Source organism: Niallia sp. MER 6 (assembly GCF_023714395.1).
In the GTDB taxonomy this organism is placed as follows: Bacteria; Bacillota; Bacilli; order Bacillales; family Cytobacillaceae; genus Niallia.
Genome location: NZ_JAMAUK010000022.1, coordinates 1 through 56,987 on the forward strand (window position 1 = coordinate 1; position 56,987 = coordinate 56,987).

The window sequence follows — 56,987 nt, forward strand, 5'->3', positions numbered from 1 at the left end:
GAGGATTAAAGGAAGCCCTTCAAGGCGTTACCCTATCATTTGACTTCTCGAAATGACAGTTCATTGTTGAACTGTTAGGTTCAACAATGCCTAACCTTTTCAGTTAGGAACGTGTCGTACCACCTTTCGGGTCAGTAATAACAAGAGACTGTCCAACCTTCATAGCGTTATGAAGAATATTAGGAATACTAAAACCCGCAGACTTACCTGTACCAGCACCACCAAAAGCACAAACATTGTTATTTAGATTAGATTCTAAAGGATTTACAGCTAGTTTCCTTTTATACTCCCCTAATATAAATCCCTTTGTATTTTTTTGTAGAGAATGTTTTATTTCTGAATCAGTAGCCCATCGTTGTGATCCATGGCTGCCATACTCAGATGCATCCCTTTTTTCTAAAGATTTTTTATTAGTAATTCCGAAGTATACAAGACTAAAATAAAACAGCCAGAAAAAACCCTGAATAGGTAAATCAGTATATAGCATATGGATTGTTTCATATATCTCGTTATTTTTCGTTTCACCAAGAAACAAAACAGAAAAGAAAACATCTGGCTTCATCAATAACTCATTAAATAGTTTTGGTGGCCCTTGGTCCCCGTATTCTTTAATGAACAAAACATATCCTAAAATTACAACAGCAGCTAAATTAACAAATATCCCAAAGAATACAGCTGACAGAATTTGCGTACTGAGTTTTTTCTTGTTTATCTCCAATAACATCCCTCCCTAATAATATACAGTTTACTAAAAAATAGTATACATGTATATCTAAGGAGCAAAAAAAATCACCTTTCTCTATCATACTTATCACGTTCAGCTTGACGTTTAGCTTGTCTATCAGCCATATTTTTAGCTTGGTGCGTATCTCGCTCCCCTTCTTTTATAAGACGATCCATAGTATTTGATAATTCTTTTAGTAATCCCATATCCATCCTGTCATTCTCTAAAGCATTATTCCTTTCTAAATACTGATCTCTGCCGGTATATCTATCTATTTCATTCCTTAGAAAGTCTATATCCTCCTTATCAATATAAAGCCTTTTATTGCTGCCATTAGTTAGATCTTGGCCTATTGACTTTATAGCTAAATGAACATGTGGATGTCCTTCTTTTAAATGAACAGCCCCAACCCATTCCAGCTTCATTCCCTTTCTTTCCTCCAAGCCCTTCAAAGCATATCTAGCTATCTCTTTAAAATCCTTACCATATGTTTCATAGTCTTCCTGTTTAAGCGATATAATCATTTTATGAATTTTAACAGTGCTAGAATGTCTTAGACCTGGTTCGTTTTCAATACTTTTGTAAAACTTCTTTAAAGAAGCTTGATCGCTTTTCTCATCAAATAAACCTTTAGTGTCCCTATCAAAATCTAACTCCCTACTTCTAAAACCTATATATTTTAGATGGGATAAAACCTTTCTAGTTGCTCCAGCTGTTCCCTTTGCCATATGCATTCCGGAATCTCTAAGAGTTTTTACTTTTACAAATGCTCTACCTCTAAAACTCAATTCTTATTATTCTCCTTCATTTTATTATCTATCATGCTCATTAAGTCTTCTCTATTTTGCACATGTTTTACAGCCATACCTCTTGTCTTCTGGTATAAATCATTTGTCTGTATATTCCTTGACCTTGAAATTGAATCCAGCAAAAGGAACATCGACATTGCACTATCCAATGAAGTTTTAGCTAATAGAGAAGCTATTCGATTTTCAAATGATTTGAAGTTTTCATCCATAAATTTATTAATAATCGGCGCATAAACTTTTTCCACTTCATTGGCATTATGTATCTGTAAATAAGCTTTACAGAACTCATTTACAACTTCACTTCTGGTAGCATTCTTCCCCCTTTGTTTTACTATTTTATCAATTTCTCTTAATACTGAAGGTTCAAATGAGATTGTTGTTTTTTCCTTCATGATATTCCTCCTAACTCTATATATTTCATACTCTATTATACTATAGAATCTATAATCTAGTTAAGCGGAATCCACCCAAGCCCACCAACGGTGGGCTTTTATGAGTTGCGGATGCAACTCTTTATCCTGCACTCCTTGATTCATTCCGCCAAAGGCTAGGAATGTGATCAAGGGAGCGCCCCCACAAAAAGCGAAGCTTTTGTCCGTGGGGGTAAGTTCCGCACATTTTTAAGTGGTCTGACTGAAAGGAAGATCACGCAAAAATGTTTGCTGAAAGCCGTGCTATTTTAGCTGCGTTTAGCAAGCTAAATAGCCGGATTGAAGCAACGCATTTTGGGGAGTAGAATTAAAATCCGGAATATGCTTCCTGCCCTAAACTTGCATTATGAGCTATATTTTTTGGGAGTAGCCACCCAAATTTGGTCAATGTGAATGAGCTAAAGATGATAAAATGGAATGGTTATTTCAGTACTTATAGTGTCCCCTATTGATTGATTTATTCCGAAAAATGCTTTATTAATAGCAAGTCGCTTAATAACGACAATTAACATCTAAAAGTCATCATAAGACGTCAACTGATAATAAGATGACAGATTAATTCGTAGTACATATTAGTATAATTACATAAATAAAAATCTCAATTCCACTTTAAAAAACTCAGAAAAATAATACTAACTTGTAGTACATATTAGTACATATTAACTGATAAATATAATTACTACTAAAACCCAAGCTGAAAAATTCAATGACAGCTAAAGTCTTCGGGTTTTAGTCTTTTGAATTAGGGTTTAAGGTTTTGGTCTTCGGCTCGTGCGGTGCGGCCTGAAAGGCAAAAAGATCTGGAACCTACGGAATGTAGGCGATAGCCGTACAGTCCGTGGTTAGCGAGCTTTTTAGTGCCGTAGCGACACCTACTCCTGGTTGGCTGCTGTGGACCGATAGGGGAACAGCTGCTTATCAGGAGTCAGTGCTGCCGCCCAAATAGGGGTCTAAATGAAGTTTATAACTAAAAGAAACTTGAATATTAATATTCAAAAATTAGATATAATTGAATATTAATATTCAAAAAAACCCAAAAAGAAAAAGACTAACCAGTTAAATTAGTCTAAGAAACACCAACGTTATAACGTTTTTAAATAAATTCATATAGAATTATGCTCCCAAAAAGAAAGAATAAACCCATACAAAACAAAATAACCTGAACTGTAATTTTTTCATAAGAAAAATACCGATTTATTAAACTATAAATACTTATCAAGCAAATAATTAACCCTAATGTAGCAAGTGTAAACAAACTAATTTCTATAACCAACTATTTTCTACTCCAATCAATAATCATAAATGTTATGCTATCGTGCTTTTTAAAATAAAATTCATATAAATTATTCAATTGTTCTTTTTTTAAACTACCCGTTCCACAACCTAAATAAGGAATGGCAATTGTTTCGACTTTATATTCTTCTCCAAGCTTAATGATATTAAGGATACAGGTTTCTATAGATTTAATTGAAGACCAAGTACCAGGTAAAAACATAGTAACAGCATGAAAGATATAGTTGCATGGTAGTTGTCCGGAATTAGTAACAAAAACATCCCCTGGCTTAATTAGATTCTTTCTACAAATTCTTTTCGCTTCTTTCTCAATGGAATGATCTACATAGTGGATTGATTCAGCAACACCTTTTAATTTAATAAATCTACCTATTAAACCTCCCATATAGCCGATACCATTAGAAGCATTTACGATTACATCTGCTTTAACATTGGCGATATTTCCATCTATAAAAGTTATCATATGAATTTTCCCCTTAATAAACTCTATAAAAAAACTAAACAATGTCACTTCTACCCAAAAACGAACAACCCTTATAAATTAACAAGAAGTTTAACCCAACCAAAAAAGGAAATCCAAAGGGGTAAACTTAGGATTGTTCCCCAAAATAGACCTATTCTTAAATCACCTTCTCTACTGTCTATCATCTTTCTTCACCCTCCTTTATGGTCAAAGGTTTAAATTCCAGCTTGATATATTCTTAACACTTTAATAAAACACTTCCTTTTAGCTATCACATTATAAGTATACATGTATACCGTTAATAAAACAAGTTGTCTTCTGCACGAATACTACATCTTAGTACAAAGTACTATTTTGTAGTACATTGTACTAAGATGTAGTAAACCATAATAAAATTTATTAAAAAAAAGGATTTTATTAATAGAATCTAGTATTATTTAATGATGACTAGAAATCCAAGTTAGACGACTACATAACTTAGTAGTTTCCCTTTAGGAAAACTACTTACGACTCCTCAATTCCAACGACTAACCGACGACGACTAGACGCCAATACAAGACAATCAAATGCGACTAGTTAACAACAAACGACAACCTGACGAATACAGACAACGTCTTGAAATAACCTTTATTCATTTAACTACAACTTGACGATGATTGACGACGACAAAGAATGACTAAAAGAAAGGGGAAACAGTTATGCATATTGATAAAACATATTCACTTCAAGATATAGCAGACATGTTAAAACGGCCACGCACTACTTTAAACAATTGGTATCAGACATTCAAAATCTATTTACCGGTAGTAGGGTCTGGACGTACTAAGCGATTCAAAGAAGAAGCAATTGACATATTTCGTTTAATTATGGAGCTAAAAGACCGTAATGAACCAAATGAGATAATCGAACAGTACTTAACTAATTCGGTGAAGGAAATAACAATTGAAGAAGAAGACTCATCCAGTAACAATGTAGTTACATCTATTGTTAAAGGGTATGAGAATATTCTTACCGAAGTTTCAAACCAACGAGATTTTATGATTCAAATGTATCAAGAATCCCAAGCAAAGAATGAAGAATTAACTAACCTAATTCAAACTATGAGTAAAGAGCATGCTGCTGCGTTAGAGAAAATACAAACAACAATTGAAACTGATCGCCAGAAGAAAGGGGAAGACATAGAAAAATTACAAGAGATTATGCAAAAAGATAAAACAGAAAGAGAGCAAGAACGGAAGAAAATCGAGGATAGAGATAAGCAACTATTAGAAGGTTTGAGAAAGCTCAGAGAAGATAAAGAAGATAGAGAATCTATTCCTTGGTATAAGAAAATGTTCAAGTAGAGAATGAAAGGTTTTTTAGGGGTGGGGGGCGGGAAGTTAAAAAAAAGAAACGAAAACCGGCTGCCTTTTAGCCGGTTTTCGTTTCTTCCACGCCTTTATGCTTTTTTTCTATTTGTTCTAACATTTTTTTATTAATTAATGAATCTAACTCACGGCTTAACCTTAAGGTTTCATTGTCGTTGAAACCTTTGCTTAGTCCAGTTTCTATCATTTCTTTACGTTTATTTTCAATGAGTAAACTTAGCAATGTAATGACCACCTTTAGACAAAGTAATAACCAAAGACGACTAACATATCAATAAAGTATACATGTATACTTTATTGATATCAAGAAACTTACTAGTTATTAACTAGTAAGTTTCTTGATAAATTGTGATAAATCATGCTGTGCTCAACTGTTCCATGTCTCGTATATTCATTTGTTTACAAGGGATGCTTATTGAGCATCCCGCCGTTCTTCTTGCCATTCTTTGTATTTTAACTCCATGTGATTTTCAAGTGCTAACTCAGCTTGGATTTCTAATTCTTTTTTTAATTCTTGGTTTTGTTCTTCTAATTTCTTGATACGTTTGGCTTTTTTAAAAAACATTTAAATCACTCCATTTTTTTATTTTTTTATTTTTTTATTTTACGTTCTTATATTGAAAGAGTAGGGGAAGGATTTCTTCCCCGTTACTGTTCACTGTTCAAACTTTACTCCTAAAATATAATCGGCTGCTTTTTGTGCTTGTGCACCAGCTTGTACAATGAGCTTATGGTCATTTTTTAATTCCCTTAACCATGAATTGATATAACTAGCGCTATTCTCGATAGTATGATTATCAATTCCAGCTACACCACATAACATGGAAGCTCCTAACTCTGCAACTAGTTCCTCCTTTGAATAAGTCTCACTCCCAAATGCTACCCCTTGCGCTGTTACTCCAGGTCGTGCGAGCCTGCTTTTATGTCCTGTACTATGTACCATTTCGTGAAACATTGTACAGTAAAATTCTTCGGCTATTTCAAAATCTTTCATAGGCGGGCAATTTATTTTATCTAATAGTGGATAATAAACTGCTTGTCCTGAACGGAAAGTATAATCTGGGGAATTGATATAGCCTGCGATAACTCCCTCAGCCCTTTCAATTGGGTTATGTTCAAATGTCTGTTGTTCTTTTTTGCTCTTTAATCCTTCCACTTGTGTATTGATTTCCCAGACTTTATAGTATCTTAGAAATGGAATCTTCTCTGTTTTTCCTTCCTCATTTTCTTTTTCGAGCCATTTCCAAAAGACCACTATATGACCAGGTTCTCCCTTTTTAATCCTTCCACCAGCATCATTAATCTGTTTAAAAGTGGCGTACTCACCTGAATCTAATAACATAGTATTAATTCCTCTATATGGCTTTTGTGTTAACCAATTTACAGCGTTAGCATTAGACCAAGGCTTACGCCATGGAATAACACCTTCTTCTAGTTTTTCAATAATTCTATTAGTTACCAATTCAAAAATATCTATTTTAGCCATCTTATCCGACTCCCTTATTTTAGTTATGTATATGTAATTCCTTTAATGTCCCTATGTGCCAACTTGTTTCTCTGTCATCTTCAAATACAGCTAAAACATCACCGTTATAAGGATTAAATTTAATTAAGGTTTTCATTTCTAATTCTTTTTCATAACTTAAAAACTTAAAAACTCCCGTTTCATAACTCAAAACCTTCAAAATCAAAACGTTCCATTTTGAAGATGTAATCTTCAATGGTTTTTATTATTTGTTCTTCTAAGTTTTTAAGAATCATTTGACTTGCTCCTTTGATTTTGTTTTTGAATTTTCTTTTTGCCTTCCGGAGGGAAGGGTTCCCCAAAGGGAATTATTTTTGCCCTTTTGACATGGAGTATGAATTGATCGCATAGGGAACAGGTCAAGGGTTAAAGACGAAAAGTTTTTCGCTTCCGGTTTTGTTCTTAAAGCGAACAAGTTTTTGGCCCCTTGACCTGTTCCCTCGGCCACTTTGGCTGCAGCAGGAAAGGTTCGGGTGTCCTGCCTGCTGCAGCCTTAGTGGCCGTGCGAATCAATACCATACGGAAGGCAAAAGGGAGAAAATAAATAAAAAAAGCAGGCGGCAGCCTGCTATCCTTTGGTTTTAAGGTTTTGGGGTTTTAACGGTCTTCGGCTCGTGCGGTACGGCCTGGAAGGCAAAAAGATCTGGAACCTACGGAATGTAGGCGGCAGCCGTACAGTCCGTGGTTAGCGAGCTTTTTAGTGCCGTAGCGACACCTACTCCTGGTTGGCCGCTGTGGACCGATAGGGGAACAGCTGCTTACCAGGAGTCAGTGCTGCCGCCCAAATAGGGGTTTAAGTCTTGAAAAGCTTTTAGGTTTTTAAAGAATACTAGTTATTAGCCGTTTCCATTTGGACAAGATTTAATAACCTGTATTAAGGGCAAATAATCGTCTCTATTCAACTCGCTTGTGAAACCTCCTCAACTAAACATAAGCGCAGGTGTACCATATAATCTGGTACACCTTTTTTTATAAAAAAAAGAAGGGTCAAAAACACCCTTCAAAAAAATATATATATAAACATGTCCACAATAGTTAGGTTATTCCTTCTTGCTAATATACTCTCTCACTGTAGAAGTAAGCCAGTAGGGTTTCCCCTCAATCAAAGCATCATTCTTAGGTAATTTACCACGTTCGTAATACACGCTGAGCTTTTTTCTATCAAATTTCAAACCTGATTCATTTAATCTCTTAGCAAAACTTGACTGATTAAGTAATGGGTCTTGGTCATTAATAGTCATTGAATAGTCTTTGGGTAATAAAAAGGTATCATCCTTAAAGAATGTTTCAAGACATTCAAAAGCAAAGCTCACCCAATCACCTTGTAAATGACTATAAACCAAGCCAATATCAAAAGTATTCTCCTTAGGATTTTGGAAAAACAATGCCATTTGGTGAAATACGGATTCTGTTTCACTCAAGTCTTTTTTAGTCGTAGTTTGGTCGTCATCATTCATCATGTCAGATAACATGGGAAAGTAATTCAAAATAAGTTCAGTCGCCTTTTTATTTACTGTCATAAATGATACTCCTTAATTCAAGTTGACATTGTCAACAAGTTCTTAATTTAAGGATATATCAATGTGTTGACATTGTCAACACATTGATTTGGTTTTTATCGAAATATTGGAAGCGAGGATTCGCTGGAAATATTTCGATTTTCCATAAAAGAAAAGGGGTATCCCTTTTCTTCCTTTTTAGGGCAACACACTTTTTAAAAGGATAAGGAGAATGCTAATCATTCCCCTCATGCTCTTTTTTAGATATAACCATGTTCTTTTAAGCTATAATACTTGCCCTCATCATTAACAATTAAGTGGTCTAATAACGGGATACCTAAAATATCTCCTGCTTGTACCATTCTTTTAGTGACTTCTATATCTTCTCTTGAAGGCTCAACCATACCTGACGGATGATTGTGTGCAATGATAATACTAGCTGAATTATTCAGTATGGCTGTTTTCATGACTTCTCTTGGATGGATTATGCTTGCGTCTAAAGAACCTATATGACAACGATGTACCGCATTTACTCTATTTTTCTGATTCAAACAGATTACGAATAGCACTTCTCTATCTTCATCACCAATAAACATAGTTGCGATTTTTGCTCCATCTTGTGGACTCTTAATAGAATATAGGTTTAGTCCTCGGTCGTTCTCAATCGTAATTTGTTTGATTCTAACTACCTCATAAATTTTTTCTATTTCTGTGTGATTGGACATGTTTTTTCTCTCCTTGTTTTTGGGTTTCAGAGGGTTTTGATTTTGGGTTTTGTATTTTGAGATTTAGGTCTTATTTGTTGCCCTCTGTTCATCTGTAACGGCAGCGAAGGAGAATTGGAAGGCAAGGGAATAAGCGAAAAAATTTTTATTTCCGCCCTTTACCGTGTTTTGCTTTCGTTCTTGGGATGGGAGGACTGGAAGGACGCACCAGGTCATAGAACGAACAAAACCTTGACATGGTTGGGATGGGAGGATCGGAAAGGTGTGATATGCTTTTTTATCACACCTTGGAGAGACGCACCAGGTCATACCATGACATGAGGGGATTTAATCAGAAATAAAAAATTTTTCGCTCCCTTGCCTGGAATGACGACTGAGCTATAGTGAGGATGAACAGAGGGCCCCACTATCCCCAAATTTCCGGTTTTAGGGGTGGGGGGCGGGAAGTTAATAAAAAGAAACAAAACCGGCTGCCTTTTAGCCGGTTTTCGTTTCTTCCACGCCTTTATGCTTTTAAAAAATAAAAAGACAAGTGCTCCTTGTCTTTTCCATTGTCTATAAAAAATCTAATTAACTATTCTATAAACTTTTTTACATTCACCACATTCAAACTCATTAATATCAAGCTGATAAAGTCCTCTGTTTCCGCACTTACAACCTTCCATTTCTAATTCTTGTTCCGTCATTGTATATATCCATTCCTGTAAAGTTACATCGTATTCATTTGTTTCTAAAGCTTCTATAGCTTTAGACAGTGGTAATTCATGAAAGTTAAAATTAGGGTCATTATGGTAGATAGAACTAGCTAAATCAATTAGTTCACTAGCAGGTATATAAGTCCAAACCATTTTGTTAGTTTCGTCCTGTAGTGTATAGTAAACTACTTCGATATCATCTGAATAACACTCTGTACATTTATATCCCTTTAGCTCATTCAAGTAAGTTCTGCAAATCTTGCAGAAATGAGAATAATATTGTTTATCCAGTTTAGTTGTTCGCATATATCCAGTCATTCTCCTTCATTTTATTCTCATTGAAGTATTTCTTTAGCTCTTGTGAAGGAGTAGATTCCAATTGTTCTCTTTCTAAGCTGGTAAAATTATATTTCACTTGTACTTCAATAGGATTTATTTCTAAATCCATTTTCACAAACCATGCGAAATATTCTGCGTTAGTACTTTTAGTGATAAGGTCATTAAGGTAAGTTTGATATTTCTTCACTTTCGATACTCCTTGTAATAAATTATTCTATTAGTTCACATATGCTCATCTTGTAAATGGGCAAGATGAGCAATTATCTTCCGAACATAGTGAACATGGTAATAAATGGTATTTGCAGTTTGGGCATTCATGTTTATCGAAGGTTAAAGGTAACTCTGCTTCTTCTGTACAATTTGGACACCATTCCCAAAAATTCTCCATATTATTCTCCCTTGTAACCGTCATAAGGTCTTTTTAACTCTCCGGCTTCTTCTACTACTCTTAACATTTCCAATACTTCATCAATCTCTATATCTCCCCATGAGCCGTAACGGATACAATCACCTGATATGGATTTATCTAAATGATTCACATAAACGGTGAGCTCATGAGTAGACATAGGTCTTCTACCTACTATGAAATATCTATCTATATCATAGGCTTTCCCTTCATACGTCCCGTTCACCAATTCATAAGTAATGCTCTGTATTTTCATATACATCTTCCTCCCAGATTTTTAGGGTTGAGGGTTTGAAAGCTTTTGTTCTTTGCCCCCTGTTCATCTGCAACGGCAGTGAAGGAGGATTGGAAGGCAAGGGAATAAGCGAAAAAATTTTTATTTCCGCCCTTTACCGTGTTTTGCTTTCGTTCTTGGGATGGGAGGACTGGAAGGACGCACCAGGTCATAGAACGAACAAAACCTTGACATGGTTGGGATGGGAGGATAGGAAAGGTGTGATATGCTTTTTATCACACCTTGGAAAGACGCACCAGGTCATACCATGTCATGAGGGGATTTAATCAGAAATAAAAAATTTTTCGCTCCCTTGCCTGGAATGACGACTGAGCTATAGTGAGGATGAACAGGGGGCCCAATAGTTGCTTTTTGGGGTGGGGGGCGGGAAAGTTAAATAAAAAAAACGAAAAATGGCTGCCTTTTAGCCTTTTTTCGTTTTTTCCTTTTTAAAAGAGTTAGGATCTGTTTGCAGATCCACACAATATTAAAAAAAACATTTTAAAAAGAGACCTTTTCCGGTCTCTTTGATTTAAAGATATTCAACTTCATCTTTCAGACAATCTATACAGACGTACATAGGCTTTTTATGGTGAGAAACAAGGACGGTATTATGATGAATCATTGACCTAGGTTTTTCTAATAGAACACCGTATTTAGGTTCTCTAGAGCAACCATCGCAATCTGTTTTATTTAAAAAGTCAGGATAGTCAGGATAGTCTTGTTTGCTATTTAGAAATTCAGGATTAACTTCTTTGGTTGTACTATTTTTAATTATCTCTCCTACTGATTTGTATTCACTTACCATCTGTTCAAGGTTTTCTATACCGTAACTTAATGGGTCTACTTGCATCCGTAACGTCGTGTCCATAAACGGGTCGAATACGGAAACACATTCTTCTTCATCAAACAGCGTAATTAAATTAGCATTACTTTGGTCTCCATCCACTTTATTTAGCTGCAGGTAGTTGTAATCAACTACCTCCTGCAATTCCTTTAAAAATTTTTCAGTCAACATGTCCATTTACCTCCATTTGAACTACCCAGTATTCAGATATGGCTAGAGCTTCCATAGCATCTAGAAGGTTAAAAACATCTCCATTATGGATATTACTTGCCTTTTCAATAACTTCTGACTCTGTGTGATTATAGGTTGTTACGTCGGTATGTAGGTCTGTAATGGAATATAAGTCTTTCATTTATGGCACTCCTTTAGGGCTTTTTCTAGGGAACTGCGAACTAAATCTGGTAGGTCTGATAGTGCTATTTGAGTCGGCTGTGTAGTTTCATTATCTAACCATAGCTCATCATAATCGAGCAGATACATGTATTCTTCATATCTTAAGGAATCACAATGTAACTCCCATTCTGGTGTGTCTAGGCTTCCTTCAAAACAAAATATAGCTATCGAATAGTCATGATTGAAGCGAAGCGAGTGTGTTTTATCCTGTAAGCATAAATGCTGCTTAGCTGATGGATATTTTTCATATGGTACGTATGCGATTAGTTTATTGGGTTCAGATGCTGGAACTAGTTCAAACCCTTTGGACTGAAAATATTGGACTGTCATGTTAATTTACCTTCTTTGTTTTGATTTTCATGTTCTTCAATGAAATCATGTATGTTGTATTCATCTAGGGAACACCCAAAAAAGTTTAGGTTTTGCTTTGCATTCAGCTCCCACATAAGATTATTAAATTCCTCATCCTGTTCACTCAGTAATGACAACTCATCTATAATACTTTGTAACTTCCTAAGCATTTCTTTATGTTGTTTGTTCATTAGTCTTCTCCCCATTCTGGCGCTGCTGCTACGCAAGTAATATTTTCTTCCGGCGGTAATATTAGTCCCCTTTTAGTCAATCCATCAATTGCCACTTCTGCGATTTCCATTGCATCTACTTTGGTTGTTTCAACCATTATCATCGTTTCTACATCTCCATAATCAAAAATTACTCGATACCACATAAACTATTTCCTCCTAATTAAGCTGATTGTATTTATATGTATTTTTAACTAATCGGGGATAAGATTTATCCCCATGAGCAATGTTCTAGTAAAGCCTGGTTAATTTGAAATTCTGATTCTACCTGTTCTATATATTTTTCTATTTCTTTTAGTGTTTTATCTCTATCTATTTGAAATGAGTAATCACAACATTGATATTTAATATAATTTAGAGTGTTTAACATCTGTTCTGGACTTATTAATGGCTGAAAAGAAAGTTCCAGTGAATTGTATTCTGCCAGAGGTAATTCTACTTTTTCAGAGTATCTACGTTCATAGTTTTCACGATTATAAGATTCCCATTTAGATAGCCTTTCAGCTATCCTTTCATCTGATTCTCCTTTCCAAGCCTTAAAGAATTTACCTGCTCTTTCAAAAGTGTTTGGATGTATTAGAATAACGCTCATTTTATTTCCTCCGTTTTTTTCCTTTTTTCTTTTTTCTTTTACCTTCCGGATGGAAGGTACATTTTTCTTTTGTCTTCCGGATGGAAGGCAGTTCCCAAAAGGGAATTATTTTTCCCGTTTTGACATGGAGTATGAATTGATCGCATAGGGAATGGGTCAAGGGTTAAAGACGAAAAGTTTTTCGCTTCCGGTTTTGCTCTTAAAGCGAAAAAGTTTTTGGCCCCTTGACCTGTTCCCTCGGCCACTTTGGCTGCAGCAGGAAAGGTTCGGGTGTCCTTCCTGCTGCAGCCTTAGTGGCCGTGCGAATCAATACCATACGGAAGGCAAAAGGGGAAAAATGGCATAATAAAAAGCAGGCGGTAGCCTGCTATCCTTTGGGTTTAAGGTTTTGTGTTCTTAATGGTCTTCGGCTCGTGCGGTACGGCCTGGAAGGCAAAAAGATCTGGAACCTACGGAATGTAGGCGGCAGCCGTACAGTCCGTGGTTAGCGAGCTTTTTAGTGCCGTAGCGACACCTACTCCTGGTTAGCTGCTGTGGACCGATAGGGGAACAGCTGCTTATCAGGAGTCAGTGCTGCCGCCCAAATAGGATCACTTTAGTATTTCTTCAATCCCACCTATTAAGTGAAAGAAGGGATTAAAGGGATCGTTTTCAACAATAGCTTTCATGTGGTTAAAGTGTTCTTGTAAATCTCTTTTAGCCAACGGATGAAGTAAGTAGTGTGGATTTTCTTCTAATGTACTATGGATATAAATACTATCTGAAAGTAGTTCATCCAGTATGCCGTCTTTATATAAACTAGCAAGCAAAGGATCTTCCACCTTTCTTTTAATTTCCCCTATAAGATTCTCTAGTGCATTTAAATTTAACTTGTTCATTTTCTGTTCCTCCATATGTTAAGTATTTTAGTAGTTTGATTAAATATCTCTCTACCAATAAAAGTGAAAGAAAGGCTGCTAAAGTAAACAGCTTTTCTGATTTTTTAGCGCATCTTTCTTATTACATGGGACACTTACAAACTAATATTGTTATAAGATTTTTAAATACCTTTTTTTATTTTCCAAAAAGTTCACTCCCTTCAACACCTTTAAAGTTCATTCCTACCTAAGTTAGATTAGACAGTTAAAAAAATCCCCTCACTTATATAAGTGAAATTAGTAGGTTAAAATTAAAAAAATTAAGAAATTAATAAAAAAATTCTATATAGGCGTAATCCCTTCTAATAGATATAACGCTTCAATTTAAAAAAATGGACATTCTATAGGCAAAAGAATATAAGGAGAAAAGACTAGTACAAAATCAATCACTAAAAATTATTGCTGATTTTCTCCTAAAAACCATATTCGATAACTGCTTAACTAAAATAAGTAAGGGTGGACATAATTTTCTCCTTAATTCAGTAATTTTTTTATTTAGAGAAGGTAGAGCGCCATGTAATTAAGCTGAGTATAAAAGAAAAAAACAGAAAAAATGTGTTGGAAAATGGGGTGTTTTTCTTTAAATTGTCTAGTAAACCTTTATTTATCAAGGGAATTTCCGTATGTGGGGACTTCATCGATTTGATGATTAACTTTTTTACAAAATAAGTAAAAAAATCCTTTTTCTATATAGAAAAAGGATTTTTTAAGCGTAAGGGTCATCCTCAAGATCCAAATGAGCCCATGCATTAGATTCTATTTTTTCGTTATCTTTTGTATCTTCTTGTTTTTCATCGTTTTTTATTTCATCATCATTTGCAAATATAGATTCATCGACTTCAACACTTAGGATTTCATTAACAGAATCTTCATCCTTTTGTACATTCTCCATCGGTAATTCTTCCCTAGTTATTGCCACTTCTTCTTGTGCTTGTTCCGGCTGGTTCACTCGATTACTTTTAGGGATTTTCTTTAAATCTTGTAAGAATCTATATTTTCTTGGAAGGATTTCTTCACAATCAGTTACTCCATACTCTTTATAAAATAACTCCATTGAATGCATAAAAAATAAAGTTAAATCAGATTGTTCATTAATAAGCTCCAAAAGTTCCTCTGGAACATCTTTTTTTAAATATATGGTGGGCCTATCGCCCACACCATATATTTTAGTTTGATTTTTTCTTCTGCTCATTAATTAGACACTCCTACTTTTTGTTCCTTCAATTGTTGGAAACGTGGAGAAGAAACATACACCAGAAGTCCTCTGGAGTTTACATACATAGGGTCATTTATAAACACTACATTCTTCAAACGGTCTTTATGCTTTAATATCTTTTCAAGATCAGACTTGATTAAAATAGCACCGCCGCCATAAATGAAAACAAACGGGTCATCTTTCATTTCATCAATCTTATTGATAACATCGCTTGAAAACTTAGTAGCTAATTGACGGATGAATTGTACTGCAAATTCTTTTAGTGTTGAATGTCTAGGATGCTCTGAGTCAAAGTAAATTTCATTAAACTCTACAATAGAATCAATCGTTTTACGAGGATAAACTAGGTTCCAACGTTTAACAATCTCTAGTATCGTTTGCTTTGTTCCATAACCACGTGGTTCGCTTAGATTTGGATTAAATGAAACCCCTTTAGTAACAACAATTTCAGTTGTACCGGCGCCGATATCAAAATGTAGAAGTGATTTGTCATCATAAGTAATTGTTTCAATCTTAGGCTCTTGGTCTTTCGCAACTTCTATCTCAATTTTACGTTTGATTGGCTTACCTTTTTCATCATATACAACGCCCCATGCAGCTGCCGCACCTTCTGGAAGACATTTGCAAAATTCGATTGTAATTGTAACTGTAATAACAGTTCCATTTGGATGATGGAATTTAACTATATGAGTTCCAATAAAACGCTGTTCATATTTTGCTGCAGACTCTTTATTGATTGATCCGATTGGTAAAGCAGCACCTACATCATAAGATTGTTTAATATCATCTTGACCGGGATTTCTACGAATTGCATCGGTTGCAAGACCAGCTAAAGCTGTAATTAATGGCACATCATCAGTTGCTTTATTAGATTTCTTTTCCATCTCAATTGCTTCTAATTTATCATCTAATACTTTTTGTCCAACTATAAATCTAGTGTTACTTAAAAGAATAGATTCAGAAATAATCGTTACATCAAGGTTATTAGTTAATTTGTCTGCTTCTACTTCTTCTAAATCCATTTTGTTTATTAAATCACCTAAGTACTCTGAATATACTGCAGGGATCATGAAAGGTTCTTGTCCTTCTATATTAAACTTCGTACCGTTATTTCCTGCGTCTATTCCAGCTTTAATTGTTGTCATAAAAAAACCTCCTATTAATCTTATAAGTTAGTTTGCTATTGAATAAAACATTGTCATTAATGCAATTACTGCCATACCAGGAATTAGCATACCAAGTATTGTAGAACTTAAATGAAAGAATCCTAAAGTTATGTAATGATTTGTTGTTCGGTCTTCTTTTTTCTCAGGAACTTCAACTCTAAAAAGCTTAATTAATAATTTGTTAATCCATTGAAAATATGAATCAATGACTGCATTGAACAAATTTAAATCATCCTCCTGAACTACTTTATAGTTAAAGTATACATGTATACTCAAGAGAATGCAACAGAAATATGAAAAAGTACTACAATTTAATACAATATTAATTAAACCATTGATACGAAAGGATTTCAACAAAAAAGAGAACAACTATCATTACTTATTTTAATGATAATGTTCTCTTAATTTTTCGGTATTCTTATGCCTGTACTACAAAAGTTTTTAGTTGATTATATCTTGAATTTGAATCTTCAACAACATTAGCCCATTTTAGAGATTGTTCATCATAGGTTTTAACTTGTGTAAGAAGGACTTGCAATAAATAGAAATAATGAAAAATAGGATGCTGCATACTTGCTAAAGATTCCTCAGATTCTAGTATGTAAACGGGGCCCTCCGTTTTAATCTGGTTAGCAATCCCCCTGTTAAGCCTTAGAAAATCATGGTGTTTGTTTTTACGTTGAAGGATAGAAAATAATCTATGATTTCCGTCTATTAAAACATATTGATATTCGGTTCCCGCATAAGGTTCATAATCTAACAATATACCTGGTGACTTATTCTTTTTAGCTTTTGCTAAATGCGCCCAATTTAGTTCTGCATAAAAGATATTCATTTTCGTTAATTGAAAGTTCTCCACTTTTAAATTTTTCTCTTTTATTAATTCTAATGCCCTATTTATTTGCCAATTAACAATTATACTCACACCTGGATATGGGATCATTTGCCTTCCATATATCTCTTTATCTCTTCCTATTTTCCCTGCAATAACATCTTTGTAGATTTCATTAACCCTAAATTCCTTAAAGTCTTCTTCTAATAAACGGTATCTATTATAAAGAAAGTTAACTTCTTCTATAAGTACGGGTTCTTCACTAAAAGTATCTTTAAGATAATTAACCCAAGGTTCTATATTATATGAATAGAATTTTTGGTCTCTTTCTCTTAAAATGGGCTTGATTATACTTTCTTTTAATTCTGGGTCATATTTCTTTAATTCACCTATTAGTTCATCTAGTTCGTTCTGGAACATAAATTACTCCTTTATTAGTTATATGTATTTTTCTTCTCCTTATATTATTGAATCGGCTAATTTAATTTTCTATTAATCATTTTTAAAACTTAATAGCCCCAAAATGGTTTTTTATCTACATTTATATGAAAAAGTATTTATTCCACCCCTAACCCTAATCAACCCTAAGGGAACCCTTTAAATATTTTACGGTTGACAGATAGGTAATATCCCATTAGTATTAAACCATAAACAACCCTAACGGAATCGTGAGGGTTAAGGAGGAATTTTAATGAATACTATTAATGTAAACATTTTTCAGATGAAGTCTAAACCTCACGGCACTGAAAGAATTAATGATTTTATGGGAATTGATGGCGGCGAGAATGCATTTGTCGCTATTGGTTGGCCAGGCATTGGGGATTTAACGAACGTAAGCAAGGATGAAATTCGCGAACGTTTAGAGAAGCGTTATAATTATAAAGGGCAACAGTTAGGGACATATTTAAGTGCAGTAAATACATTTGTAAATACAATGAAAAAAGATGATATAGTCCTAATAACCAACAAAATCGGTAATGTTTATATTTTTGAAGTTGGGGAATATTCGTACGAAAAAGATTATGACCATGATAGTTTCGGAATGTGTCATCAAAGAAAAGCTAAATTACTTAAAGTTCTCAATAAATCTGAATTGAATCTAGAACTCCAAGAATTACTTAGAAATAGGGGAACCATTACTCAATTTAAATATCCTTTTGAAAAATCTGGTTTAGATAAATGGTTTGAACCGGTGGAAGAACTTGACGTTAATTTAAATAAGTTAGTCAGTAGTGCTTTAAATGTCTTAGAAAAAGAGTTGCTTGCTGAAGTTCCAGTTATTCGGATAAAAGCTGCTGCTGAGATTTTACGTTTTGCTAAAGAGAACTAAAAGTTAAAGGAGCAGAATATATTCTGCTCCTTTAACTTAACCCCTAATAAAACTTAATAGGGTCATAAGGTTTGTCATTAATTCTTATTTCAAAATGCAAATGCGGGCCAGTTGAATCACCAGTGCTTCCTAATAGTCCTACTTTGTCACCTTGCTTTACCTTTTGTCCTACTCTAACTGAAACAGAATCCATATGAGGATACCTTGTTTGCATGCCATTTCCATGATCTACAAATACAACATTCCCATACGTTCCTAATGCTCCGGCATAAGATACAACACCATCTGCAGCAGCAATTATTGGTGTTCTAAAACAAGTTTGACCATTTGCTATATCAATACCATTATGCATTTTAAGCACCCCTGTAGACGGATCTGTACGAACAGCAAAACCAGATGTTACTCTCTTTGTACATGGAACTGGCCAGGCTAAACCAGAGTCTCCAACATCAACCTCATAAGCTCCGTCTGGTGTCATATCTGCTTGTACTACATAAGACTGTGCATATTGCATAACTTCTTGAACATATTCGGTACTATGATTATAAGCATAAAGCGCATTTTCAACATTACCACTAGCAGCCCCATTAGCAGCTAAATATTTAGCTGCTGTAAATATAGCATCAGTTGGATTAAATGGATCGGCTCTCATATCACGGTCCCCATCCACTCCATATCCACCATATTTCTTAATAAGTATGACATTAGTATAGTTTATAGAAGGATCACAATTTCCTATACCGTCTCCTCCAGGACTTGACCAACCAACCCAGGTTTTACACATGAACTGCATGTGTCCCAACGCCCCAACTGGACTAATCATAGGTTTAATAGTTCCAAAGTTAGTCTCAATTCTATGAACAGCAGCTAAAACATACCATGGGACATTATAAGTTTTTTCAGCTGCTTGATATATTGGCATATACTCAGTAGGAATTTCTGTCTGACCAACACCAGAAACATCCCCGCCTGTTAAGGTATCATTATTAGAAAAGAACAACATAAAAGGAGCAATTAGAAAAATAATTAAAACAAATATCACAATGAGAAATACGTATGGCATCTTGGCTAGTGTGAAGATGGAAGATGCCAGTCCAGCTGCTTTGCTTTTAGTGCTCGTGGCCTGTGCCATCTTGTATATCTATCCCCTTTATAAGGTAATCATTCTTATATTTATCAAACACTAGCCAATACTCCTTATATTCTTCTATTTCTTTGTTATCAGTTGTGGTTTTTAATCTATGAACTTCTCCAAATACTGTTATTTCATCTGACAAACTAACACCTACATGTTCCGTCGATTCTGCTACAGAAATATGAAGTTCACCTATTCTATATGTTTTCACTTCTAAGGGCTCTCTTTTTGGATTTTGAACATGTCCTATAAAAAATTCTTCTGTTACATATGGCTTCATTTTATCAACGTAATCAGCTGGATTCTCGCTATCATAGTTTATATAAGCTTCTAAAAACTTTTCAGCAGTTTTTAGAGTTTTTTCTTTTATTTCATCGTCAATGCGTTGGATCGGCACGCTGTCTGTTTCTTCTTGTTCTTTTTGTATCTTACTATTTTCAAGGGATTTGTCATTATTGGTAAAACTTTTATATACATACATGCCGACGACCAACACACCAAGGACTAATAATATAGTTAAATACTGCTTCATTTAAGCAATATCCAGCTCTTTAGCCTGCTTAGGATCTATGATAGCTAATTCATCAGGAGAAGCCTTTGTTTGCATCTCAATACGTTTAGAACTTGCCATATGAATACAACGGCCTTTGGATTTCTTCTGGCCAAGTATTTTCAATTCTTTTTCACTAAAGGACATAAAACGTTTCAATTCTTCAATGTCTTTTTCATCAAGTCTCATAAATGTCTTGAAGTGTGCATTTTTAAATATTGCAGATCCATATTTTCCGATAGTTAAGAAGTCGTCCACATTTTGTGTTGCTGTTGTTAAGAAGCCACCATATTTACGAATCCTTTTAGCTATCTCTCGCAAGAAATACATGGTTTGTTGATTATTCTCATCAGCTAGTAGCCAAGCTTCATCCACATAAAGACCTTTTAATTCTTCTCTGTCTATCTTATGTTCTTCCCAAATATCCTTAAGCAATAAATCCATAAGTGGCTTTTTAACATCGTCACTAAGTTCATGGATATCCATTACTGTAATTTTAGAATTAAAATCCCAGTTAGTTTGACCATTGAACATTGAAGCATATGGCCCATCAATATAAGGGTACATGCTGTCAATTATCCATTGTCCACTATCACCAAATTGTTTTAGTGATTCCTTTAAGTCTGTTAGAGTTGGGAAGCTTTCTGGTAATTTTGTAGAGTTAAAGTTTAAATTACTAACTTTGTCGTAAGAATCTGTAATAGCTTGAATCAAATTTGCCTTTTCTTTTGGCATGTTATCTAGTGAGGGAATTATCCATATAAAGAATGACATCATATCCCCTATTTTTCTCCGGAGATATTGACCTACATCATTTTTCCCATCTTCTGAATCATTATCTGAGTCTACAATTGTTGATCTAATATGAAATGGATTAGTAGTAAATTCTGAACCAAGTTTAAAGATTACCCTATTGGCATTTGGCAAAAAGTACTCTCTTTCAGGGTCTATTACAAATAATCTTTTACTATGTCCACTAGTACTCTGTCTTAACATATCAGCTTTCAAATAAAAACTCTTTCCAGATCCAGATTCCCCCATAACCATTTCGTTAGGATTATTAAACGAATTACGGTTATAACGATTATAAATTATTGGAGCATCGTGATTAGCATGAAACCCTTTAAGTATTCCATCATTCTCCTGCAACTCACTAGAATCAAAAGGCAAAATAGAACCAATTGTCGAGGATTGCATAGGCCAACTTATTTTAGTTTCAAACTCAAGATTTGAGTAACAGATCGGTAAGGTGTACCACATTAAAAATTGGCCCTTATACTTCAATTTTCTACTTCTTAACTTAGAAGAACTTATTGCAGTTTTTAATCGCTTTTCAGCCGTCGCCAAATCTTCTTCTTTCTTTTCTCTAATAGCACAAATAAATGTTGTATCAAATATGTTTTCAGAATCATTTTGTAATTCTTCTAAGAGTTCTTCCAAGCTTTTTTGCTGTTTTTCATATTTTTTCTTAAGCTTTGGTGGAATGTTTTCTTCTAATCGAACACCAATATTAGTTAATCTTGTATTAGTAGCATTTATAATCTTAGTTTTATCTGCTGGCTGCATATTAATTGATAAATCAATATTTGCTCTTACATTCATTATTCTTTTTAGCCAACTAGGTTCAACTTCGTCCGGAAAAGAAGAAAATGTGTAAAAACTATAGTGCATATCGTCCATTTCTAAGGTTTGGCCTTTATCTCTAATAACATCAGGACAAATATTTTGAAGGTTCATATCTGCTGTATAAGGCTCAACTAAGGAAGTATTCGGGTTTAACTTTCCATAAAAAACCTTCATCGCTTCCTTTTTTGTCATTAGCTGCAAATGCATATCCCCCATTTGGAGATATTCTTGAAACGCCTTAGTTAAATCCTGTAATTCATCGTAAGCTTCCTGAATCTTTTTATATTGACTGCGAATAGAAAAATAGAAATTTAAAATTGTGTTGCTGCTTAGTGATCTTGATTCTAAGTAATCCATCTTTGCTTGAATACGGTCTAAGGTATAAGCATCAGTAGCTTGATTAGCTTTCTCCCTTAAATAATCTAAATATTTTTCTATATCTACTCTTTCAGAGCTGATTAATATTTGCGCCCTTTCCTGCAAAGTATTACAACAATCCTGGATAGCACTGATTGCCGGAACAATGTCATCCACTCCTAATAAGTCAGTATTTAACGGGTCAACAACCTTTAATACCGCAACATACTTCTTATCTTCCGTTTCTATTAAGTCATCAATACTCTTAATTGGTATAGTCTGTTTTTTAGGTTCATTCTTCTTTTTCCCCATAAACGGCAGGCTCAGTTTCATTAATTTCACCACTTTCATTTTCTTTATTTAGAAAAGCTTTATAAGAATCTAGGATTTCTTTATCTACAGTCTTATTTTTGATTTTTAGGGTGTGATATCTGTCAAAGGTTTCATCCCAAACAGGTTCAATTACTCTTTCTCCCCTAAACCATTTAATAAGTTCTGTAATAACCGTATAGTTCATAGAGCCAGTATTTTCATCTACCATAAAAGCAAAATAAGCTATCCCAACTGTTAGAATACAGAGCATTGCTTTTAGCTTTATATCAGGAATGAGTAATATTATTAATCCACCAAAAACAACGATTGTCGGCAAAAAAAGTAACCAACCTTTCACCTCTAACCCAATAAAAGAAAGACCGGATTTTACGTTACGTGGTATTTTATATTTCAATTACTTTCCAACGCCTTTCATTAGAAACTTATAAGATGCCATTCGCCCAGCACCTTGTAACATTCCACCAGAGCCACTTGTATATAAAAATTGTCTTAATACTTGTGGCCCTCGTAAGGCAACAACGGCTCCAGCTAAAGAGAAACAGAATCCTAAGAACGTCCCATCAGAAGCCCATTGAATTACAAAATAAGCAAGCAACATATGGATGCTTTGTGTAAATACAACCGCAACTACCTCAGTCCAATAAGTTGCATATACTTGGGATCTGTTCACATAAGAAGTTGCTACTAAAGGCCCCATAATCAATAAGACTGCTAAATCAACATAGCGAATAGCACCTGATATTGAAAATGCTATAAATACAAACGCCCATATCAAGAATAAAAACACAAAATGCAACCCTTGATCCCCTGTAGTCATCATATCTATAACGTCATCATAGATCTTCACGTCAATTCCAAGCTTTGAAATTGCCTTAACAACCTGATTATTAATCGGGATAATATAATTTAAAATAATATAAGGTGTAGCAAATATTAAGGCACAAGATACAGCAAAACTACCAATAATTTCAGCAATATTAGGTGTAGTTTCCCCTGTAAGTTCATCTCTTAACGCTTCCCCTAATCTCTTAACGAAGAATATACCTGCTATTACTCCCCCAGCTGCCTGAGACCACTGCATAAAGGTTTTAATCGATGGTATTTTATCAATTTCAGTGATTCCTATTACATAGTCAGATAGAAGCTCAAATGCTGCAGTAGCTATGTCAGAAGCAATCTCATTGAAGAAATCAACTATAGCTTCTTGCATCATCTTTCCTGGATTTAAGAAGTCAGGTAAAAAACCTTCTGCAGATGCAGGAGAAGCGACAGTGAGTATAGCCACCATCGCCCCCATAATTACAAATAACTTTGACTTCTTCATGAAAATAATCCCCAAACATAATTAGAGATCCATGTAGCTGAACCTATAATTCCTGTAATAATTACCCCACGAAAGCCTTTAGCCTTAATTTCCTTAACCTCATGCGGATCATTATTTTGATACATTTTAAATCCAGTAGAAATAACAATTACGACAATTGCAACTGGAACTAAATAAAGCATCCATCCAGCAGCATCATCTAATAAATTCCTAAGACCTGTAATAAACGGTGGCACTCCCCCACACATCCTTTCTTAATAAAAATAAGTGCAATGTAAGATATACACGTATACCCTAAGAAACATTATAAAGTATACATGTATATTTTAGCAATAACTTATTATTAATTTATTAAGATTATTAATTCTACGTATCCAATAGAGTATATAAAGCCATGGGTTAGAGTGGGAGGCCAAAGGGTAGTATAGATATGTATTGGCACACTGGCTTATTAATTTCTAAACAACAAGCTTGTCCGGTGGTGAAGCGCCGCCCCTGTATATCAGGTCGATTTCTTGTGTAATTATTACTTCATCTAGATATGGAATATCAAAAGAATGAATTACTACATCACTTTCTGGTAGCAGTTCTGAAAAACTAAGTTGTGCTTGTTTGATATACTGCTGGCGATTATGTAATAAATTACGAAACAGCATTGCTTTAGTGGTGATCATTGTTATAGCACTTCTTCCACGCCCTATTGTCTTTTTTACTAGCTTGCTAGAACGCTTTAAAACCTCTTTTAACGTAGATAAAGGTATATTAATAGTTTCAGAAAGCACACGAAGAGAACCCTCAAAAAACGGCTTTTCGGGGCTTATATGTTTGTCTAAAAACAGACTAATGTCATCTTCCCATTCTTGATAGTGGGAACGTACTCTTTCTTCTCTGGACTTTTTAAATTTATACCAGCCTTCTCTACCTTGGTATTTAACGCTGCCATCTGTCCACATCTCTAATAACCCCTCAACATACGTACGTTTTGGAGCATTGTATCTTCCTGAATAAGCTGATTTAACTGTTCGCTCAAACTCTCTAACAGATAAAGGAACGCTTAAATTACTATTAAATTGGTCTAAGGTATCATATGCGTCTTCATATGAGATACCACTAGCAAAATTCGCAACTGCAAGTGTAAATAAAGCGTTATTCCGGCTAGAACCATGAAACCCTTTTTGAATTTCTTTATTATTAAGTAAAGCTGAATACCATTCTGTAGAAGTTTGACAAGTTCCTGTTCCATTAGCAAAAACAACCTTGAATGTTGAACGCCTTTTTTCTTCTTCATATTGTTTTGACCATGAAATAAGAAGGCTAGTATTAGCCGGCTTATCATCAAAGTAAATCAAATTGAAGTCATTGGGTATACGATAAAAACCAAAGGGAGTACAATTTGTATCGACTGGCACATACTTTTTTAGTGATTCTAAAACATTACTTGCTACTTGTTCAGCCACTCGTAAAGCTTTAAAGTCATTATTTTTATTGATATAAAAAGGTGTTTCCAACACAAAGAAACCCTGAAACCCCTTAGGTGTTTCTAGAAGTACATTTGGTCTTGGTAATCCTAATTCGTCACAACCTAAAAACAAGGCGTACAAGTCAATCTCTTTAGTATCAATATCAAAACCAATAACATTTATTTGCTTTAAATTATCTCTAGTATGCCCCTTTATAACTCTGTTCTTGAAGTCATAGTAACTTCCACCTCTGAACGTATTTGGTGTCCAATGTGTAAGTGAATTTTTTTGCTGGTACAACGTCTCATAAGAAGTTACAATATGTCCAACTCCATTTGTTAGTTCCTCTTTCGATGAGGAAACAAAAACAATACCCTTTTTATCTTCACCCTTAAGCGATTGCTCATATTTAGTTCTCTTATGTAAAGGTGCTTTAGATCCCACCTTCTTATATAACTTCAAACTGCTGTGAGTCATGAACTGAATCACTTCAATAGAATGAATATCTTTCCTTTGCATAAAAATAACCTCCCTTTTGCCCAAACAAAAAGCGCAACTATTACCCTAAAGAAGTAATCTAGTTACGCCTGTTTGTCTCTAAAGACAGCCAAAAGAAAGGTCTACACCTATATAGAAATGGATACAATTATATTAAATATTAATATCACTAAAAAACTATACACTTGTTGTTGCAAGCATACAGAAAAACTGTTAATATAATGATATCTAAGTAATGATAATTGATGTGTTGTTGGTAGCAACACATTGGCTTTTAGAGCTAGTCGGCAAACTAGCTTACTTCTTCTGAGCGTGTTGGTAGCACGCTTTTTTATTTTGTATTTTTTTAGATTTATGTTGGTATTATTTATCTTCTTTATGTATGTATTTAAGTCCACAAAAAAAGCACATCCATTTTGGGGATATGCTTTAATTAGACATAAATAGTATTCAACTAACCTATTTGTATATAGATTACCTCAATACTAGATCTACGTCTTTTTCTCACCTATCGGGGGCCAGCCAACAAGTTTATCTAATAATCGACGAAATGGAGTAACGTGATTACTAGGTATATTTAATTTTCTTTATTCTACTATTAAAACTACCATAATTTTCTCCTTTTGTGTAGTATTATTTGAAGAAAAAAAACGAAAAATAATTTTTTCGACAAAAAGGTATACAAGTATACATTAAAAATGGTAGAATATTTTCTTATATGCTCTTGCAATCTTGCTATAAAATTTATATAATTAAATTACAAATTAGTAAATTCTCAAAGTAAAACAAATTGTATTATTCAATGGAGTAGAATGTTTATCATTCTATGATAATACTATTTGGGCCAATCGGACTGCCAATCTGATTGGCACTTTGTTTTTTTACGGCCTTTTTTTATTTACTCATTACTAAGGCTTCTAGACACTCACCGCAATTTATACTAATTCTCTCTTTTGTGGATCTCACACTTACACCACATCCTGGACATACCCACTTATAAGATTTCTTCTTTTTCCCTTCTGAGTTATTTTCTTTTTCTATTTCCTTTTCTTCTTCCGTAACTGGATCTCTACGAGCAATAATAAAAGCATCAGTACGAATGTCCAAACTTCCTATGATTGTTTTTGTTTCTTCCTTTAACTTAGGAAAAGCCCAACCATATTTTTTGTTAGGTTTAGCATCCGGAAAATAAAAACCTCTATTCTCACATTCAGCCTTAAACTTTTTATTATGATAGGTTCCGTTTCTCGAAGTGTCCTTAACCCCATTAACAGCATTGTATAAATGTATCATCTCGTGAAGCATTGTATCCATCGTTTCCATAAATTCAATATTTAAATACTCTGCTGAAATGTTTAATTCATATTTTCTTATCTTTCCTTCTTTATCTGACCAGACTTCTCTTGATGAACACCATCCCATTGAAAGACGTTTACCACTTGTTTGAATTGTAATTGCTGGTTCAGGTAACTGACTTTTAAAGAACTGTTTATTTAATAAACTAAAGGCTCTATGTAGTTCTTTTGTGGCTGCATTAATATTAGACATTTTCTCCCTCCGTTTTTTTGAATATTAATATTCAAAAATAAATTAAATGCTTATAGTGCTCTCTCACTTAAATATGATTCAATCCAGGATGTAGGCATTTTAGATAGTCTGTATCTCAACTCAAATTCCTCTGTAGTATTAGCTTGAATTAACCTTTTTTTAAACTCTGTTGGGCCATTGTGCGATGTGATTAATTCATTAATATCCATATCTTTTGGAAGCTCTATTACCTTATGATGAATTCCTTCTTGTTCAATAAGTTTACCTGAGCTAATTGCTCCCTCTTGTCCGGCTCCAGAATGATCTCCTGTGTCAAAACCATTAATTAACGATTTAACGCCCTTTCCTTTTAGTAATGAGATATGACGTTTTGAAAATTTAGATGCTCCTCCAACTGCAACTACATTGGAATAACCAACGCTAATAATAGATAAGGCGTTTATTATACTCTCTACATAAATAACTGGTCTTTTCTCATTAACGTTATCAATATTAAATAAGATAAATTCTCCTTTTAAATAAACATGTTTTATTTTAGATTTACCAATATGTCTACCATAGATATCAACAATCACACCACTCTGAATAACAGGAAATATGACACACTGATAGAAGAAATCCATTAGCTTTCCATTTCTTTCTACAACTAATCCTGAGTCTAAAAGTTCCTTCTTTTCAAAGCCTTTATTACTTAAGTAATCTAACAAAACTGTATTCCCAGCTGCATATCCAATCTTAAAATCATCAGCTAGTTCTTTTTTTATGCCACGTTCAACTAGGTAGCTAGTATCCTGCTGTTTATAAAATTCAACTGCATGGTACATTATTCTATCAGAAGTAGAGAAATTTCTTTTCTTTTTAGTTGTATTCTCTGGTAATTTAAAATTACAGATGTGAGCTAATTTTTCTACTGCAGCAATAAATCCTAAACCCTCAACTGCCTGGACAAACTGAATAGTGTTACTACTAAAAGAGCAAACAAAACAATTAGCAAGATTTTTGTAAGTATTAATCTTAAAATGGTCATGATCCTTTCCGCATTTAGGACACTGACTTCCCCTATTTTTACCGTGGCCCTTAAATGGATAACCATAATAGTCTAAAACTTGTTCAAATGAAACCGAACCTAACAATTCATTTATTACAGCTCTGTCGTAAAATTTACCCATTATATAACATCCTCACTTTTATGTAATTTTGTAATCTGCTATAATAAAGGTATTAAACCTCTTGGTTTGATAGCCTACTAGTCATTCTGTTTTCAGAATGGCTTTTTATTTTATTATAAGGTATACATGTATATCTTTTCAATTTGTCTTTTAAATGGTCTTTTTCTTTTATTTTTCCCCTGCCTTCCGGATGGAAGGTAGTTCCCAAAAAGGGAATTATTTTTCCCGTTTTGACATGGAGTATGAATTGATCGTATAGGGAATGGGTCAAGGGTTAAAGACGAAAAGTTTTTCGCTTCCGGTTTTGCTCTTAAAGCGAAAAAGTTTTTGGCCCCTTGACCTGTTCCCTCGGCCACTTTGGCTGCAGCAGGAAAGGTTCGGGTGTCCTGCCTGCTGCAGCCTTAGTGGCCGTGCGAATCAATACCATACGGAAGGCAAAAGGGGAAAAATGCCATAATAAAAAGCAGGCGGTAGCCTGCTATCCTTCGGGTTTAAGGTTTTGGGTTTTTAACGGTCTTCGGCTCGTGCGGTGCGGCCTGAAAGGCAAAAAGATCTGGAACCTACGGAATGTAGGCGATAGCCGTACAGTCCGTGGTTAGCGAGCTTTTTAGTGCCGTAGCGACACCTACTCCTGGTTGGCTGCTGTGGACCGATAGGGGAACAGCTGCTTATCAGGAGTGAGTGCTGCCGCCCTTAATATCTTAATTTCTATTTTAGATAATCTTTCAAGCTCGTTGCATCTGGATTCAAGTAGTACAAATATACAAAACCTAATATTGTTACAACTAACACTATACCCATACGTATAACTTGTATCCTATACTCTTTAAATGTAAAAAATAAAATAACAACAATTGCTAAAAGTATTAACCCAACCTGTATAAGTCCTATCATGATAGTTCCCCCATATTTCTCTTCATTTAACAAAATGATATTGTGATTCCCTAATTTCTCTTTTTAGCTCTGTTAATAATTTTGGGTGGCTGGTAAACTTTGTATCACCACAAAAACTACAAATTTGGATAGAAGTACTTAGTTTCTCTTTATCTCGATACAATTCAGGTTGATAAGTTACCGTACCACCCATATTAAAATTCAAATAACCAACAAACTCTAAAACTCCTTTTGTACAATTAGAACAGTTCATAATTAAATTTACTTCCTTTCATTTAGATACCAATTTTTAAATAACTCAAAATCCAATCTTTCCGCTAAAACAACTATTCTCACGTACCTTTGTACTGGAATCATTGGATGTTTTATTTTCTTTGCTTTAATAACCTGTTCTGGTTCATTAATATCAAAATAGTACTTCTGTATAGCCTGTTTACTTATACCTAATTCTGAACACATTTCAGTTGTGCTAATATGTTCGATTTGGTGCAAATACCCTAATCTTAAGGCGGTTATAATGTCTTTTATTACTGACTCTATTTCAAACGACTCTAAAAAAGGAACTATTCTTGAAGAAACTATTTCTATTTGTTCTACATTGTAAGGCGCTGCATTAAAGAAGATTTCTATTAGTAAAGAAATATCGTTTTCAAATTGGTTTTGTAAGTACTCATTGCTTTCTTTTATAGCTATATTAATATCTTCTTTTGTCTGTTGCAGTTCTTTATATATTTGTTCTTTAGTGATTAACTTTAAGTTCCTTTTCATAGGCTTAAAACCTCCCTATGATCTTCTAACTGTGAAAGATATTCGTACTCTAAATCACTATCAGAAATCCTCTCAAAGTACTCCTTCTTAATTCCAGTCTTCATTGCAAGTATCTCTATAAACATAACTCGTTCTTGGTTCTTAAGCTTCTTTTGTTCGGCCATGTCCTTTGACCTCCCTAATAAGCATCTTGATACCAATAAATCCAGATATAACTAAAAGCAAGTAAAAGAAATAAGTGATTGTCATTGGTGCTGACAAACTTTTGTAGATATCATGAAAATAAGTTCCAAACATATCAACCATTTGTGCTTGATGTTCATTCATCTTTACCTTAAGGGCAGGATCATAATTAGATAAAAGGTACATGCCCCCGTACATCAAAAATAACATGATAAAAGACGAGAACTTCATACAGAAGAATCCTAATATAATTAGAAATAATATCTTCTTCATATTATCTCCCCCTGTTGCAGAATCGGATTTTCAGTTAAAGAAAAATTGGTTTTCATTTTAAAACCCCCTAATAATTTGATAGCCTACCTAAAGTATACATGTATACTTTATTAGCGTCAATAAAAAGTACTACAATTACCTACAAATAATCGCAATAATATTTTCGATGGAAATAGGAATAAATACCTATATAAAAATCATTTTTTTGTGTAACTTTCGATATTTTCCCACATTTTTAGTCACTATAACCTAGATTTAAGTGTTATAATTAAAATCTCATAATAATAATTCTCATAATAATTTAATTCAAGAGGTGAAATAAAACATGTTGGCTTTAGATACCAAACAAAGCCTTTTAGACAAATGGAACACTTATCTAAGGGATCAACAATTGGATAAGGCATTATCTATTCGTGCTCAATTCAAACAAGAATCCGCATTAACATACAGCGTTTCAGATTCAAAGAAAATTATACTCTTAAAGGCCCGAACTGCAATTCTGGAAAAAGACATGCCAAAGGCTGAAAAATACTTAATAAAGATGGAAAGATATTTGGATACTGCAGATCCTGCGTATTACTTCTATTTTCATTTCTTTAAAGGGATTTATAACTATTTGAATGATAAGTTTGAAGCAGCCATATACGAATACAAATTGGCAGGCAGAAAACTTAAAAATATTGAGGATTCCATTGAGGTAGCTGAGTATCATTATAATGTAGCAGCTGTCTATTATGAAGCAAATAAAATAACACTCTCCATCCAACATATTCATGCTGCATTGGAGTTATTCAAACAACACCAAAAGCTAAAAAGAATGGCTGATTGTCAATGTCTTTTAGGTAGTAATCATTATGAAATAAAACAATATAACGAAGCAGAAAGACACTATACAAAAGCTTTGAAATTAGGCGAATCTAACGGTTATCCGGAAATAAAGAAGATAGTTTATCATAACTTAGGCTTTCTTTATGGTGAACAAAATAAATCCGCCGAAGCTATTAAAAATTTAAAATTAGCCCTATCACTTCCTGGCAAATATGATTCCGAACATTTAATAAAAACTTACTTTTTATTATCACGTGAATCCTACCGCCTAGATGAAATAAAAGAAGGTAATGAATGGTATGAAAAAGGGACAAGCCTTTCTCATGATGCGAATAACCAGTCTTACATATATCATTTTAGGGTTCTAAAAACAAACTACGATCCGGATTATAACAGCTACGGAGAGTTAGAAGATGAATATATTGAAATTATTAACTACTTCGTAGATTCAGAAATATGGTACTTTGTAGAGCAATATAGCAGTATTCTGGCACAATATTATAAAGATAACGGCGACTTTGAGTTAGCATGTGAATATTATGATCTCATGGTTACAGCAAAAGAGAAAATGGATTATAAAGGAGTGTTGCATTCGTGATTCGATTATTAATAGCTGGAATGCTACTATTTTCAATAGGAGCTATCAACAATACAGAAAATAAAGTTGCTAGTGAATCTATTGCTAAACATACTATTACACCATTTAGCACTGTTCAAGTTGTTAAAGTTGCCAAACATACTATTACACCTTAAATCTAGTCCAAAATTTAGACTGGATTTTTTTTGCACAAAAAAAGCTAATTAAACAAATGTAATGTTTAATTAGCCGGTTGCACTACTAGCTACAAATTATCCAAGTGCCCACATACAGATAATTTATCATCGCTTCTAATTTAAGTTCACATAATACTTTATACCTATATTAAATCAAATATTTATTAAAATTGCAACAAATACTTTAATAGGTTAAAATAAGCAGCGAAAAGATCATGGGCGGTCTTTATACACTCCAAGAGCTATTGCCATAGGCAATAGCTTTTACTAAAAGGAACATTATGTATTTACTCAAGTATGTAGCAATTTGTTGGTCATAGATTACCAGGTGTGTTTATAAATTAATTGTTCATCTACTAAACATTGAACCTTCTATATCAAATGACATTAAATCCTCTGCTGCAACAAAATCCTTCCCTGTTCCTGCTAGATAAGGATGTAACATCATATGACTTGGTTTATCTAGCACGTATTTATATTCATAAAAAGGACTATAAATAACTTTAATTAATATAGGCCCAAGCTGTATTGTAATTTTATAAATGTCATGAAATCTGGTATCCTCCGATATGGAATTATTTATACCTGAATGCATAACCCCCTGACTTTGAACCCAATTTAAATCTACTATATTTTCCGTTATACTAAATAACACACACACATTTTCTGGAATTCGTCTATGTTTATAAAGATAACGAAAATGTCTTCTAGGAACTATATTTCGATAGTTACTTGCATTATTCAAAATAATAGCAGTTTTAAAAGCCCAAAGAGATAATTCCTTATGATATTCTTCTAATGGATACTGTGGGACTCCTTTAATTAAGGGTAACAAATAAGGCTTTATTTCGTCCTCCATTCGACTTAACCATTCGTTATTACATTTCCTACAAACTAATCCATTGATTAATGTATTTGGAGTTAACGGTCGTTCACTAATTGAGTTTCCTAATAGAGTAAGATGCGAAAGATCCATTTTCTTCTTACGAATACCCATTCCATCTAATAACCATTGAGGAAAAACATGTTCACTAGTTAAATTTTCAGTATTTCCGCAGAACAAGCAAGCTCTTTTCCTTTTAGCCATTACTTTCCCCCTTAATTTTTCATTTCTAGTAATAGTATTTAATGAATAATTGTCATTTCAATTTTTCTAATTAGTTCATTAGCATGCACTTCACTAATATTTTCTTTTTCTGCTAATAAATCATAATTACCCATTTCTATTATGAATCGAAATTCACTAGTTAGTTGGTCTATAGGTGTTTCTGTTATTTCAGCAGCCAGGACTTCATCTTCAACCATTACAGAGTTTGGATATAAAGTTTGTTTATTTACAGAATATATTTCTACTAAATTTCCGTCTGATTGAAAATGAGATTTTTTTTTATAGTAAATTACAGTTTTCTCACTACTATTATGTACTAACATGCTACCAATCCTTTAATCTATTTATAATCTTATTCTACATTAAATAAGACTTTTGTACCATCTGGATAATCTTCTAACCTATTCCCTACCCAAGATCCAGCCCCCCTATTATCAGAAGGTAAAACATATTCTACAGATGCCCCATTCCCCCCTTCTTCACACATTGCCATTGGCCATTCATCACGGTCATATCCTTTTTTTGTCGGTATACCAGCTAATGATAATTCTCTATTTTCATCAGCTCCTTTTCTATCTATAGTACAAACTTGCGATTCACCATTATTTATAGCTTCTTTTATATGTGCTGCTGTTTCTGGATATTTTTCTTCTGGAAAATCAATGACATAATCATAACTATCTAATTTACCTGGAGTCTTTTTATTGAACCATTCAGTATCTTTTTCAACCAAATTTATAGCTAAAATAATAACAATAATTACAGCACCTAATATTTTCTTCAAAAACTTATACCTCACATTCTTATTTATATCTATAACAATTTCACAACTTTTTCGTGCAACACGGAGTATACTTGTATACTCCGTGTTTAAAAAAAATACTATGCAATTACTTTCGGCTTCTTCTTTTTAACTTCTCTCTTATCCTTTAGCTCTCCATATAGTTGATGAAATTTAGGATATATAACATAGCGAGTTGCATATAAAGTAGGGAAAAATATCTCTTTAAAATAGAATTTATCATTGCACCACTTGAAATCAGTTTCTACAGTAGCTTTAATATAGAGATCGTCTTCTATAATAATATTCTGATTATCCGGTCTTACTAGGATTCTCTCTTTATTAATATGAGCAGGTTCTATTATTACTTTATACTTTCTCGGTTGTAGCTCATGTAGATGATTAAATAAAAATGAATGTAATCCAGGTTCATTACAAATTTCTTCTTTATGGAACCATATAAAAGCATTCCTTTTCTCTTTAAATTTCATTATGTAATTTGATTTAGCTGAAATTCCAGCACTTAATTTAATCATTCCTGTTTGTTTATATAGTTCAAATTCCTGTTCATTAATCTTATTAGTATAATGGATTAATTTCTTTTCTTTTAATTTTTCATATTCTGCCTTAGTAATTCGATAGGCGTAGTATTTATTTTTACGTCTGATATAAATTTCAAATAAAACTGTACTCAATAATATAAATAACAAACCTGGTACAAAAAATGTTAGTCCATAAAACAATGTTAATAATAGAAATGCTGCAGTAGGAATGGCAAGCATTATAATGTTAATAAAATCTATTAATAACAATCTCTGTGTAACTATATCTCTTTTTTTAGTCATGTAATCTCCCTTCTTTCTCACTCTAGAAAACCACTTTAATCGGGCTCCAATTCTCTATCATCTTCTGTAATTTTAGAGTACTCTTTCTTCTTTGCTCTAATTAACGTACTTTTACTGATTCCTGTTACTTCTTCAACTTGCTTATAAGAATTAGTTGTGAGCAATTCTAAAGCATGTTTTATCTGTTTGCGACTAAACTTATTGGGTCTCCCCTCTCTATAGTCTTCTCGAAGCTTCGCAATCGCTTTTCCGGATTGTGTGCGCTCTACAATCATATTGCGTTCATATTCGGCAAAAGCAAAAAAAATCTGTCTCATTAATTTACTACTAGATGTGTTATCTAGAATCATTCCCATATTGTCAATAATCACCTTAACCCCTTTCTCAATTAATTCGGAAACTATTTTTTCCCCTTCAATTAAGGTTCTCGCAAAACGATCTAATTTAGTGACTATTAATGTATCACCGGAATTTAATTTCTTTAGTAATTCATTAAACGCTGGTCTATCCATCGTTTTTCCAGTAAATGACTCTTCCACAATTTCATTACAATTATAACCTTGTAATATATTTATTTGGTCTTTTAAACTATTTCCATCTTTAGCCTGACCGTATGTACTTACTCTTGCATAACCATAAATCATTAATTTTCCCCTTTATTTATGAATATAAGTTATGACACCGCCTTATATACTTGTCACTTTAAGAGTTATTTTTCATTTAATTTAAGCGATAATTTACACTAAAAAACTCTTATATTGAAACATCTTATTTTACTAACGCCCCCGTTAGCTTAAGTACATTTCTTCACAAACTCTTCCTTTTTTATTCATTTATTATGAGAATCCTTCTACTAAAGCGACTAATTAAAGAGACTTTTCTAAAAAATCCCTTTTTGTTAATATTGTTAAAGTTTAATTAATCATTCATGGCTTCAGATATTTTGAATTTGTCCCATTCATTTTCTGGAATGACCCTATTGAAGTAATCAATTGGTACAACTTTATGTCCTTTAACTTTAAATGTAATAATCTCTTGCAAGTAAGGAGGATTATGAGGACCTTCAAAGCTCACCACTTGAACTTTTACTACAACTGTCCCACCGTCATCTTGTTTTACTTCTAATATTTTTTCGTTTCCCCTAAACCAATCACTTCCAATCACTGAAAGGATTTGTTCATTTAACAAATTTATTAACTCTTCCTCCTTAATGGTCTCCGGTAACTCTATAGCAAGTGGATACGTGGGTGTATTTATTAATAACATTATAAAAACTATTAAGGATGTAATTTTCCTATTCATTGAACCACCTCAGTGGTATTATGTGTGCTGAATTACCTTTTTATTAGTTTTTTTACAGTCCCTTTGTGTCACTATTCTGCCCTGTTTGTACCAGAGCAATAAAGAAGCATTGATTCCCACGTTTGTAAAATAAAAACAGCTGCTCTTAGCAGCTGAATTCTGTTCACCTTATATTCGTATGACTTTAATACTATCCTTTTGGATATGTTTTTAAATGTTTAAATGAGATTAATTTACCCTCTGCACTGACCACTATTTCATCTTCACCATAAAAATTATGTGCACCATAATAAGACGATACTTTTAAAGTTACTTCATACGCTCCACCAATTCCGTTAGTTTGTTTTATTTTCAAGATTTTCGTTGTATACGGAGCCCAAATCAGACCTTCAGGAGCTTCCTTATCATCTTGATAAATTTTAGCAATTGCTACATCTATTGGTTTACTTAAGCTTATGATTAAAGCTAACCCTAGAGCATCACACAACTTTGAATCCGTCTCATTTACAGTAGCTGAGTAAGCCAAATTATTAAAGTTTAAACATATAAGGAAAACAATAAACAGAACTAATGATTTTTTCATATTATCACCTATAAATAGTATGCAAGTAAAAAGAATTGATATACTCGATTTTTTTGGTAAATATTTAAACTACTGCAACAAACCTGCCGCGTTTCTACCATAAGCAGGTTTCAATTATTACAGGAATGCTGCCCCGTTAGTAACAAAACCAAAAACGAGGATTAATCCTTATGGATCATCCCCTCCTATTGCCCGAAGAAACTAGTAAGATTTTTAGCCATATTGACTATAAAGCTCTTTTACATGAGAATCCATTCACTCTATTGATAAATTTAGTTGATCAGCCACTTCTCTAATATATGGTTTATAACTAGCTTCGTTGTATGCTTTAATAATTCTTTCTTGTGCTTCCTTATTATATCCATATACTTGGTACAAAATAGTTAGTTCTAGATCGCTATAAGAGTCTTGTGATTCTTCTCTTTTCATCTCTTGTATGACGTCCTCAATTGTTTGGAATTTCTCAAAGTATGGAAAAACCAAACTTTCTATATCACTGCTTACTTCCTGTTTAACTTTAGCTAAGTCACTTGATAAGTTAATTTTATACCAGTAATCCTGTTCATTTTTCAGTTTAGAAATTCGGTGTCTAAGAACCGAATTAATTTCTGTTGGAAATTTGGGTGGTTCCTCTCTATAACCTATTCCAAATAATTTATCAGTAAAAATACCAGTATTAATAGTAAACTCCACTTCTTCCTTTGTATTCCACTTAGATGATTGGATATTTACAGTCCATGCAAAGTCAGAGAGTGTCTTTGCAAAATTATTTCCTTTCTTTTTAAAACCATTTTCCTTAAATATAGGAGCAATTTCATCTTTTATAAGTTGTTTAAATACTTCCTGCATAATCATCTCTATTTCTCCATTCCGTTTACCCTAGATGAGTTATATTCTCCTTCTTTTAGTATAATTCCTTCATCCCCTTATTACAGTAACTTGCCCATTTTAGCAACATAAGAAAAGGCACCCTACATTTAAGGAAAGCACCCTTTAGTGTAAGTACACTTTTTCACAAATTAAGTAAATGCCCTTTTTCAAGAACATAGTTTTCATTTGAATTTTTTAAAACTATATCGAAATTCTTATGATAAGGATGCATAAATAACTCATATTGAATTCTACGCTCTTCATGAGATTTTCTTAAATAATTTATATCTATTCCCCTTTCAGAAACATCACGAATACCTCTTCTCATCAGCTCGGTTTCTCCATCAGTATATAAGTAAACTTTTAGATTATACAAATTGGGGTCAGTAAAGGCAACGGTCATCCCTTCTATAATATTCACTTTATTTCTTGAAGAAATTAACTCGCTCTCTGTATAATGCGTGCCTATTGTATAAAAGTCTAAAGCATCCCTTACCATTTGAAGGTCTCTCTCTAAAGCATTTATATTATGAGCAGAAGGATGACAAGCTGTCATTTTGTCTTGATGGTGTTGATTCTTATATTCATATTTCAATATAGTGTACTTTCTAAGATGAGAGCCAATGATATATGGGTCAGTATTGATATAATTCACATTTTCATGTCCCAGAAGTTTAATCAGATTATGGGCAAATGTTGTCTTTCCAGATGCACCATGACCCGAAATCCCAATAACCGTTTTTTCATCACTACTGTTAATCAAATTAGCTATCTTATGTAGAACCTTTTCCATATTTACCTCCCAATCGCTTATCGAATTATGTTCATTATCTTGTCTTTTATACTGGATTTAGCAATAGCTAAATTTTATCATTAAAATTTTATCATTAATCTTCTATTGCTTGTTTAACTAACCTGCCATGTTTCTCCCATAAGAGTTTTTTGTTTTCTTTTCTTGATATTCAAAAAGTAAGTCTCAACGGACAAAACTCTTTAACTAAACCTCGATGATCACCTTTTATATATTTTTAGGATATTTGAAATTTAATTAATTTTTCTAAAAATATTGACACATGTGTTACACGTGTAATAAAATACTTACATATGAAAGAAGAATATTCTAAAGAAATATTATTGAAGTCTCTTGAAGCCATGGCCAATCCACACAGATTAAAAATTATTGCAATTTTAGCAACAGGAAGACAATATGTGAGTGAACTAGCTCGTAATTTAGAAATTAGCAGGCCTTTACTTTACTTACATTTGCAAAAATTAGAGGAGGTTAATTTAGTTAAAAGTAATTTAGAAATTTCAACATCAGGTAAGGCGTTAAAGTTTTATGAATTAAGTTCTTTTCAAATTCAGTTAGATAAAAATGTAATTTATAAACTATTTCAACAAGAATTGAAAGATAATTTAAAAGGAGATTTTTAACTTGACGAATGTAACTACTTATTTAGGTCTATTTTCATTAATGCAAATTTTTCTTCCAATTATTTTAATTCTAATTGTTCTTTTTTTCATTGTAAAAACTGTTAAAAAATATGAAAAAAGAGCTGATGAAAGATTAAGGTTAGAAAAGCAACACATTGAAAGTAACCAGAAACAATTAGACGAAATTCATCAAAAAATAGATAATATTGAAAAAATGTTAAAAGACATTGAATGAATTAAAAAAATCTCTTTAAAAATAAAGAGATTTTTTTTTATTTATTAGTAACTATAGTCAGTACTATATGAATCTTTTCCAACAAAAAGTTTAATCCAACAAGTGCTGCTTGTTGCGCCGTTAAAGGCAACCCATGTGAAATCAAGTTTAGCAGATGCTTTTCCGTTTAGATTTTCTGTTTTTCTTGTAATCTTAAGGTTGTCGTAAGAAGCTGTACCGCCTATTCCTACAATTTTATAGTCATATACTCGTGAAATATAGTCATTACCACCTTGCACAATGGTGAAATCAGCATAAAAATGTGCATTAGCTATTCCAGTATATACATATGCTTTAGCTTTTTTGAAATTTTTATAACCACTTCCACTTGTAACAGTTCCTGGACTAACTGCAAATGTTGAAAAACCACCAGTAGTTGGAGCCTTTTCTGTAAATTCTACAATAGTTGGTTCTAATGTTGTTACTGCAATAGAACCATCTTTAAAAGTGGATATTGTTTCAACTCCATTTTCTTCTGTTGTTTTTTCAACAGTATTAACTGGTTCTTGACCTTGTTTAATAGAATCCCATACTTCTCCATTCTTTAATTTTGTAATCAATTGGTCTTGAGTTGTCTCATCTACATTATAACTAGTTAAAAATTCTTTTAGGGATGCTATATCTTCAGCAGTTATTTGCTGAGATTGTTCCACTACATTATTTGAGGTTGGGCTATCTAACTCACTAGCAAAACTTGTGGTAGCTCCCAACCCAAGAGAAAGCGCTAAAACTGGAATAGTTAAACCTGTAATGAATTTCTTCAAAATGATACCCACCTTTTTTGTAATTTTTTAAATTTTCCCAAATAACAATTTGATTATATACCCATACAAGTTATAAATCTACTAATTTTGTATAAAAATGTTATTTTTTTTAAAAAAAGGTAAAGAAAAACATTATCGATTGATAGAATTTTATTAAATTAACGTTAAATAATTACTAAAACTGAATAAAAAAGTGCCAATAACTAGAAAGACAAAAGAAGAGTAATACCATTTTAGGTATACTCTCCTTTTTTGATATAAACTACCAATCTATTAACGATTGTACGCTTATTTTTAAAAATAACCTCCAAATATGAAGGTTATCCTTATCTAGTATTCTTATTAAAAATCTTCAACTTTTATTAGAGAATGCCGGAAATGCGGTATTAATCCTTATTAGATCAAAGCCCTCGATATTTCACAACTATTTTCTTTTTCCGTATATTTCACTTACGAATTGTTCCTTATAGTCGGTGTATTCATCAATTCCACCATCTTTTTCTTTTACAAACTCAATTTTTATCCTTTTGTATTGTTCACGTGCTGTTTGGTTGGCATTTAAGTAATCCCTAAAGAAGATTAAATTTTTCCAGAGGTCTTTATTATATTCAACTAAATGAATAAAGTGGGTCTTTTCTTCGTAGGATTCATCAGTAAACTTTGCAAGTACGATTTCGTTTGGACGTTGTACTTGAAGTTTTAAAAATCCAGCTTTCTTTAGTCCTTGAAAAATAGTTTTTTCAACATTTTCAATATCATCTACACCCACAACTAAATCCAATATTGGTTTTGCAACCATATCCTTAATAGCTGTGCTTCCTATATGTTCAATTTGTTTTTCCTGAATAGGGGTTGAATTTAGAATATCCTGTTTCACCCTATGAAACTCTTTTTCCCATTCTACGGTATGTGTTTCTAATCTTAACTCATCACGTTTTAGTCCTAGTTTCATTTTAACCACCTCATTCTAAGGGTAACTTAAATGATTCGGCACTGTTACTTAAAATCCTTCTTCCATTAAACTTCCACTCTAATTCCATAAGTAAGGAACAAGCTAATTTCTTTTAACTTATCCTTACATAAATTTCCACACCAAAAGAATATAGAGCTATTTCCATTTTATAGGGTCTTTCCTAATTTATATTTTCCCTTATAAAAAAACATCTTTTTGTAACAAAAACGGTCATTTTTGTTACAACGACCGCTTTATAAATAATTTGAAGTATAAATAGCATTCTAGTTGTAACAAAAATATGTAACAAAATTAAAATGTAACAATACTATTTTTATACCTTTTTTGATACAATTAATCTGAAAAGGAAGTGAATTTCATGAAATTTGGTTATATGAGAGTTTCCACTATGGATCAGAATTTAGATCGTCAGGAACAACAATTAGTAGAATTTGGATGCGAGAGAATTTTTTTCGAAAAAGTAACAGGTGCGAAACGAAATCGGCCAGAATTAAATCAATTGTTAGAATATTTACGTTCTGGGGATACAGTTGTAGTTACAGATCTTACTAGGCTATCTCGTTCTACTAAAGACTTAATAGAGATTGCTGAACTAATTGCAAAGAAGGGTGCAAATTTAAAAAGTTTGAAAGAATCCTGGCTTGATACTACAACAGCCCATGGAAAAATGCTCTTTACTGTTTTTGCAGGTATTTCACAGTTTGAGCGTGACTTAACTTCTGAGCGAACAAAAGAAGGAATCCTGGCTGCAAGAAAACGAGGGAAAGTACCTGGGAGGCCGCCTATTGATAATGAAAAGATAAATTTTGCTTTTTATTTAATGGAACAAGGTATAACACTTTCTGAGGCAGCAGATAAAGCTGGAGTATCCAGAATGACTCTTTATCGCAAAATGAATAAAACCAATAATGATTAAAAATAGGAATAGAGCAACTAGTAATTAGTTGCTTCCATTTCTGAAGGAGTTGTTTATATGAGTGAACTTCCCCCACTAACTTCATTTTCAGAAGAACAAAGACAAAAGGCTATGGATAAATATTGGTTGATTGCTCCTTATCTTAATCAAGAAAAAACACTGAAAGCTATTGCTGAAGAAACTGGCATTACCAAACGAACACTTCATAATTGGATTAACAAGTATAACCATTTTGGACTAAGGGGTCTGATTCGTAAAGGTCGTACCGATTCAGGAGATTTTAAAGTTGAGAATAATGTATTGGAAGAGATAAAGAACCTAATATTCAATCATAGAAGGAATTCGGTCTCTTCTATCCATAGAAAAATATGTGAAGTATGTAAAAAGAAAAATTGGAAACAACCTAGTTATTATCAAGTCTATTCCATTTCGAAATCTCTTTCACCCAGTCTTAAGAAGTTAGCCTATGAAGGGAATAAAGAATATAAAAACAAATATGATTTGATATATCGACGTGAAGCAAACTACCCCAATGAAATTTGGCAAGCTGACCACACTCTACTAGATATTATCGTGTTAAATGAAAAGGGAAAACCAGAAAGGCCTTGGTTAACAATTATCTTAGATGATTATAGTCGAGCAATTGCTGGGTACTATTTATCCTTTGAATCCCCCACTGCAATAAACACATCATTAGTTTTACACCAAGCAATATGGAACAAAGGAAATCGTGATTGGCCAATATGTGGCATCCCAGAAAAATTCTACACAGATCACGGAAGTGATTTTACCTCCAAACATTTAGAACAGGTAGCAATTGATTTGAAAATTAACTTAGTCTTTTCGACTGTAGGTGTTCCTAGAGGACGAGGGAAAATTGAAAGGTTTTTTCTAACGGTAAATCAATTGTTTTTGCAAGATTTACCTGGTTATTTAGGTAATCAAACCACCCAGTCCCTTCTCACAATTAAAGAACTTGATGAAAAATTTTCAACCTTCCTTATATATAAGTATCACCATAGGATTCATGGCACAACAAAAAAAGAACCAATACATTCTTGGAATAGTTCAGGATTTTTACCTAATATGCCAGAAAGCTTAGAAACTTTGGATTTATTATTACTAAACGTAGCAAAACCAAGAAAAGTGCATTCTGATGGTATCCATTTTCAAGGCATGAGATATATAGATACTAATTTAGCTGCGTACGTTGGTGAAACTGTGATTATTCGTTACAATCCAAGAGATATTGCAGAAATTAGAGTATTTTATCAGGATAAATACATATGTACTGCCATTTCTCCTGAAATCTCTGATTATACCGTAGATCTTAAAGAAATTGTTTCTGCCCGAAATAAAGTAAGAAAAACTTTAAAGAAACAACTAGAATCTAGAAAATCTGTCATAGAAGAAGTTAGAGATTCCAAACAAGAAGAATATACAATCCGTCCAGATAGACCTGATAAAAAGAAGTCAAAACTAAAGAGGTATCTAAATGAATAAGGAGCAAAAATTTATTGAAACAAAAGAATATAAACGTTTTGCAGAATTTTGTGATGCTTGTATCAAATATAAATATATAGGTATTTGTTATGGGGTTCCAGGTGTCGGAAAAACCTTATCTTCAAGGTATTATACAAATTGGGATAATATAGAGAAGCAAATAGCTTATAAAAAAGCAGATGAAATTCCTTTAAAAACGGATGGAGCAATTCTTGAGGCCAACACAATTTTTTATACAGCTCCAGCAGTACGAGCTACTAAAATGACTGACAATATCAATACTTTAGGATTTAGAATAAATATGTCAAAGGCGATGTATAAACTACATACTACGGGCGAAGAAGAATATTATTCAGATTCCTATAAAGATATAGATTTAATCATTGTCGATGAAATTGACCGATTAAAACTGCAAAGTTTAGAACAACTTAGGGATATTTATGATCAAAACAACGTAGCAATGATATTAATTGGTATGCCAGGAATTGAAAAACGATTAGCTCGTTATCCTCAACTATACTCTAGAATTGGTTTTGCTCATGAGTTTGACAAACTAAGTAAAGATGAAGCTCATCATATACTTGAGTATAAATGGGAAGAGCTTGGACTTTCTATAAAACTTGAAGATTTTTCTGATTATGAAGCCATAAGCAACATCATAAAGATAACAGGAGGGAACTTTAGGCTTATACAAAGACTATTTACACAGATAGAGAGAATTCTTGAAATTAATAAACTTACTACTATAACTACAGATGTTGTTGAAGCCGCAAGAGATAGTTTAGTTATTGGAATTAAATAATAGTAAAAAAGCTATCCTTTATTATGGATAGCTTTTTGTATTTAATGAAAAATAACTATTAAAATAAGTGAAAAATAAAACCAAAATTTACATATACTTATTTTACTAGGTTTTCTTTTCGGTGTCAATTCTTTTAAGTTATGAATACAGCTAACTAATGCAAGGATTATTTATATTTCTTTGTTATCAAGGTCGTGTAATATTGATAGAACATTAATTCTTTACCTTATTTAACTAGTATAACCACTTAATGAACTTCAGCGAGTTCTTGGTATATTTCTTAACCTAATTCAATCTCAAACAAATTGCCGTTATTTGTATCACCCCATATTCCATCAAATTGAATACCTATAACATATAGGGATAACCATAGATATATCTTTAATTACTTAAATTGTATATAATGGAACAATACAGGAAAAATAATCACCAAATTACTAAAAGGAGTGTAATATGTACTTAATATTATCAATAATTTTTTCAACTCTTTTGGGTGTAATCCTATACTTTATAGGTGACTTTGGAATAATAATTGGCTTTGGTGTTATAGTAGGTATTTTTATCAGGATATTATTCCTATTGATTGAACTTAACAAGAAATCTACTAAATTAGAAGATACAAATAATGATAGAAATATTAACTAAGTGCAAACAATAAAAAACGGAACTCTATGAGTTCCGTTTTTTCTATATTAATAAGAAAAAGAAGTATATGCTGGCACAGCTTCATTTATAGTAGAATTCCAATCAACATCAAATCCAATAGTAGGAGCTGACCCTCCACCAGCACCAAATGACATACTTACTACACTGGCAGTTTTTTCCACGTGACCATATTCTGCAGTAACATTTGCACTACCAGATGAATTATTTTTATATACCTTAGCTACTAATACAGCTTTATCATCTGTTACTGCTGGCTGTAAATCAACATCATGTGCTACAGCAGCTTCAGCTTTTACTTTATTTCTAACACCTGGTTTAATTTGTTGTTTAGATCCAACATAACCATACATATAAGATTTATCACTATATAATGTGAAACTGTCTGACCAACCTAAAGCTATAGTATCTTCAAATTCCCAGAAGGGACTCTTTTTCCAATCAGCCGTAGCAGTAAATTTAAAATTGTCCTTCCCTGATTTTTCGTTAATCCTCTGTGCAACAACTGTTAATTTCAAATCAGAAGTAGGCATAGACATAATTGATATTCCACTTTTAGGTTGACCAGAATCAACATAAGATTCTTGTTCTGTTATACTCACTATTTCGCCAGAATCTTGACTAAGTTCGTATAACATTGCATCATTTAAGCTCTCTACTTCTTCTTCAGTTACATTATTCCCCAAATCTAAGTTAGCAATAATTTCTTCTCGTGTTTCATTAGTTACTTCATAATTTGGTTCCAAATTTTTTTCTTCTGCCCCCGCTATATTTGCAAAACTAAATGTGCTCAATGCAAATGTAGAACATAAAATAGCTACCAATTTACTACCATTACTTTTCAATTCCAAAACCACCTTTTTTTTGTATTATATGAAAATTATTACATTTATATTATGAATATATCATACTGGTATTCTTTGTACAATATTATGAATATTATAATTACATAAACATTACATTTGCTCTTTAAGAAGTGTACATTTTGAATTTTGTAACACATAAACAATAATAACTAGATTTAATTATTTAATTTCAAATCAAATAATTCCAAAAATCCTAATTATAATTTATAGCATAGAGTCAGCAACTTTTAAGTTATGAAACCGAAAAGACCGTTTAGAAAACTAAACAGTCAAGATTAACAATGATTCATCTTTTGATTCAAACTATCTATACGCAAAATTGGTGATATTAAAACTTATCTTTCTTATCCTTATTTATCTTATTACGTAATTTATATAGTTCAATTTGTTCTTTAATTTTTTCAATCTCAGTTTCATCCAGACCTTCTACATCTAAAAGAATTAGCTTTGATTGCTGCTTATCAGCATTTGAAGGTTCATCTTCTGGAAAGATATCTGAATCACGTATGTATGAAAGCAATGTTCTCATTTCATCACTGTGTATGCCTAATTGCGGGGCAAGCTTTTTTAATATTTTTACAGATGGAAATGGGGTCTTCCCGTTTTCTAACATAGAAATATATGATTTAGATACTTCTGTTCTGTTCGATAGTTCTAGTAAGGAAAGTTTATTATTCTTTCTCTTAGACTTTAAGTATGTTCCAAAATCAAAATTCACAATTTTATTCATCGGCAGTGAATTCTCCTATTATGTATTAGAAAAAGAATTATTGTTAATAATGATAAAAGGTGCAAGAGAATGAAATATTAGTAACTGGATGAGTTAGCGCGCAACTCGGATATTTTTACTCTCCTTCGAGTACAAAGGAAGAATATCGAAAGTTAATAATAGATTAGTTTTCTCCAAACACAAATATTAAATGTCTTGATCGATCATACGGCATAAGAAACAATAACTATAGTGTGTACCTTGTAAGTTACGATAAGGTAGGTACTCTTATCAGACATACAAACATAATAAAAATTGTTGCCCTAAAAGAAATACTCATTTCTTAGGGCTATTTGTGTTTAGTAATTATATCGGTTATTTCTTAACTTTATATAGTCGATTATAAATATGGTGCGAAATATGATAATAAATTCCTTGGTTGGTATTTAACTCATAATGAACTTCTTATTATTAGAGAGTAATATTAATTATGAGGTGAACTACATTGTTTGTTAGTCCTATGTTATTAGAAAGAATAACTGTTTCAGAATTACAACAAGATAATTATAAAAACAATCCCGCCTACTATTCAGAAATGAAGTTAGATGGCATCAGACTTTTGCTTTCTAAATTTAATGGTAAAACTCATTTATATACACGACATTATAATGAATGTACAAATAAATTCCCCGAACTAACTAACTTACCTATTCCCGATGGAACTATTTTATCAAGACTAAATTTAAAAAAACTTAATAATAACTAGGTGTTAAATATATTGGTCATGAATAATATGTTGAACAGTTTAACGTCGCTCACTTAAATGAAAAAGTAATAATAAAAAAGCTCCTAAAAAGGAGCTTTAACCAGCACAACAAGATAATTTTGACACATCTTTATCAAACGTAAGGGCAGCCAGCTTCAATCCTTCGGCCATTGTTAAATATGGAGCCATCGTTTCACGGAGATCCTCTACAGTTAAACCGAATTTGACAGCCAGTGTTGCCGCATAAATCACGTCTCCTGCGTTTTCAGCTACAACATGAGCCCCTAACACTTTTAGTGTTTTCGCATCCGCCACCAGTTTAAACACGCCTGTTGTTTCCCGATTAACCAAGGCTCTTGGAACGGCATCTAACGGTAAGACGGATGTTTTCACTTCATATCCTTTTTCTTTTGCCTGTTGCTCCGTCAAACCAACCGTTGCTATTGCTGGAGCAGTGAACGTAACCCCAGGAACAACCTCTAAATTCAGCTTTTTGTTCAGTCCTCCGATGGCATTTTTCGCAGCCATTCCACCTTCATAAGCTGCCACATAAACAAATTGAGGACCAAGCGTCACATCTCCTGCTGCATAAATGCGTGCATTCGTCGTTCTAGAATACTCATCAATCACGATTTCGCCACGAGAGCCTACTGTTACACCTGCTGCCTGTAAATTCAAAGTTGCGGTGTTCGGTGTTCTTCCTGTGGCTACCAGCAATTGATCTGCTTCAATGATTCGCTTCTTTCCATTAACCTCGACATGAACCTTTTTAACGTCCCCATCTTGTTCGATTCGTTCAAAGGATGCTCCTTTCACTAAATTGACCCCTTGTTCTGTTAAGGCTTGTGTAATGGCTTCTGAGATTTCAGGATCGTATTCCTTTAACAGACGCGGGCTTCTTTGCATCAATGTGACTTCTGAGCCAAGATTGTGGAATAGTTGCCCTAATTCCATGCCGATATAGCCGGAGCCGATGACGGTAAGACGCTTTGGAACCTTCTTTAATTCAAGCAGCGTGGTGCTTGTTAAATAATCGACCTCATCTAGTCCGGAAATATTTGGCATGGCTGGGGAAGCACCTGTCGCGATTAAGAATCGTTTGGCAGATAACTTCATGCCATTCACTTCAACGGTTTTTTCGTCCACGAATTTCGCTTCGCCTTTGATTAACTCAAATCCATAGTCATCAATTAAATCCACATACTTTGCATTTCGAAGATTCGTCACCAGCTCGTTTTTCTGCTTTATCAATGGTGCCAAATCCACATTATCGGCTGAAGTGTGCAATCCCACAAATGGATTGTTTCTTGCTATATGATTGATTTCACCAGCTCTTAACAGTGTTTTTGACGGAACACAGCCGATGTTCACGCAAGTTCCACCTACTGTTCCACGTTCGATGATCGCCACTTTTGCGTCATATTTTACGGCTTCAATGGCAGAAGAAAAGGAAGCCCCACCTGAGCCAATAATGATGTAGTCATAGTCGTAATTACCTTCATCACCTAAGCTTACATCTGGCTTTTCTTGCGATTGTGCTTGTATTTCTTCTGCTTCTCCTGGTTGATATTTTGCATCAGCAATTGCTTTTTTGGCTGTTTCCAGCTTTACATCATTCGGCAATTCAAATACAGCTTCTCCACGGCCAAAATCGGTGTTAATTCCCTTTGCACCAATATTTTCAAGAGCGACAGCTACATGTTGTTCACAACCAGTGCAGGTCATTCCTTGAACATTCATCCGATACATCCTCATTAAATTACTGGTCATTTCAGGTTTTTGAACTTCTTCTGCTTGTCCCGGTTGATAGTTTGCGTCAGCAATCGCCTTTTTTGCTGATTCAACCTCCACATCATTAGGAAGCTCAAATATAGCTTCACCACGACGAAAATCGACTTCAACCCCCGTAGCACCGGTGTTCTTAAGCGCTATTGCTACATGCTCTTCACAACCGGTACATGTCATTCCTTGAACGTTTACTCGATATCTTTTCATATCAAATTCCTCCTTTACTCGATTCCAAGCCCGAAATCTGAAACTGCTGTCTTGATTGCCTGTAAATCCGTCTTCTTATCATCAAAGGAAACCGTTACTTCTGCCGTGCTTCCACTGACTTTAATGGTCGATTTACCAACGCCCTCTACCTGTTCCATTACATCTTTTACAACAGAAGGTGGACAACAATCCATTCCCAAAACGGTGAATGTCCCTGTTTTATTTGTTACAACTGTAGTTTTTTCTTCCTTCTGAGGATCTATAGTATTTTGTGCTTCTTTTTCATTGCTACACGCAGTAACCAGTAACAGAAGGGATAATAGCATCATAATCCTGATTATTTGTACCCTCATATAAAGCACCTCATTTTTAAATTCCACCTTCAACTAGAAATAAAAAAAGAAACATGCCGAAAACGAAAACCGTCGTGATCCATAAGCCAAGGACAGAACTTTTTCTTTTTCCCTTTCTCCCATAAACCATATAAAAGGAGTAAGCAAGAAGAATGATGGTAACAATGCTGAACATTAACCGATATTTTAGTGAGTAAAAAGCTAATGCTCCAGCAAACCCAGTTAGTCCTAGAGGTATGAAAATAACTGGACCCAGGCAGCATGCAGCCATAGCAAAAGCTGAAAATACAGTAGCTAACTGTGATACTTTTTCCTTCATGATTTAAACCTCTCCATACTGCAACAATCATGCATTGCTGTTTCTTTCTTTGCCTCATTTTTTGTTTCTGGATCAGCTTTTCTCCAAACCTTGAACAGGGCAAAAACAAATAACAGGCCCATCACTATGAAAATTACATCTTTAAATTCCATGAAATAGGATCCCAGAGCTGTACCTGCGAACAACGGAAGGAGTAAAAAGAGGTGACACGGGCATGTAATTAGTGCAACAAGTAACCAAGCTGTACTTTTAATTGTTTTTTTCATCTTGTTTCACCTCTTTATTTATTCATCAACGTTTCAATAATGGGACATTCGTAAATGTCTTTGTTTTCAGGACATCTTTCTTTGAGGTCCATCAGCATTTGTTCAATTCTTTTGAGGTCTTCAATTTTATGCTGAATGTCCTCTATCTTAAGAACAGTGAAATCATACATATCACTGCACTTTGCTTCATCACGATCGACAACTCCTAATAATTTGTCAATTTCATTTAAGGTAAAGCCCAGTTCCTGCATCCTTTTTATGAAATTCACTCGATCTACCGTTTGTTGAGAATACGTACGGTAGCCATTTTCGGTTCGAACAGGCTCTGGAATTAAGCCTAAACGCTCATAATATCTAATTGTCTCCTTGTTAACGCCGCACTTGTCAGCCAGTTCTCCAATACGAAATTGCATATATTTCACCTCAGATAGAGTATACACCCTGTACTTAGGTACAGGGTCAATATATATTGTACTTCATTGCATGAAGTTCTACTCAGCATTAGATCCAGATAACGTGCCGCCAAATATAGCAGCACCAACCTCATAGGCTTCCATAAGAGTCAGCTTGACCTTCGCCATCGTTGAATTTTTTGCATTCGCTTTTTGCCAATGTTCCTCAGAGCAATAAAATTGTATGGCTGGACAACAGCTGGCAGAAATGGACATTGGCTCACTCGGTCCACAAGAAGAATCGCAGCATGCGTTGGCAGTATCCATTGTTCCCAAGCCTACTACAACGGTGCCAAGATTGGTAACGGGAACGTTGTCTTTCACATGGATGGTGATCTTTTCACCGCAAAATGCACATTCAGACTCAATCACGGCATCCGTAAACATGGATGGAATGCCTAGAGCATCAATTGCACACATGGAATAAGATGGTGCCATACCAGCCAATGTGACTCGATGCGGGGTGGGAACTCCAGAGAAAGGATATGCCACTGTGACATCTCCAGATTTGTGGTCCCAGTGAACTAGGTCCAATTCCCTCAAACGCTGAAGAGCAGAGTTCATATCGATTTTGGCTTGTTCCTCCATTGCGGTTATATTATTGATATTGACTATTTTTCCCTCTGCCATGGAAAGAAGGATATCTGTACGAATCAGGTTTTCGGCAGGAGACAGGTTACTGATTTTTTCCTCAAATCCTCCTTTTGGCAAACCGAGTGATTGTAACACCTGGTCCTTTATTGAAGCATTGATATGATTTTCGCTCATGTTGTTGCGTCCTTTATTGTGTATTTAAGTTATTATTCTTTTATAGTTTAAACCTCGTACTATGGTACAGGGTCAATAATTATTTCTTGAAATTTTATTTGAACTTTCTGCTCTTACCTCTATGCAAACATGGAGGGAACTGTACAACAGTTATGAAAAAGAAGTTGCTTAAATCAACACCCAACAGTTCCCATAGACTTTTTACCTATTGACCCATTAAAATTATATTGGGTGATTTCATGTCATTTATTACACCAATGTTATTAGAAAAAACGGATCAGCCATTTTATGATACAAACTATATTTTTGAGCCAAAGATGGACGGCATTCGCTTACTTGTTAGTAAAGTAGGTGATCAGACCCGCATGTGGACCCGGCATAAGAACGAGATAACGCAACGCTTTCCCGAATTACTTGATGTGCCGGTAGATACTGACGTTATCCTAGACGGAGAGCTCGTTTGTGTAGACCCTGAAACTGGATCAATTGATTTTGAACTGATAATGGAACGCTTTTCTGCGAAAAAGTCGGACAAAATCAAAATATTGCAAAAGCAATTGCCGGTTGAGTATGTCGTTTTTGATATTCTGCACTATGATGGAACAGACTTACGCTCCATACCTCTTTTAGAACGTAAGGCTATTTTGGATGAAGTAATGCATGAAAATGCTTTTTACAAGAAAATTAGCTATATTGAGGATCGGGGTACGGATTTATTTGCTGCAGTCGAACAGATGAAGTTGGAAGGCATGGTATGTAAGTATAAAAACAGTAAATATGTCAGTAAGAGAAGTAAGCATTGGCTTAAATTGATCAACTGGATGTATGAAGACGTTTATATAACTGGATACCGGAAGGATGAATTTGGATGGGTGTGTTCCCGGAAAGAGGGAGAAAACTTTCGTCCGATAGGGACATTAGAACTTGGGACAACACCACAGGTACGACAGGCGTTTTATGCTATTTCTAAACAACTGATTACACGAGAAGATGATAAGTTGGTTGAACTGGAACCAGTTATTAGATGTCGTTTGAAATTCCGAAATTATACGAGGAAAGGACTGTTACGCACACCTTCCTTTGTTAAGTTTCTATATTAAATAAAACGCCAGGGGAAACCTGGCGTTTTATTTAATATAAGAGGTGTCTTTTGCACCTTGGATTTAATTGGAACGAGAAAGAGAAGGGGCACTCAGCTTATATCTTCTTGTAGACTTCTGCATACGCTACCTTTAATTGGTCTCGTAAATCCTTGTTCTCATGCTCTAATCGCTTAACTTTCCGCTTTAACGATTCGATAATCGCGTCTTTATTATTTTCATGCATTTCAGACTTAACCTGCTTTGCAGAAGGGCTCTTTATCTGCTGCTGACGTAGTGTTTCAATTCGCTCACGTAGTGCCACATTATTGTATAGCGTAGCCTTTGCCACTCCGGCCTCACTGGCTACACTATTAAAATTAATTGCTTGATTAGCTCTAACGAGCCTTTTAATAGCCTCATCTACTTTACTTATGGTAATGGCTTTTCGACTTTCGTGGATTTGCTTTAGGTGTTTCTTGCGGTCATATGCTGCCATATTATACTCCTTGCATACGTTTTATTCTTTCCATTCGTCCAAATATTATATTTCCTTGTTTAATCGTATTATAAATATCCTGTAGTCTCTCTAAATTCTTCTGATTTTTTTGTGCTATTTCTTCACGCCCATATTGTTTCGCTACTTCAACCATTTTAGAAGTGGATTGAATGTGAATTTCATATTTTGCTACATCCATTTCTGAAAGGCCTACTGCCAGGTCCTTACATGGGCTGCCACCATTACATGTTAAGCAAGGGGGTTCCTCTGCATAAGGGCAATTTCCATTTAATCTCGCTCTACAGGATCCGTAAGGATTGTCAATTGCGGTTAACTTGTGGTTTAGCCAAAGCATTTCCTTTATTTCTTCCGGTATCTCTTCATCTTTATTAACTTCGTACATATTACCGTTTAAATCGAAACTAAAAACTCCGTCAGTAACCGCCTTTTCATATGCTTTACGCTTTGTTTCATCTAAAAGTTTAGCATATACCATTGTCATCTCCGGTGACGAGTGGGCGAGTAACTCTTGCACTGTGAAAATATCGGTACCGCTATTTAACAGTTTTATTGCAAAGGTATGTCGAAACTGATGCATTTTAAAATGAAATAGGTTCCCAATTTCGTCGGTTATAATCTTTCTTCTAGCTAAGAGATTTAACTGGTCAGAAACCCATCCTTGTTCATAAGCTTTTCCTTTCCTTTTCCCCCTATATCGAACAAAAATAAAGTCTTCAGGATTATTCTTTTGGTTGCTGTGTTTTTTTGCATTATCTATTAAAACTGCCATTATATTTGCTAATTCTTCATCGATTGGAATCATGTGGCCTTTTACATATGTTTTCTCTATATCGGTTACTATACTGAATTTCCCATTTAGCAAAACCAAACAGTTTTGCTTTAAACCTAACACATCAGATATTCTTAAACCTGTTTTAAATGCAAGCCATACAACTGGTTGAACTTCTTTATGTAGATGGTCTATATTTTTAAATAACTGTTCCAATACAAACTGGGGTATGTAATCGATGGTATCATGCGATTTTTTTACTTTCCTTGGTTTATCACCTGGCAAAATTAATAGATCAACAGGTAAAGTAGGAGCCATATGACTGTTGTTATAAAAGTGCAAGTCTCTTATAAATTGATTTACAGCTGTAAGTGATTGACGCTTGTATCTATTAGGGTTTGCATCTTTTCTAGTGTGACCTTTTACATATTGACTTAACCACTCAATATAGCCTTCAATATGTTGTCGCGAAAGCAGTTTTAAATCTTTCCAAGTAGGTTCCATGTGCGATATATAATTAAGAAATTTTCCTATCCAACCCACATAAGTTCTAGCTGTAGACCACGAAAAATTATTTTGCGCTAAAATTCTTTGTTTAAAATAGGATTTCACGGCTTCTCTAAAATAAGAGTTTTCAATTGTAGAAAAATTCACCAAATAATCATTTTTACTAGGATTATACTCTATGTCATATTTTTTTATTAACATCCTAATGTCCCAAATATCTTTTTCCCATTCATCCCGATCGTCTAAAACAGTTGAAATACCCTCATAAAATCGCCCCAAAAACATAAAAATTGGAGATTTTATTTGATAAACTTTGTCTGATACCTCTTTTAATTCAGTCTTTATTGTTTTGATATTATTTTTTTCTAACCACGCTCTCCATCTATCATTTAAGACTGGAAATTCTACTGATAGTATTGATTTAATGTTAGGAAACTCTTCATCAATAAATGTTTGTAAGTTTGTCATGTAATTAGAAGTGCCGGCCATAAAAGTACCTAGAGCCCATTCGGTAGAAAATAACTTATTTATACAAAAATATTTTAATTCTAATTTTATATTCTCATTTTTGGTCTTAAATTTTATATTTACTTTTAATCCCTTATACTTCTGAAAATCATTGATAAAGTTCGAGATTGTCCCAAAAGTCCTTACGTTCCATATGTCCATATCTACAAAATAGTTAGTGATTTCATCTATGTGGTTGAAGGGAGAAACTTCTACTAAGTTTTCTTGAATAACCTTAGAAATATGCTCTCGAAAAATACTATTATAATCTTGTGTAGTGTAATTGAAAATGTTCAGCTCTGTCATATACGATTACTTAAGCCTCCGTTGATTGTATAATGAATGAACTTTTTGCCTTTTCCCAATTCTCACGAATTTCATCTTCTGAAGGATGTAAATATAAATTTGCTGTTGTCTGAATATGTGCGTGACCTAAACGTTCTTGCACTTGTTTAAGATCATTGGTCTGTTTGTAAAACATGGTAGCGTGTGTATGACGAAGTAAATGAGGGTGAATTTTGAAAATACCAGTTTTTTTCCTCAAACGTTTAAATAATGAAGAAACATCTTGGTAATTCATAGGCTTTCCAACACTAGCACCGCGAATTTTGATGAAGACAAAATTGCTATGTAATTCCAGTTCATCTAGCACCTCGTATAAATAATCGTCGTACAAATCCATTAATTCTTGAGAAACATAAATTTCTCTTTCCCCAGTTTTTAATTTTGCTCCATTTTCTAATTCCCCACGATCCACCAGCCGAATTCTATGTCCTTTAATATGGTCAAATACAAAGTCTTCCAAAAATAGAGACAATACCTCACCGATACGTAATCCTGTTTCAAATAATAATTGAATTAACAACTTATCCCGGATATTTTTCGTTGCTTCAATAAGTTGTAGAACTTCGTCTTTTACTAAAACACTAAGTCTTTGTTTCGGTTCTTTTAATTTAAGTATGTTCCGGTTAACAGGCTTTCCTTTGTTAACGTGGAAAAGAAAATCTTTAAATTTGTTTCTCCCCCCTGAGAAAACTTGTTTAAAAGCAGGGTCAACCATATTGCTGCTAATAGTGTTATTACGGTATAGGTAGTCGTAAAAGTTTAAAATAACTGTAATTGTTAGATTGATTGTTTTTTCGGTTTTTTTTGATTTTTTGGGCTGTATTGGTGATACTTTAATGTTTTGATAAGGATTCCTTAACCATCCAATAAATTCTACTAAATCATCTAAACAAACTGCTTTGTAGTCTTTGTTATTGTCGTGTAAAAATACAAAGTAGTGCTTTAAAGCATAACAATAAGTTTTTTGTGTATTGCTACTTTTCTCTGTTATGTCCAAATACTTTAAATACTTCATAACAGGTAGTACCGGGCATCCATGTTGATCAATTAGCATGTATCGCTTGCTTAAACCTTCTAAGATAACTTCTTGAACCCTCAAAGAGAATGTTCACCTCCTGTTTTGTTAACGCTCGGTCTAAGGACCTCACGACGCCTCCCGCTGTGGGCTACGCCCTCAGAAAAATAAATTAATATTAAACATAATATACTAAATTAATTTAGTATAGATATACAGTATATTATGAATAAAAAAGAGGATAAAACGTTATATATTAAACATTCCATCCTGTAATTATTATAGTATAGTTAAACAATATTAGATGGTGAAATTATAGTCACTAAGGACGGAAAACCATGTTTTGAATCAATGATGGAACGGTTTATGTCTACTAAAAACCAGCATCCCATCCAATATGGAGTTTTCGATATATTGTATAGTAACAATGAAAATGTTATGAACCTTCCCTTATTCCAAAGAAAACTGATATTAAAAAGCACTTTATCAGAAGGAAATACAACAATTTTCCCTATTCCATATATAGAAGGACGTGGTTCTGACTATTTTAACCAGATAGTCCTTAATGATCTTGAAGGTATTGTTATTAAAAAAGCTGCTAGCTTATATACTAAAAATAAAAGGTCCCACTCCTGGCTTAAAGTGATTAATTATAAGTATGAACAAGTATTTATCACAAAAATAAGAAAAGAAAAATTTGGTGCTGTTTTAACATTTAAGGATGGCAGATATGCGGGAGTTATGGAGTTTATACCTGCTGCTGAAAGAGCAGAATTGTATAAAAATATA

The 56,987-nt window shown here is 33.6% G+C and carries 69 protein-coding genes, 1 pseudogene and 1 riboswitch (1 of these 71 running past the window's edge); of the genes and pseudogenes, 12 read left to right on the plus strand and 58 right to left on the minus strand.

What is annotated here, in order from left to right:
- Positions 1–103: 103 nt before the first annotated feature.
- The 4 genes from M3600_RS20525 to M3600_RS20540 form a co-directional block, all read right to left on the minus strand.
- On the minus strand, positions 104–718 hold the full coding sequence (locus M3600_RS20525; RefSeq protein WP_251647307.1) for a type IV secretory system conjugative DNA transfer family protein: 615 nt from the start codon (positions 716–718) through the stop codon (positions 104–106).
- Positions 719–789: 71 nt separating this feature from the next.
- Positions 790–1,512, minus strand: a complete 723-nt coding sequence (locus M3600_RS20530; protein ID WP_251647308.1) for a relaxase/mobilization nuclease domain-containing protein — start codon at positions 1,510–1,512, stop codon at positions 790–792.
- Positions 1,509–1,925, minus strand: a complete 417-nt coding sequence (locus tag M3600_RS20535) for a ribbon-helix-helix domain-containing protein (RefSeq protein ID WP_251647309.1) — start codon at positions 1,923–1,925, stop codon at positions 1,509–1,511. The genes M3600_RS20530 and M3600_RS20535 overlap by 4 nt, the downstream gene beginning before the upstream one ends.
- Positions 1,926–3,237: 1,312 nt before the next feature.
- Positions 3,238–3,720 (minus strand): macro domain-containing protein, encoded by a 483-nt coding sequence (locus M3600_RS20540; RefSeq protein WP_251647310.1) that lies wholly within the window; start codon positions 3,718–3,720, stop codon positions 3,238–3,240.
- Between the two features lie 698 nt (positions 3,721–4,418).
- Between M3600_RS20540 and M3600_RS20545 the strand changes: the two genes are divergently transcribed.
- Positions 4,419–5,063, plus strand: a complete 645-nt coding sequence (locus M3600_RS20545; protein ID WP_251647312.1) for a MerR family transcriptional regulator — start codon at positions 4,419–4,421, stop codon at positions 5,061–5,063.
- Positions 5,064–5,130: 67 nt separating this feature from the next.
- Here M3600_RS20545 and M3600_RS20550 read toward each other — a convergent pair whose 3' ends face one another.
- The 19 genes from M3600_RS20550 to M3600_RS20640 form a co-directional block, all read right to left on the minus strand.
- Positions 5,131–5,310 (minus strand): aspartyl-phosphate phosphatase Spo0E family protein, encoded by a 180-nt coding sequence (locus M3600_RS20550; protein ID WP_251647314.1) that lies wholly within the window; start codon positions 5,308–5,310, stop codon positions 5,131–5,133.
- A gap of 189 nt (positions 5,311–5,499) precedes the next feature.
- Positions 5,500–5,652 (minus strand): hypothetical protein, encoded by a 153-nt coding sequence (locus M3600_RS20555; RefSeq protein ID WP_251647315.1) that lies wholly within the window; start codon positions 5,650–5,652, stop codon positions 5,500–5,502.
- A gap of 90 nt (positions 5,653–5,742) precedes the next feature.
- Positions 5,743–6,573, minus strand: coding sequence for an ArdC family protein (locus M3600_RS20560; RefSeq protein ID WP_251647317.1), 831 nt, complete (start codon positions 6,571–6,573; stop codon positions 5,743–5,745).
- A 1,079-nt stretch (positions 6,574–7,652) separates the two neighbouring features.
- Positions 7,653–8,132 carry a hypothetical protein gene (locus M3600_RS20565; RefSeq protein WP_251647319.1) on the minus strand — a complete coding sequence of 160 codons (480 nt, stop codon included), beginning with the start codon at positions 8,130–8,132 and terminating at the stop codon, positions 7,653–7,655.
- 239 nt (positions 8,133–8,371) lie between these two features.
- On the minus strand, positions 8,372–8,818 hold the full coding sequence (locus M3600_RS20570) for a JAB domain-containing protein (protein ID WP_251647422.1): 447 nt from the start codon (positions 8,816–8,818) through the stop codon (positions 8,372–8,374).
- Between the two features lie 584 nt (positions 8,819–9,402).
- Positions 9,403–9,837: a hypothetical protein gene (locus M3600_RS20575; protein WP_251647321.1), complete on the minus strand. Its 435-nt coding sequence runs from the start codon at positions 9,835–9,837 to the stop codon at positions 9,403–9,405.
- Positions 9,824–10,057, minus strand: coding sequence for a hypothetical protein (locus M3600_RS20580; RefSeq protein WP_251647322.1), 234 nt, complete (start codon positions 10,055–10,057; stop codon positions 9,824–9,826). Before M3600_RS20580 ends, M3600_RS20575 begins: the two co-directional genes overlap by 14 nt.
- Before the next feature lie 202 nt (positions 10,058–10,259).
- Entirely contained in the window at positions 10,260–10,532 is a 273-nt protein-coding gene (locus tag M3600_RS20585) for a hypothetical protein (protein ID WP_251647324.1), read from the minus strand.
- A 550-nt stretch (positions 10,533–11,082) separates the two neighbouring features.
- Entirely contained in the window at positions 11,083–11,568 is a 486-nt protein-coding gene (locus M3600_RS20590) for a hypothetical protein (protein WP_251647326.1), read from the minus strand.
- Positions 11,558–11,749, minus strand: a complete 192-nt coding sequence (locus M3600_RS20595; protein ID WP_251647328.1) for a hypothetical protein — start codon at positions 11,747–11,749, stop codon at positions 11,558–11,560. Before M3600_RS20595 ends, M3600_RS20590 begins: the two co-directional genes overlap by 11 nt.
- A complete protein-coding gene (locus M3600_RS20600; RefSeq protein WP_251647330.1) occupies positions 11,746–12,120 on the minus strand; it encodes a hypothetical protein in 375 nt (124 codons plus the stop codon). Before M3600_RS20600 ends, M3600_RS20595 begins: the two co-directional genes overlap by 4 nt.
- Positions 12,117–12,332 (minus strand): hypothetical protein, encoded by a 216-nt coding sequence (locus M3600_RS20605; RefSeq protein WP_251647332.1) that lies wholly within the window; start codon positions 12,330–12,332, stop codon positions 12,117–12,119. Before M3600_RS20605 ends, M3600_RS20600 begins: the two co-directional genes overlap by 4 nt.
- On the minus strand, positions 12,332–12,517 hold the full coding sequence (locus tag M3600_RS20610; RefSeq protein WP_251647334.1) for a hypothetical protein: 186 nt from the start codon (positions 12,515–12,517) through the stop codon (positions 12,332–12,334). The genes M3600_RS20605 and M3600_RS20610 overlap by 1 nt, the downstream gene beginning before the upstream one ends.
- Positions 12,518–12,582: 65 nt before the next feature.
- On the minus strand, positions 12,583–12,963 hold the full coding sequence (locus tag M3600_RS20615) for a hypothetical protein (RefSeq protein ID WP_251647336.1): 381 nt from the start codon (positions 12,961–12,963) through the stop codon (positions 12,583–12,585).
- 590 nt (positions 12,964–13,553) lie between these two features.
- Positions 13,554–13,841 carry a hypothetical protein gene (locus M3600_RS20620; protein ID WP_251647338.1) on the minus strand — a complete coding sequence of 96 codons (288 nt, stop codon included), beginning with the start codon at positions 13,839–13,841 and terminating at the stop codon, positions 13,554–13,556.
- 745 nt (positions 13,842–14,586) lie between these two features.
- Positions 14,587–15,072 carry a hypothetical protein gene (locus M3600_RS20625; RefSeq protein ID WP_251647340.1) on the minus strand — a complete coding sequence of 162 codons (486 nt, stop codon included), beginning with the start codon at positions 15,070–15,072 and terminating at the stop codon, positions 14,587–14,589.
- Positions 15,072–16,241: a ParM/StbA family protein gene (locus M3600_RS20630; RefSeq protein ID WP_251647342.1), complete on the minus strand. Its 1,170-nt coding sequence runs from the start codon at positions 16,239–16,241 to the stop codon at positions 15,072–15,074. The genes M3600_RS20625 and M3600_RS20630 overlap by 1 nt, the downstream gene beginning before the upstream one ends.
- A 27-nt stretch (positions 16,242–16,268) precedes the next feature.
- The gene (locus tag M3600_RS20635) at positions 16,269–16,484 is read right to left on the minus strand and encodes a hypothetical protein (RefSeq protein ID WP_251647344.1); all 216 of its coding nucleotides are present in this window, start codon (positions 16,482–16,484) and stop codon (positions 16,269–16,271) included.
- Between the two features lie 196 nt (positions 16,485–16,680).
- On the minus strand, positions 16,681–17,514 hold the full coding sequence (locus tag M3600_RS20640) for a hypothetical protein (RefSeq protein WP_251647346.1): 834 nt from the start codon (positions 17,512–17,514) through the stop codon (positions 16,681–16,683).
- A gap of 271 nt (positions 17,515–17,785) precedes the next feature.
- Between M3600_RS20640 and M3600_RS20645 the strand changes: the two genes are divergently transcribed.
- Entirely contained in the window at positions 17,786–18,424 is a 639-nt protein-coding gene (locus M3600_RS20645) for a hypothetical protein (RefSeq protein ID WP_251647348.1), read from the plus strand.
- A 43-nt stretch (positions 18,425–18,467) separates the two neighbouring features.
- Here M3600_RS20645 and M3600_RS20650 read toward each other — a convergent pair whose 3' ends face one another.
- The 13 genes from M3600_RS20650 to M3600_RS20710 form a co-directional block, all read right to left on the minus strand.
- Entirely contained in the window at positions 18,468–19,556 is a 1,089-nt protein-coding gene (locus M3600_RS20650) for a peptidoglycan DD-metalloendopeptidase family protein (protein ID WP_251647350.1), read from the minus strand.
- Positions 19,534–20,091 carry a hypothetical protein gene (locus M3600_RS20655; RefSeq protein WP_251647351.1) on the minus strand — a complete coding sequence of 186 codons (558 nt, stop codon included), beginning with the start codon at positions 20,089–20,091 and terminating at the stop codon, positions 19,534–19,536. Before M3600_RS20655 ends, M3600_RS20650 begins: the two co-directional genes overlap by 23 nt.
- On the minus strand, positions 20,092–22,425 hold the full coding sequence (locus M3600_RS20660; RefSeq protein ID WP_251647352.1) for a VirB4 family type IV secretion system protein: 2,334 nt from the start codon (positions 22,423–22,425) through the stop codon (positions 20,092–20,094).
- Positions 22,385–22,819, minus strand: coding sequence for a hypothetical protein (locus M3600_RS20665; protein ID WP_251647353.1), 435 nt, complete (start codon positions 22,817–22,819; stop codon positions 22,385–22,387). The genes M3600_RS20660 and M3600_RS20665 overlap by 41 nt, the downstream gene beginning before the upstream one ends.
- The gene (locus M3600_RS20670; protein WP_251647354.1) at positions 22,820–23,749 is read right to left on the minus strand and encodes a conjugal transfer protein TrbL family protein; all 930 of its coding nucleotides are present in this window, start codon (positions 23,747–23,749) and stop codon (positions 22,820–22,822) included.
- Positions 23,746–23,985 (minus strand): hypothetical protein, encoded by a 240-nt coding sequence (locus tag M3600_RS20675; RefSeq protein ID WP_251647355.1) that lies wholly within the window; start codon positions 23,983–23,985, stop codon positions 23,746–23,748. The genes M3600_RS20670 and M3600_RS20675 overlap by 4 nt, the downstream gene beginning before the upstream one ends.
- A gap of 222 nt (positions 23,986–24,207) precedes the next feature.
- Positions 24,208–25,728, minus strand: coding sequence for a primase C-terminal domain-containing protein (locus M3600_RS20680; protein WP_251647356.1), 1,521 nt, complete (start codon positions 25,726–25,728; stop codon positions 24,208–24,210).
- An 873-nt stretch (positions 25,729–26,601) separates the two neighbouring features.
- Positions 26,602–27,255 (minus strand): SprT-like domain-containing protein, encoded by a 654-nt coding sequence (locus M3600_RS20685; RefSeq protein WP_251647357.1) that lies wholly within the window; start codon positions 27,253–27,255, stop codon positions 26,602–26,604.
- 50 nt (positions 27,256–27,305) lie between these two features.
- Entirely contained in the window at positions 27,306–28,424 is a 1,119-nt protein-coding gene (locus tag M3600_RS20690) for a toprim domain-containing protein (RefSeq protein WP_251647358.1), read from the minus strand.
- Between the two features lie 916 nt (positions 28,425–29,340).
- Positions 29,341–29,571, minus strand: coding sequence for a hypothetical protein (locus M3600_RS20695; protein ID WP_251647359.1), 231 nt, complete (start codon positions 29,569–29,571; stop codon positions 29,341–29,343).
- Between the two features lie 8 nt (positions 29,572–29,579).
- The gene (locus tag M3600_RS20700) at positions 29,580–30,086 is read right to left on the minus strand and encodes a hypothetical protein (RefSeq protein WP_251647360.1); all 507 of its coding nucleotides are present in this window, start codon (positions 30,084–30,086) and stop codon (positions 29,580–29,582) included.
- Positions 30,083–30,250, minus strand: a complete 168-nt coding sequence (locus M3600_RS20705; RefSeq protein WP_251647361.1) for a hypothetical protein — start codon at positions 30,248–30,250, stop codon at positions 30,083–30,085. The genes M3600_RS20700 and M3600_RS20705 overlap by 4 nt, the downstream gene beginning before the upstream one ends.
- On the minus strand, positions 30,228–30,542 hold the full coding sequence (locus M3600_RS20710; RefSeq protein ID WP_251647362.1) for a hypothetical protein: 315 nt from the start codon (positions 30,540–30,542) through the stop codon (positions 30,228–30,230). Before M3600_RS20710 ends, M3600_RS20705 begins: the two co-directional genes overlap by 23 nt.
- A 325-nt stretch (positions 30,543–30,867) precedes the next feature.
- Here M3600_RS20710 and M3600_RS20715 point away from each other — a divergent pair, with 325 nt between their 5' ends.
- Both M3600_RS20715 and M3600_RS20720 read left to right on the plus strand, forming a co-directional pair.
- Complete coding sequence (locus M3600_RS20715; RefSeq protein ID WP_251647363.1) at positions 30,868–31,968, plus strand: tetratricopeptide repeat protein; 1,101 nt, start codon at positions 30,868–30,870, stop codon at positions 31,966–31,968.
- Entirely contained in the window at positions 31,965–32,123 is a 159-nt protein-coding gene (locus M3600_RS20720; RefSeq protein WP_251647364.1) for a hypothetical protein, read from the plus strand. Before M3600_RS20715 ends, M3600_RS20720 begins: the two co-directional genes overlap by 4 nt.
- Before the next feature lie 62 nt (positions 32,124–32,185).
- A riboswitch (cyclic di-GMP riboswitch) is annotated at positions 32,186–32,269 on the minus strand.
- A gap of 224 nt (positions 32,270–32,493) precedes the next feature.
- On the opposite strand, the gene M3600_RS20725 is transcribed toward M3600_RS20720, so the two are convergent.
- From M3600_RS20725 to M3600_RS20765, 9 genes are all read right to left on the minus strand, one after another.
- Positions 32,494–33,231: a hypothetical protein gene (locus M3600_RS20725; RefSeq protein ID WP_251647366.1), complete on the minus strand. Its 738-nt coding sequence runs from the start codon at positions 33,229–33,231 to the stop codon at positions 32,494–32,496.
- 38 nt (positions 33,232–33,269) lie between these two features.
- Positions 33,270–33,575 (minus strand): hypothetical protein, encoded by a 306-nt coding sequence (locus tag M3600_RS20730; RefSeq protein WP_251647367.1) that lies wholly within the window; start codon positions 33,573–33,575, stop codon positions 33,270–33,272.
- Positions 33,576–33,604: 29 nt separating this feature from the next.
- On the minus strand, positions 33,605–33,985 hold the full coding sequence (locus M3600_RS20735; protein WP_251647424.1) for a NucA/NucB deoxyribonuclease domain-containing protein: 381 nt from the start codon (positions 33,983–33,985) through the stop codon (positions 33,605–33,607).
- Between the two features lie 149 nt (positions 33,986–34,134).
- Positions 34,135–34,878 carry a hypothetical protein gene (locus M3600_RS20740; protein WP_251647369.1) on the minus strand — a complete coding sequence of 248 codons (744 nt, stop codon included), beginning with the start codon at positions 34,876–34,878 and terminating at the stop codon, positions 34,135–34,137.
- A gap of 35 nt (positions 34,879–34,913) precedes the next feature.
- On the minus strand, positions 34,914–35,522 hold the full coding sequence (locus tag M3600_RS20745) for a recombinase family protein (protein WP_251647372.1): 609 nt from the start codon (positions 35,520–35,522) through the stop codon (positions 34,914–34,916).
- Between the two features lie 274 nt (positions 35,523–35,796).
- The gene (locus M3600_RS20750; protein ID WP_182102334.1) at positions 35,797–36,180 is read right to left on the minus strand and encodes a DUF3888 domain-containing protein; all 384 of its coding nucleotides are present in this window, start codon (positions 36,178–36,180) and stop codon (positions 35,797–35,799) included.
- A 190-nt stretch (positions 36,181–36,370) separates the two neighbouring features.
- Positions 36,371–36,763 carry a DUF3888 domain-containing protein gene (locus M3600_RS20755; RefSeq protein WP_182102335.1) on the minus strand — a complete coding sequence of 131 codons (393 nt, stop codon included), beginning with the start codon at positions 36,761–36,763 and terminating at the stop codon, positions 36,371–36,373.
- A 255-nt stretch (positions 36,764–37,018) separates the two neighbouring features.
- Positions 37,019–37,618, minus strand: coding sequence for a DUF4304 domain-containing protein (locus tag M3600_RS20760; protein ID WP_182102336.1), 600 nt, complete (start codon positions 37,616–37,618; stop codon positions 37,019–37,021).
- 157 nt (positions 37,619–37,775) lie between these two features.
- Positions 37,776–38,426, minus strand: a complete 651-nt coding sequence (locus M3600_RS20765; RefSeq protein ID WP_182102337.1) for a uridine kinase family protein — start codon at positions 38,424–38,426, stop codon at positions 37,776–37,778.
- Positions 38,427–38,737: 311 nt separating this feature from the next.
- On the opposite strand from M3600_RS20765, the gene M3600_RS20770 reads away from it, so the two are divergent.
- Positions 38,738–39,067: an ArsR/SmtB family transcription factor gene (locus M3600_RS20770; RefSeq protein WP_127738749.1), complete on the plus strand. Its 330-nt coding sequence runs from the start codon at positions 38,738–38,740 to the stop codon at positions 39,065–39,067.
- A gap of 1 nt (position 39,068) precedes the next feature.
- Complete coding sequence (locus M3600_RS20775; RefSeq protein WP_127738748.1) at positions 39,069–39,302, plus strand: hypothetical protein; 234 nt, start codon at positions 39,069–39,071, stop codon at positions 39,300–39,302.
- 44 nt (positions 39,303–39,346) lie between these two features.
- Here M3600_RS20775 and M3600_RS20780 read toward each other — a convergent pair whose 3' ends face one another.
- Together M3600_RS20780 and M3600_RS20785 are read right to left on the minus strand one after the other, a co-directional pair.
- Complete coding sequence (locus M3600_RS20780) at positions 39,347–40,105, minus strand: DUF5626 family protein (protein ID WP_127738747.1); 759 nt, start codon at positions 40,103–40,105, stop codon at positions 39,347–39,349.
- 424 nt (positions 40,106–40,529) lie between these two features.
- Positions 40,530–41,057 (minus strand): GrpB family protein, encoded by a 528-nt coding sequence (locus M3600_RS20785; RefSeq protein WP_127738746.1) that lies wholly within the window; start codon positions 41,055–41,057, stop codon positions 40,530–40,532.
- Positions 41,058–41,436: 379 nt separating this feature from the next.
- On the opposite strand from M3600_RS20785, the gene M3600_RS20790 reads away from it, so the two are divergent.
- The 3 genes from M3600_RS20790 to M3600_RS20800 are packed head-to-tail and all read left to right on the plus strand — an operon-like array spanning position 41,437 to position 44,299.
- A complete protein-coding gene (locus M3600_RS20790) occupies positions 41,437–41,994 on the plus strand; it encodes a recombinase family protein (protein WP_127738745.1) in 558 nt (185 codons plus the stop codon).
- Positions 41,995–42,051: 57 nt separating this feature from the next.
- Positions 42,052–43,497, plus strand: coding sequence for a Mu transposase C-terminal domain-containing protein (locus M3600_RS20795; RefSeq protein ID WP_191777377.1), 1,446 nt, complete (start codon positions 42,052–42,054; stop codon positions 43,495–43,497).
- The gene (locus tag M3600_RS20800) at positions 43,490–44,299 is read left to right on the plus strand and encodes an AAA family ATPase (protein WP_251647374.1); all 810 of its coding nucleotides are present in this window, start codon (positions 43,490–43,492) and stop codon (positions 44,297–44,299) included. Before M3600_RS20795 ends, M3600_RS20800 begins: the two co-directional genes overlap by 8 nt.
- Before the next feature lie 692 nt (positions 44,300–44,991).
- On the opposite strand, the gene M3600_RS20805 is transcribed toward M3600_RS20800, so the two are convergent.
- Together M3600_RS20805 and M3600_RS20810 are read right to left on the minus strand one after the other, a co-directional pair.
- Positions 44,992–45,807 (minus strand): hypothetical protein, encoded by an 816-nt coding sequence (locus tag M3600_RS20805; protein WP_251647376.1) that lies wholly within the window; start codon positions 45,805–45,807, stop codon positions 44,992–44,994.
- 349 nt (positions 45,808–46,156) lie between these two features.
- Positions 46,157–46,558: a helix-turn-helix domain-containing protein gene (locus M3600_RS20810; protein WP_251647378.1), complete on the minus strand. Its 402-nt coding sequence runs from the start codon at positions 46,556–46,558 to the stop codon at positions 46,157–46,159.
- A 484-nt stretch (positions 46,559–47,042) separates the two neighbouring features.
- Here M3600_RS20810 and M3600_RS20815 point away from each other — a divergent pair.
- A pseudogene (locus M3600_RS20815) lies at positions 47,043–47,267 on the plus strand (ATP-dependent DNA ligase); the annotation flags it as partial.
- 132 nt (positions 47,268–47,399) lie between these two features.
- Here M3600_RS20815 and merA read toward each other — a convergent pair.
- The 6 genes from merA to M3600_RS20845 all read right to left on the minus strand — a co-directional run bounded on the left by merA (position 47,400) and on the right by M3600_RS20845 (position 51,456).
- A complete protein-coding gene (gene merA / locus M3600_RS20820; RefSeq protein WP_061794233.1) occupies positions 47,400–49,058 on the minus strand; it encodes a mercury(II) reductase in 1,659 nt (552 codons plus the stop codon).
- A 254-nt stretch (positions 49,059–49,312) separates the two neighbouring features.
- Positions 49,313–49,651 (minus strand): mercury resistance system substrate-binding protein MerP, encoded by a 339-nt coding sequence (gene merP / locus M3600_RS20825; RefSeq protein ID WP_061794232.1) that lies wholly within the window; start codon positions 49,649–49,651, stop codon positions 49,313–49,315.
- 16 nt (positions 49,652–49,667) lie between these two features.
- On the minus strand, positions 49,668–49,970 hold the full coding sequence (merT, locus tag M3600_RS20830; protein WP_061794231.1) for a mercuric transport protein MerT: 303 nt from the start codon (positions 49,968–49,970) through the stop codon (positions 49,668–49,670).
- Positions 49,967–50,236 carry a hypothetical protein gene (locus tag M3600_RS20835; protein WP_061794230.1) on the minus strand — a complete coding sequence of 90 codons (270 nt, stop codon included), beginning with the start codon at positions 50,234–50,236 and terminating at the stop codon, positions 49,967–49,969. Before M3600_RS20835 ends, merT begins: the two co-directional genes overlap by 4 nt.
- 14 nt (positions 50,237–50,250) lie before the next feature.
- A complete protein-coding gene (gene merR1, locus M3600_RS20840) occupies positions 50,251–50,649 on the minus strand; it encodes a mercury resistance transcriptional regulator MerR1 (protein ID WP_061794229.1) in 399 nt (132 codons plus the stop codon).
- Positions 50,650–50,727: 78 nt separating this feature from the next.
- Positions 50,728–51,456: an alkylmercury lyase family protein gene (locus tag M3600_RS20845; protein ID WP_061794228.1), complete on the minus strand. Its 729-nt coding sequence runs from the start codon at positions 51,454–51,456 to the stop codon at positions 50,728–50,730.
- 239 nt (positions 51,457–51,695) lie between these two features.
- Here M3600_RS20845 and M3600_RS20850 point away from each other — a divergent pair, with 239 nt between their 5' ends.
- On the plus strand, positions 51,696–52,556 hold the full coding sequence (locus M3600_RS20850; protein WP_061794227.1) for an ATP-dependent DNA ligase: 861 nt from the start codon (positions 51,696–51,698) through the stop codon (positions 52,554–52,556).
- 97 nt (positions 52,557–52,653) lie between these two features.
- Here the strand turns inward: M3600_RS20850 and M3600_RS20855 are convergent, their stop codons facing one another.
- The 3 genes from M3600_RS20855 to M3600_RS20865 are packed head-to-tail and all read right to left on the minus strand — an operon-like array spanning position 52,654 to position 56,282.
- A complete protein-coding gene (locus M3600_RS20855; protein WP_061794226.1) occupies positions 52,654–53,034 on the minus strand; it encodes a DUF6262 family protein in 381 nt (126 codons plus the stop codon).
- A gap of 1 nt (position 53,035) precedes the next feature.
- Positions 53,036–55,144: a tyrosine-type recombinase/integrase gene (locus M3600_RS20860; RefSeq protein WP_251612863.1), complete on the minus strand. Its 2,109-nt coding sequence runs from the start codon at positions 55,142–55,144 to the stop codon at positions 53,036–53,038.
- Between the two features lie 10 nt (positions 55,145–55,154).
- On the minus strand, positions 55,155–56,282 hold the full coding sequence (locus M3600_RS20865) for a tyrosine-type recombinase/integrase (protein ID WP_251612862.1): 1,128 nt from the start codon (positions 56,280–56,282) through the stop codon (positions 55,155–55,157).
- 213 nt (positions 56,283–56,495) lie between these two features.
- On the opposite strand from M3600_RS20865, the gene M3600_RS20870 reads away from it, so the two are divergent.
- On the plus strand, positions 56,496–56,987 hold the 5' portion of the coding sequence (locus M3600_RS20870; RefSeq protein ID WP_311315951.1) for an ATP-dependent DNA ligase. It continues 147 nt past the right edge of the window; only the first 492 of its 639 coding nucleotides appear in the window; it begins with the start codon at positions 56,496–56,498; its stop codon lies off the right edge, out of view.

Bases quoted from the DNA above. Each gene is read 5' to 3' on its own strand.
- M3600_RS20535 (WP_251647309.1), bottom strand. From the start codon at position 1,925: ATGAAGGAAAAAACAACAATCTCATTTGAACCTTCAGTATTAAGAGAA.
- M3600_RS20540 (WP_251647310.1), bottom strand. From the start codon at position 3,720: ATGATAACTTTTATAGATGGAAATATCGCCAATGTTAAAGCAGATGTA.
- M3600_RS20545 (WP_251647312.1), top strand. From the start codon at position 4,419: ATGCATATTGATAAAACATATTCACTTCAAGATATAGCAGACATGTTA.
- M3600_RS20555 (WP_251647315.1), bottom strand. From the start codon at position 5,652: ATGTTTTTTAAAAAAGCCAAACGTATCAAGAAATTAGAAGAACAAAAC.
- M3600_RS20560 (WP_251647317.1), bottom strand. From the start codon at position 6,573: ATGGCTAAAATAGATATTTTTGAATTGGTAACTAATAGAATTATTGAA.
- M3600_RS20565 (WP_251647319.1), bottom strand. From the start codon at position 8,132: ATGACAGTAAATAAAAAGGCGACTGAACTTATTTTGAATTACTTTCCC.
- M3600_RS20575 (WP_251647321.1), bottom strand. From the start codon at position 9,837: ATGCGAACAACTAAACTGGATAAACAATATTATTCTCATTTCTGCAAG.
- M3600_RS20585 (WP_251647324.1), bottom strand. From the start codon at position 10,532: ATGAAAATACAGAGCATTACTTATGAATTGGTGAACGGGACGTATGAA.
- M3600_RS20590 (WP_251647326.1), bottom strand. From the start codon at position 11,568: ATGTTGACTGAAAAATTTTTAAAGGAATTGCAGGAGGTAGTTGATTAC.
- M3600_RS20595 (WP_251647328.1), bottom strand. From the start codon at position 11,749: ATGAAAGACTTATATTCCATTACAGACCTACATACCGACGTAACAACC.
- M3600_RS20600 (WP_251647330.1), bottom strand. From the start codon at position 12,120: ATGACAGTCCAATATTTTCAGTCCAAAGGGTTTGAACTAGTTCCAGCA.
- M3600_RS20605 (WP_251647332.1), bottom strand. From the start codon at position 12,332: ATGAACAAACAACATAAAGAAATGCTTAGGAAGTTACAAAGTATTATA.
- M3600_RS20610 (WP_251647334.1), bottom strand. From the start codon at position 12,517: ATGTGGTATCGAGTAATTTTTGATTATGGAGATGTAGAAACGATGATA.
- M3600_RS20615 (WP_251647336.1), bottom strand. From the start codon at position 12,963: ATGAGCGTTATTCTAATACATCCAAACACTTTTGAAAGAGCAGGTAAA.
- M3600_RS20620 (WP_251647338.1), bottom strand. From the start codon at position 13,841: ATGAACAAGTTAAATTTAAATGCACTAGAGAATCTTATAGGGGAAATT.
- M3600_RS20625 (WP_251647340.1), bottom strand. From the start codon at position 15,072: ATGAGCAGAAGAAAAAATCAAACTAAAATATATGGTGTGGGCGATAGG.
- M3600_RS20630 (WP_251647342.1), bottom strand. From the start codon at position 16,241: ATGACAACAATTAAAGCTGGAATAGACGCAGGAAATAACGGTACGAAG.
- M3600_RS20640 (WP_251647346.1), bottom strand. From the start codon at position 17,514: ATGTTCCAGAACGAACTAGATGAACTAATAGGTGAATTAAAGAAATAT.
- M3600_RS20645 (WP_251647348.1), top strand. From the start codon at position 17,786: ATGAATACTATTAATGTAAACATTTTTCAGATGAAGTCTAAACCTCAC.
- M3600_RS20650 (WP_251647350.1), bottom strand. From the start codon at position 19,556: ATGGCACAGGCCACGAGCACTAAAAGCAAAGCAGCTGGACTGGCATCT.
- M3600_RS20655 (WP_251647351.1), bottom strand. From the start codon at position 20,091: ATGAAGCAGTATTTAACTATATTATTAGTCCTTGGTGTGTTGGTCGTC.
- M3600_RS20660 (WP_251647352.1), bottom strand. From the start codon at position 22,425: ATGAAACTGAGCCTGCCGTTTATGGGGAAAAAGAAGAATGAACCTAAA.
- M3600_RS20670 (WP_251647354.1), bottom strand. From the start codon at position 23,749: ATGAAGAAGTCAAAGTTATTTGTAATTATGGGGGCGATGGTGGCTATA.
- M3600_RS20680 (WP_251647356.1), bottom strand. From the start codon at position 25,728: ATGCAAAGGAAAGATATTCATTCTATTGAAGTGATTCAGTTCATGACT.
- M3600_RS20685 (WP_251647357.1), bottom strand. From the start codon at position 27,255: ATGTCTAATATTAATGCAGCCACAAAAGAACTACATAGAGCCTTTAGT.
- M3600_RS20690 (WP_251647358.1), bottom strand. From the start codon at position 28,424: ATGGGTAAATTTTACGACAGAGCTGTAATAAATGAATTGTTAGGTTCG.
- M3600_RS20695 (WP_251647359.1), bottom strand. From the start codon at position 29,571: ATGAACTGTTCTAATTGTACAAAAGGAGTTTTAGAGTTTGTTGGTTAT.
- M3600_RS20700 (WP_251647360.1), bottom strand. From the start codon at position 30,086: ATGAAAAGGAACTTAAAGTTAATCACTAAAGAACAAATATATAAAGAA.
- M3600_RS20705 (WP_251647361.1), bottom strand. From the start codon at position 30,250: ATGGCCGAACAAAAGAAGCTTAAGAACCAAGAACGAGTTATGTTTATA.
- M3600_RS20710 (WP_251647362.1), bottom strand. From the start codon at position 30,542: ATGAAGAAGATATTATTTCTAATTATATTAGGATTCTTCTGTATGAAG.
- M3600_RS20715 (WP_251647363.1), top strand. From the start codon at position 30,868: ATGTTGGCTTTAGATACCAAACAAAGCCTTTTAGACAAATGGAACACT.
- M3600_RS20725 (WP_251647366.1), bottom strand. From the start codon at position 33,231: ATGGCTAAAAGGAAAAGAGCTTGCTTGTTCTGCGGAAATACTGAAAAT.
- M3600_RS20730 (WP_251647367.1), bottom strand. From the start codon at position 33,575: ATGTTAGTACATAATAGTAGTGAGAAAACTGTAATTTACTATAAAAAA.
- M3600_RS20740 (WP_251647369.1), bottom strand. From the start codon at position 34,878: ATGACTAAAAAAAGAGATATAGTTACACAGAGATTGTTATTAATAGAT.
- M3600_RS20745 (WP_251647372.1), bottom strand. From the start codon at position 35,522: ATGATTTATGGTTATGCAAGAGTAAGTACATACGGTCAGGCTAAAGAT.
- M3600_RS20750 (WP_182102334.1), bottom strand. From the start codon at position 36,180: ATGAATAGGAAAATTACATCCTTAATAGTTTTTATAATGTTATTAATA.
- M3600_RS20755 (WP_182102335.1), bottom strand. From the start codon at position 36,763: ATGAAAAAATCATTAGTTCTGTTTATTGTTTTCCTTATATGTTTAAAC.
- M3600_RS20760 (WP_182102336.1), bottom strand. From the start codon at position 37,618: ATGATTATGCAGGAAGTATTTAAACAACTTATAAAAGATGAAATTGCT.
- M3600_RS20765 (WP_182102337.1), bottom strand. From the start codon at position 38,426: ATGGAAAAGGTTCTACATAAGATAGCTAATTTGATTAACAGTAGTGAT.
- M3600_RS20770 (WP_127738749.1), top strand. From the start codon at position 38,738: ATGAAAGAAGAATATTCTAAAGAAATATTATTGAAGTCTCTTGAAGCC.
- M3600_RS20785 (WP_127738746.1), bottom strand. From the start codon at position 41,057: ATGAAACTAGGACTAAAACGTGATGAGTTAAGATTAGAAACACATACC.
- M3600_RS20790 (WP_127738745.1), top strand. From the start codon at position 41,437: ATGAAATTTGGTTATATGAGAGTTTCCACTATGGATCAGAATTTAGAT.
- M3600_RS20795 (WP_191777377.1), top strand. From the start codon at position 42,052: ATGAGTGAACTTCCCCCACTAACTTCATTTTCAGAAGAACAAAGACAA.
- M3600_RS20800 (WP_251647374.1), top strand. From the start codon at position 43,490: ATGAATAAGGAGCAAAAATTTATTGAAACAAAAGAATATAAACGTTTT.
- M3600_RS20810 (WP_251647378.1), bottom strand. From the start codon at position 46,558: ATGAATAAAATTGTGAATTTTGATTTTGGAACATACTTAAAGTCTAAG.
- merA (WP_061794233.1), bottom strand. From the start codon at position 49,058: ATGAGGATGTATCGGATGAATGTTCAAGGAATGACCTGCACTGGTTGT.
- merP (WP_061794232.1), bottom strand. From the start codon at position 49,651: ATGAGGGTACAAATAATCAGGATTATGATGCTATTATCCCTTCTGTTA.
- merT (WP_061794231.1), bottom strand. From the start codon at position 49,970: ATGAAGGAAAAAGTATCACAGTTAGCTACTGTATTTTCAGCTTTTGCT.
- M3600_RS20835 (WP_061794230.1), bottom strand. From the start codon at position 50,236: ATGAAAAAAACAATTAAAAGTACAGCTTGGTTACTTGTTGCACTAATT.
- merR1 (WP_061794229.1), bottom strand. From the start codon at position 50,649: ATGCAATTTCGTATTGGAGAACTGGCTGACAAGTGCGGCGTTAACAAG.
- M3600_RS20845 (WP_061794228.1), bottom strand. From the start codon at position 51,456: ATGAGCGAAAATCATATCAATGCTTCAATAAAGGACCAGGTGTTACAA.
- M3600_RS20850 (WP_061794227.1), top strand. From the start codon at position 51,696: ATGTCATTTATTACACCAATGTTATTAGAAAAAACGGATCAGCCATTT.
- M3600_RS20855 (WP_061794226.1), bottom strand. From the start codon at position 53,034: ATGGCAGCATATGACCGCAAGAAACACCTAAAGCAAATCCACGAAAGT.
- M3600_RS20860 (WP_251612863.1), bottom strand. From the start codon at position 55,144: ATGACAGAGCTGAACATTTTCAATTACACTACACAAGATTATAATAGT.